This window comes from Altererythrobacter sp. MTPC7 (assembly GCF_042851395.1).
In the GTDB taxonomy this organism is placed as follows: Bacteria; Pseudomonadota; Alphaproteobacteria; order Sphingomonadales; family Sphingomonadaceae; genus CAJXSN01.
This window is the reverse complement of record NZ_BTGS01000003.1, coordinates 1-53,566: the sequence shown is the minus strand read 5'-3', so window position 1 is coordinate 53,566 and position 53,566 is coordinate 1. Positions and strand designations below refer to the sequence as shown.

Genomic DNA, 53,566 nt, shown 5'->3' with positions numbered 1-53,566 from the left:
TCCGAACGCTCGGTCAGGCGCTTGCGCGTGGACAGGCGGACGGACCGCAGACCCGGATCTTCGCCCGCCAGGCCGATTTCCGCCGTGCCGCGTACCCGCAGGCCGAACACGCGCGCATTGGCGAGGACCTTCAATTCGGTATCGGTATCGATGCCCTCCTCCAGCGATTGCTCTACCACGCGGTGCGCAAGCTGGCTTGTTACATTCAACCCCTTGATATTAAAGGATGTTGACCCGCTGAACTGGGTCGCAGACCGCCCATCCCGCAACGTTGTGCGGGCGACCGAAGCCTGCAATGGCAGGGTGAGCCTGCCAAGCCGCAGCGACGTATCGGCTCGCAGGCTGACCTGGTGGGCCGTGCCCGGCGCCACGAATTCGCTTTCATATCCGCCGTTTATCCAGAGGACATCGGTCCCGAGGTTGAATCGCCCGACCCGGCCGGCCGCAGCAAGCCGCGTGGCAAATGCGCCGTCTTCATCGGCTGCTCCCGTCGCCTCCACCTGCCACGCCCCCTGGGTGCGGGTCAGGGTCGCTTCGGCGAAGTTTTTACGCCGTCCTCGCAGGAACACACTGTGGAAGCCTCCGGAAACGCTGGTCTGCTGGTCGATGCCATGCTCGAACCCGACGCCAAGACGCCACGGTCCGCGCTGCTGGCCCGCGATTTCTGGAACGGAGCCGATCTCGATCAGGCTCTTGTTATCCTGCAAGGCGTGGGCCCAGTAATAGGTCTTGCCCGGTTCGATAGTATTGTAACCGACCGGCTGGGATACGCGTTCGCGTTTTTCCTGCCCTTGTGGGCCGTAGAGCACGATCTCGAACTCGTTACGTCCGTAATAAAGTTCCACATCTTCGAATTCGTAACGTCCGTCCCGCGCCTCTGCCTGGAAAGCGATCAGCTGCCCGTTGCGGTAGAGCTCGGCGTCCCAGCCCACCGGCAACGTCCCGCGCAGAACCGTGGTGGAGAAGAGGTTGGAACGCCCCAGGGGCTGGTTGGACACATACAGCCCCCGCCCGATCCCCCCGAACGCCGTCAGACGACCCTGCTCGCCTGTCACGTCGCCGGCAATCACCTGCGTCGCCTTGAGGGGTCCAAGAAGATTGGCATCCGGATCCTGCCGAAAGGCCCGTACGCGCACCGTATTGGGCACGAAATTGTTGTCCGAGGCTACTCGCGCCTCGATACTGGCACCAAGAGCCTCTCCGGAGGCGAACAGCTCGTAGCGGCCATTGGCATTCGTGCCCCCTCCCTTTGCGTGACGCACATCGGTACGCGCAACAACGTCGACCGATGGCGTGCGCCACACACGGTAATCGGCATCGGCACGGGGGTATTCCGACAGGTCGAAGCTGGCCTTTCGCGGACGAAGTCGCGCCGCGCGACTTCTGCGCTCGATCGCTTCCAGAAACGGCAGTTTCCGGTCGCTTTCGAGCGACACGATGGAATTGTAGATGTCCGGCCGGAAGGTTACGCCGAACCAGCGCGACAGGGCCTGCACCTCGACACACCACCCCTCCGGCGTATCGATGATGTCGCCAGCCACGGGCGCTTGACCATTGTTCACGTTTTGTACCGTACCGGCTTCGCGGTCGAGTGCGAAGGATTGGTCTTCCGAGAACAGCCAGCCGGTTGCGCGGCGCGACTTCTTGTCGAGTCGCACGGGAAGATCGAGAGACTGAATGACGTCGGCCAGATCGAGGCAGACGTCGTCGCCGTCGTTGAATTGATATCCGCGGATATCCAGCGGCATCGCATAACTGCCGACCCGCATCTGCAGCATCAGGAAGTCGTCTTCGCTTACCGCGAAAGCGCCATTTCCGTCCTGCGCTGATGCCGGTGACGCCATAACGCCGGAAAGCGCCGCCGCGATAGCCGCGACGGCGCCTGATTTCCGGAAGAAGGAGCGGACCGACATCGAATTTCAGACCTTGCGAAGGCTCCGCCCCGCGTCAGGAGCTTTCTCAGCCCAGATCCGCTTCGATCGACGCAATCACATCGCCACCGCGCTCCGGCGGTTCACGATATTCGAGACGAACCGGGCCGCGCAGGGCTGCGGCCTGCTCCTCGTCGAGCACGACGGTCACCAGGCGCCGGTCAAGTTCCGTGTAGACGGCAACCCCGCGGGCGAGGAACATCGGCTCGCCCCGGGCCGGGACGGCCACCAGATCGCCGAAGGTCGATGCATCGCCCGACCGGTCGATGGCGAAGGTAAGGACCGGGCGCCCGTCGCCGGTCTGCAGCACGCGAAGATCCTGTAATGCGGCCTGCGCCTCGACCTGGCCATGACGCACGATCAGCGGAATGGTCACGCCGTAGATGGGGATCAGCTTGACCGACAGACCCTCCGCCGGCGCGCCGTCCGACACGGCAGGGCGCGGCTTCGGAATAGCCTTGAACGAGAGATGCACGCGATATTCGCCATCCGGGAGATCCGTTGCCGGGCGTGCGGCGATGCGTACCGACTGCGGCTGCCCGGGCGGCAGCTTGATGCGGCGGGGTGCGTAGCGAACCATCGACAAGGCGGCCTGCTCCAGGGCATTGGCCTCCTCGTTCGAAACTTCGACCAGGTTTCCATCGGGCCCCATGCGCCGGAGAACGAGACCGATTCGGTACGTCGCTTCCTCGCTGCCGATATTGCTCAGGACGACCTGTGCCCCGCGGCGACCGTCCAGGATTACGCGAGTCGGGGCGACCAGCAGATCTCCCTGCGCCTGCGCGGCCGTCGGGACCATCGCGGCTCCCGCAAGCAAAGTCGCAGTGGCGAGCCGGGTTGCGTGACGGGCGATATGCTTCAGCATCGGATGAGGACTCCTTGCGCCAGCGCCCCCGCGGCGCCGGCTGGTTCGATCCAAAATCTATGCGAAGAGGGTTAACAGCCCGCTAAGAGGCGGCGGTGCGGGTTGGCAACATATTATGAAAAGACGGAATTCCTGGATGACCAACGCAAAGAGGCCGCGCGCTTTCCAGCGCACGGCCCCCGAATTCGATCAGAGATCGATTAGTTGTAGTTCACTTCGACAGTGAAGGTGTGCTCGTAAAGGCCCGGCTCCTGGCCAGCTGCCAGGGCGATCGAACCGCCGACCGGGAAGGTGGCCGTACCGCCGGTGAGCAGGACGCCGTCATACTGCACGAACAGCGGGTCGCCGGAAATCGGGTCGACAGCCGGGAGACCGCTGACCGGGTCGAGGACCGGCGTCGCCGAATCGAGCTTCGCATTGGTTTCGAATTCGGTGATGTCGATCGTGTGGACGGGGTTCACACCGTCATCATATTCCAGTTCGCCAACCGTGGCAGCGGCGTCGGGCAGCGTGATGCTGACAGCCTTGCCGTCCGAACCGGTCACTTCGAATTCGGCGACATCGGTAGCACCGGCGCAAACGAACGAAGCGGCGGGGCAGGTGGCTGCGCTACCGTCGGACGGTACGGTCACGGTGCCGGCACCCAGAACGATGATCGAACCGAAGTCCAGCGAGGTGCCAGCGACGTTGGTGAGCGTCAGGCCAGCAAGAATTTCGGCGCGCGCATCGGCGTCGGCCTGGTTTGCGTTCGGATCGCCTGCGGTCTGCGCCATGGCAGGCATGGCAGCGAAAGCGACAGCGGCGATTGCAGTGCTGGCCGCACCGCGGAAAAACATTTTCATGAGAGATAGTCCCTTTTTTGATTTGGTCTTCAGTTGTCCCAGTGCGGGGACAACCAGCGACCGACCCCGCCGGACGGGTCTCATTCCGTCCGTGGCCTCTAGGTAGGACTACCGAGTAAGGGTTTTATTTGCGGACGTGGTTAACGCGTGAACGGTCTTGCGTTAACGATTTCACGCGGTTTGTCTGGAATTTAGTGAGTTAGATGTCCCCGCCCGTCAGGCGCTGGCATATCAGATCCAGCTGATCGAGCGTTTTGTATCGGATCGTGACCATGCCCGTGCGGGGGTCGGTGTCCGTTTTGATACGTACCGAGAGTCCGAGGAACTCTTCCAGATGCCGTTGGACAGCGGCGATATCGGCGTCCTTCACGGGATCGCGCGACGGCACGTTTGCCTTTCCGGGTTTCGCGGGAGCTCCGCCCTCCCCCTTGGCCAGTTGCTCCACTTCTCGAACGGACAGTGATTTACGGACCGCCGTCTGCGCCAGGGTTACCGCATCGTCATGGCCAATCAGCGCACGCGCATGGCCCATGGAAAGCTTGGCTTCCTCGACAAGGCCGATCACGTCTTCCGGCAGGGACAGGAGGCGCTGGAGGTTCGCCACATGGCTGCGCGACTTGTCGACCATGGTCGCGATATCGTTCTGGCTCAGTCCCTCTTCGTCGGCGAGCTTCTTGTAAGCGCGCGCTTCCTCGATCGGATTAAGGTCGACGCGCTGGAGGTTCTCGATCAGGGCCAGGGCCATGATCTCACGCTTGTCCAGATCGCGGACGATGGCGGGAATTTCATGCAGCCGGGCCTTTTGCGTCGCACGCCAGCGGCGCTCACCCGCGACAAGCTGGTACCGGCCACCGGCAATCGGGCGAACGATGATGGGCTGGATGACCCCGCGCTGCGCAATCGAGGCAGCAAGCTCGGCCAAGGCCTGTTCGTCGAAATGCGTTCGCGGTTGCCCCGGAAGCGGCTCGATGGAAGCGACCGGAATGGACGACAGCCCCCCGCGCGGCGATGTTTCACGTGGAACATCGCCTTCCCCCGCAGCTCGCTGCTCGCGATCGCTGGTGACAAGCGGCTCTTCTCGCCGCGTTTCGCCAAGAAGCGCACCGAGACCCTTTCCCAGCTTCTTCTTGCGGTCAGCGGGGCTGCGCGGCACGGGCGACAGATAGATGGGATCGTCCGAGTTGCTCATGCTGCCTTCCTCTCTTCAGGGAGCCGCCCGATGAGTTCTCTCGCCAAGCCCATATACGCCTTGCTGCCCGCACAGGAGTGATCATAGACCAGTGCCGGCAAGCCATGGCTTGGAGCCTCGGACAGCCGGACATTTCGCGGTATGACGGTTTTGAACACGAGCTTCCCGAGGACTTCCCGAACGTCGTCCGCCACCTGGTCGGTCAGGCGATTGCGGCGATCGAACATGGTCAGCGCTACCCCAATGATCCCAAGATCGGGATTGAAACGTTGCTGCACCCGCTCGACCGTTTGCAAGAGCTGGCTCAACCCCTCGAGCGCGAAAAATTCGCATTGCAGGGGAATCAGGAGTGTATTCGCCGCACCAAGGGCGTTCAGGGTCAGGAGACCCAGAGATGGCGGGCAGTCGATAAAGCAGATGTCATGATCGGTATGATCGGCCAGCGCCGCACTGAGCCGGTCCGTCCTGTCTGTGACCGAAACGAGTTCGACCTCTGCCCCGCTCAGATCGACGGTTGCAGGGACGACGTCCAATCCGGGAATAGTGCTCGGCTGGATGCACTCGGAAAGCGGCGCTTGTTCGACGAGCAATTCGTAGCTGGAGTGGACACGATCTTCTCCAGCAACTCCCATGCCCGTCGACGCATTCCCCTGCGGATCCAGATCGATCAGGAGGGTTCGCCAGCCGGTGGCCGCCATTGCAGTGGCAATATTGATGGCGGTCGTCGTTTTCCCGACACCGCCTTTCTGGTTGGCAATGGCAATGGTAATCATGTGCGTGCTCCCGCCTTCACCCTTCCTTTCCCGACGAGAATGGCTGCTTCATCATCGGTAGCGGAGCGTTCCACGTGAAACATGCTTCGCGCCTTTTTGGGAAGGCCCAGCAATTCTTGCGCTGCAGACCGCCCTTTGGGCAAGACCCAATCTGTTCGCGCGGTGGAAAACATTCCTGCAAGGTCGAGCAGTTTCGGCAGTGGCGCGAATGCCCGGGCGGTAATCAGGTCGGCCGGAAACGGCGGAAGAGATTCCAGGCGGCAACCGTGAACCACGCAATTTGTCAGCCCAAGAACAGCCGCAGCGTTCTTCAGCCAGGCGACCCGACGCTTGCGCGATTCAACCAGATGGAGCGTCGCATTGGGCCGCATGATGGCGAGAACGAGACCGGGAAACCCGGCCCCGGCCCCCAGATCCACCCAGTCGCCCGTTTCACGTGAAACGTGATCGACCAGCTGCCCACTGTCGGCAATGTGGCGAGACCAGACCTCGTCCATGGATGGACGCGAGACGAGGTTCTGAAGTTCGTTCTCTTTTCGCAGCAAGACAATCAGGTCGTCCAGCATCGCAAGACGGGACGATGACATTCGCGAGAGGACGAAGGCCCGTGCGTCTTCCTCGGTCACGCTACTTCCTTCGCCAAGCGCTTCGCATGCACCATCAGAACCGCCAGGGCAGCAGGCGTTACGCCCCGAACCCGGCTCGCAGCCGACAAGGTATCGGGGCGGGCCTGCGTCAGTTTCTCGACCATCTCGTTCGAAAGGCCGGGCACGTCACGATAAGCAAAATCGGGTGGCAGCGGGACGTTTTCGCTCGCACGGAGGTCACGCAGTTCCGCATCCTGTCGCTCTAGATAGGGGGCGTAAGCAGCATCCTCGACGATCTCCTGCGCGAGTCCGGCGTCGGCGTCCGAAAGTTCGAATGTTCCACGTGAAACGTGCTGTAGTCCGACGGAAGGAAACCGCAGCCATTCCCTGCCCGTTTTCTTGGTTCCATCATCCCGGATGTCGGCGCCGGCGCTCAAGAGCTCGCGGGATGACAAGTTCCGGGCAAGTACGGCATCGATTTTCGCCCGCTCCCCTTCGCGCTTCGTGAACCATTCGCGCCGTTCCGCACCGACGCACCCCGCCGCAAGCGCCACGGGCGTCAACCGGGTGGCCGAGTTGTTTGCCCTGAGCCGAAGTCGGTACTCCGCGCGGGAGGTCAGCATCCGGTAGGGCTCGCTCACGCCGTGAAGGGTCAGATCATCGACCATCACCGCGATGTAGCTGTTCGACCGGTCGAGCCGAGGCGCTTCCGATCCGCGAATGGCAGAAGCTGCGGAAAGTCCGGCAACCAGCCCCTGTGCCGCGGCCTCTTCGTATCCGGTCGTCCCGTTGATCTGTCCCGCACAGTAAAGACCAGGAACATTCTGCGCCATTAGGCCGCGTGTCAGGGCCCGGGGATCGATATGATCATACTCGACCGCATATCCCGGCACGGCCATGGTCACGTTGGCTAGCCCGTCCATGCTGCGGAGCATGTCGAGCTGCACATCGACCGGCAGCGAAGTGCTTATCCCATTTGGATAGACCATCGGGGTATCTAGCCCTTCAGGCTCCAGGAAGACCTGATGACCGTCCCGATCTGCAAACCGGTGGATCTTGTCCTCGATAGAGGGGCAATAGCGCGGGCCCTGTGCATCGATTGCGCCGGAAAACAGGGGCGATCGGTCAAGGTTTTGCCGGATGATTTCGTGGCTCCGCGCATTCGTACGCGTGATCGCGCAGAAGACTTCGGGGTTTACGCGTCTCTCCGAAAGATCGGACAGGGTCCACCCTTCCCCGTCCGACGGCTGTTCGGGAAGGCTCGCCCAATCGATTGTCCTGCCGTCGAGCCGTGGCGGCGTTCCGGTTTTCAGCCTCGCCATCGGCAAACCGAAATCGCGGACCTGTTGCGCGAGGCGAGTCGCCGACGCTTCACCGATCCGTCCACCTATCAGGATCTCTTCGCCGCGGAACAGCTTTCCGCCAAGGAAGGTACCGGTGCAGAGGACTACCGCGCGCGCATCGATCCGGGTGCCATCCCCGAGGATCACGCCGGAGAGGCATTCGCCCTCCAACTGCAGCGCGGATACCTCGCCTTCGACAATGGTCAGGTTGTCCTGCCGAGCCACGATGTCCTGGACCGCCCTTCGGAACAGTGTCCTGTCGGCCTGGACGCGCGGACCCCACACCGCGCTACCCTTGGATCGGTTGAGCATCCGGTAATGAATCGCAGCCGCATCGGCCGCCCGCGCAATGACACCGTCGAAAGCATCCACTTCGCGAACGAGGTGCCCCTTGCCGAGGCCACCGATGGCGGGATTGCAGCTCATCGCGCCCACAGTGGAGGCGTCGAAGGTAATCAGCGCCGTGCGCACACCTGTTCGGGCCGCTGCACAGACTGCCTCGACCCCCGCGTGACCCCCGCCAACGACGACGATATCGTAGTTTCCGCTCATGCGACTGTTATAGGGACCAAAACGGCCTTCGACACCCGTGTTTCACGTGAAACATCTATTTGCGGCATTATGTAGCAAGCGCACCAAATGAATTATAGGTATAACTGCCCGCAATCCCCTATGTATCGCAGGCGATGGCAGAGACACACGTAATCAGCGCCCTTGTCGATAAGCGCGCCCGCATAGATGGGGAAATTCAAGCCCGCCGATACCAGATCACAAGGCTCGAATTGGAACTGGCGCACATAGACGCGGTGATACGAATGTTTCGGCCAAGCTACGATATTGCCAAGATCGCCACGAAGCGGACGATCAAACGCAGTAAGGCGGGAACGGTGCGAGGCTCCGGCACTAGAGAGGCCGTTACAATCCTGCGAGAGAGCGGAAAGGCGTTAACCACCAGGCAGATCTCCGAACGCATCCTAGAGAAGCGTGGCGAGCCCTATTGCCGTGATACGGTTGCTAAGCTGGGTGTGAATATCCACGGCAGCCTTAGCAGGCGCACTGACGGGGCGATTGTGCGGGATGCGTCCGTATATCCGGCGCGGTGGTCTATAGCGCCGCAGTGAGGGTGTGGTACGGGCCGTCCCACTAGCAGCAGCAGGAAGGTTGCGCTGGCAATGTAGGCGGCTATATTATGCATTGTGTCACCGTTATCACATAGTGCGTTGCACAGTGTCGGCATAGCCATCATATAGCTGCGCCGTAGCAACATTAGCGTTGAAGATAACGCCAACAAACACTAGATTAATTGTCAGACGCCATCAGCGACGCTGCTAAACGCAATCAAATGCGATGCCAAGCTGAAGGGAACCTGCCTGCGAGTTGCACCGTTTGTTAAGCAACGATCGGTTAGGGTTCCAACTAAGAAAGGAGAGACGCAATGCACGTACGTTTTGATAGCTGGGGTGGTCTGAGCTAAATTGCCACCTCTCGTTAGTATAACGCAATCGACGGCCCCCAGCACCCCGCTGGGGGCCGTTTTGATTGCTTCGGTATTTGCGTCAACAATTGCCGTTTGGGGTGTTGTTTCAAGTCGCATTGTCGCACGACGGCGCGCCACGATGGACCATATGGCCGCGACGAATATCGATGATGATATGCTGAGGGCTCAAAAAGAATTTATCCGCTTGGCGAACAAGGCAGGTGGCCTCGCAAAATGGGCTGAACCAAGTAAAGAATCATCAAAAGAAGCTGAGGCAATCCGGCTAGTTCTGAATGATTTCGAACTAATCTCCACCTCAATACAAATGGGGATTATGGATTACAGCCTCTATTATAAATTTTGCCATGGGACGGTTATTAAATATTGGACGGCGGCAGCGCCCTTTGTTCATGCCCTACGCCAGAGGACGGGTTCGACCACCCTATACGAAGAGTTTCAGTGTCTCTACGATTGGGTGAAAGATAACAAGAAACCCAAAGGGGTCTGGCGAAAACAGCTATTTTAGCGCTGCCAGTATCCCGCCCACTGGCGGCTAACTGGCGCTTCCATCGCAGCGCCCGTAAGCGCCATGGCCTGCGAACCGTTGTCCACGCGGCGGTGATCTTCGCGCCATGCAGCTTCGCCAGCATAGGCGTAGAGATACTGACCTGCGATATGGTGATGGGTTCCGATTTCCATGCGGCGCAGCCGGCTGAAATAGCTTTCCGCCTGATTGGTGCAAACGCCTTTGTCCATGAACTGGACCGAGTGATTGACGCGGTGCGTATCCCAGCCAGCGTGCAGCGCATCCCAGCCCGTGCCTTCGTCTGCATGGATGGTGGCGAGCGTGCCAACGTGGTCACGAACGAAGGGGACTGCATCACCCTCATTTGCCACCACGAAAGGAAGGGAGCGCCCACCACGCTCGCGCATGATGACAACGCACTGGCGCTTGCCAGAGCGGTTGTAGGCAAGGCGACGGTCCTTACGGTCGGCCTTGCGGTTTTCCGGCTTCACATAGCCGCCAAAATAGCCGCCATCGATCTCGACAGTGCCGTTCAGCTTCACTTCGCCAAATTCCTGGGCCATCGCTTCGCGCAGCTTGTGGAACAGGACGAAAGCAGTCTTGTATTGCACGTCCAGATCGCGGCTTGCCTGCAATGCGCTCATGCCCTTGGCCCCGTTCACGAACAGGACGATAGCCGCCAGCAAATCGGTGAACGACAGCTTGCGCGAAGCAAAGATCGTGCCGCTGGTGACGCTGAACTGGTGATAGCAGGCGGTGCACTTGTACTTGCGGCGGGTTTTCAGGAAGTAGCTGTCAGCACAGCCGCAACGCGGGCAAACTGCCTCGCCATCGGTTTCCGGCCAGCGCATTTCGCAGAACAGACCGTATGCAGCATCCTCTCCCATGCGGAAGACCTTTGCCAGCGAGAGAGTGCGGGCTTTTGCCGAGAGGAGGAAGTGCTGTGCCATTGTAACTATATCCGTTGCCTATGCATCGTATATAGCGACGATCACGTGTCTTGTAAAGGGCAAACGCATCGCCTATGATGATATTCGTCACATAGGAGATTGCATGGTAGACGTAGCGGACAAGCAATGGGAGGATCGGGTCAAGACCCTCCTGAAAGTCGAATTGAAGCGCCAGAATGTGACCTATGCCGAGCTGGCGGGGAAGCTGGCTGACATCGGCGTGATGGACTCTGAGCCGAATATCAGGAACAAGATCAGCCGGGGCAAATTTACAGCGGTGTTTCTGGTACAATGTCTAACGGCAATCGGAGTGCAGGAAGTCCGCCTTTAGCCGAACAAGGCGATAATGCCGACGGCGGCAATCAGAGCGCCGCACGGAACGATAATCCCGGCGCTAACGAGGCTGGCGGCGTCTCTACGCCGGTCGAACAGCCTGCCAGCCCAAATGAAGCCGTAGAGGGTAAGCAGCAGGCCGAACGGCAAGAGTACAACCCCTACGATGCGCGGGACATCGTCGCCCAAGAGGCGATGGCGGATGCTTCCATAGCGATGGCAGTCGCCGCGCTGCTCACATTTGTCGTCACTGGGATCGGCACGTTCTTTCTGGCTTGGCAAGTTAAACTTACCCGAGAGGCCGTGAAGGATACTGGGGATGCCACCAAAGCCATGGTGCGTCAGAACGAACTGACCGAGACCGCGCAACGCCCCTACTTGATTGTTGAGGTAGGGAAATCTCCGACTGAAGAAAATGAAAGAGGGCACGTAACGGCGGTTGAATACAGGTATCGAAATATTGGTAGCACTCCCGCGCAAATTGTGCGCCAATCGCATCGGGTTGTGATGCTCGATGAATTCCACGATTTGCCTGACAAGCTTGACCCGTCGGTAAAAGGTGACGGGCGTATCGTCCCGAGCGGAGAAATCGCCATTCGAAACGAGGCTACCGCGTTCGCTCCGGCGGGTCCCGTCATTAATCGGCGTGTTGAGAGTGTGGATGGTGAATGGAAACTCGTGGAGGGCACTCCCAGCAACGCAACCGGCCTTTTTAAACGTCCGACATTCTTCCACGGTTACGTTATTTACGAGGATATGGAGAAACGAACTTACATTCGTGGATTCTGTTTCCGATATGGCGCGGGAAAGTTCCGCATTGCTCACAATGCGCAATCCGAAAACTACGAGTTTCGGTGCAACCCAGACGGCACTCCATACGATGACAGCCGCCACCAGACAGGCGGATAACCATCTACGCATTGGTGCGCTTGCTACATAATGCCGTCTATTTGCCGATGCAGAACCGTCCGAAAAGCGTATCGAGCACGTCCTCGGTCGCCGTATTGCCGAGAATGCGATCGAACGCGCTTCGCCCCTGGCGCAATTGCTCGGCTGCCAAGAGCAGATCGGGGTGTGGAGCATCGCCCAAGGCGCTCCGGGCGATTGCAAGAAGCTCTCTCTGCCGCTGGTTGGCCGCTCCAGCCCCCGGTTTGGGCAATATCGAAGAAGCGGTTCGAGCAAGGTCCTCGGTAAGACCTTCCAGCCCCTCGCCCGTCTTGCCGGACAAACGATGGCGCGGCGCGTCCTTCACGCTCCCACTTTCATCAGCCCGAGTCTCGATTTCCCATGCCCCTTCCGGCCCGTCGCCCTGCTGCCCCAACCAGAGTACGATGTCCGCCCGCAAAACTTCGCCTGCCGCGCGGTCCATGCCGATCTGTTCGATGGCATCGGCCGTATGGTCGCGCAGGCCCGCCGTGTCGACAAATACGAAGGGAATGCCCGCGATCGCAACCGGCCGCTCGATCACGTCGCGCGTGGTTCCTGCCATGGGAGAGACGATGGCTGCCTCCGATTGCAGTATCGCGTTGAACAGGGTCGATTTTCCGGCATTTGGCGGTCCGGCCAGCACAACGCGGATACCATCCTTGAGCCGCTCAAGGCCCGGTCTATCCAGCACCACGTCCAATTCCTGAGCAAGCAGCCGATAGGCAGGCAGAAAACTGTCCGGCAGGTCCGGAACATCGTCCTCGTCGGAGAAATCGAGAGCACTTTCGATCTGCGCCGAAAGAATAAGCAGCCGTTCCCGCCAGTCGCCGAACTGCCGGGAAAGCCCGCCCTCCGCTGCGCTGACCGCGACTGCGCGCTGCAATTCCGTTTCGGCCGAGAGAAGATCGGCAAGACCTTCCGCTTCCGCAAGGTCCAGGCGGCCATTGGCAAAGGCGCGCCGTGTGAACTCGCCTGCCTCGGCGGCACGAAGGCCCGGTATGGCGGCCAATGCGCGGCCGATGGCGGCAATGACCGCCCTGCCACCGTGGCAGTGAATCTCCGCGCAGTCCTCCCCGGTTGCCGTGGCCGGGCCCGGGAACCAGAGGATCAGCGCTTCGTCGAGCAGGTCCCCGGAGGCATCGTGCAGTTTGGCGAGACTGGTACGGCGAGCGGGTGGCAGACGCCCGGCCAGGCATTGCAGCGCGTTGCCGGACCCGGGTCCGGAAATCCGGATAACCCCGATGGCGGCCGGCGGCGCTCCGCTCGACAAGGCAAAGATCGTGTCCATCGAAGACTTGCAGCCTGAACGGAGCGAGCGTCAGTCGCCCTTCTTTTCACCCTTGGGCGCGGACACATCGCGCGCAGCCATGCTTCCTTCGACGAAGTTCTGGAACATTTTCAGCCCCATCTGCCCCATGGGCGCCATCGTTTTCGCAATGTCCTGCAGCTGGTCGGGGTGGGTGACACCCTTCATCGCCTTGGCCATGGTATCGACATAGACGCTGTTCGCCTTGCTCACATCGGGCAGACCCATGAAGCTCCGCGCCTCTTCCGGCGTGCAATCGATTTCCACATGGACCTTCATGGCGTTTCCTCCGTTTGTCTGCTGTTGACAGATAATTGGGTTGGCGGCGGCGCTTTAGCAAGCGATACCGCACCCGAAGGCAAGAGGAGCCACGACGATGACGGCCAATGTAACCATCTCCACCCTTTCCGGCGACGACGAGTTTGCAGGATATTGTGCCCGCCCGGCGGGAGAGCCGAAAGCGGCGATCGTCGTCATCCAGGAAATCTTCGGCGTGAATGCCGGCATCAGGCGCAAGTGCGACCTTCTGGCGGAACAGGGGTATCTCGCGGTGGCGCCCGACCTGTTCTGGCAGCTGGGGCGCGGTATCGAACTCGATCCCGATATCGAACCCGAGTTCCAGCGCGCGCTGGACCTGATGGGCAAGTTCGACGCCGACGAAGGCGTTCGGGATATCGAAGCTGCGATCAAGTGGGCACGCGATGAAACCGGCGGCAAGAAAGTCGGTGCGGTCGGCTATTGCCTCGGCGGGAAGCTGGCCTACATGACCGCCGCCCGGACCGACAGCGATGCGACGGTGGGTTACTATGCCGTGGGCGTTCCCGACATGCTGGACGAGGCAAAGGCCATCGCCAATCCGCTCATGTTGCACATCCCGACCGAAGACGGATTCGTCGACAAGGAAGCGCAGAAGGCGATGCATGACGGGCTGGATGACCACCCGAAAGTAACGCTTCACGATTACGAAGGACTGGACCACGGCTTCGCCACGCAATTCGGCGAACGCCGGGACGAAGAAGGCGCGACGCTGGCGGACAGCCGGACGGATGCGTTCTTTTCCGAACATCTCGGCTAAGCTGGCGCAAGGGGGGGATAAGGCATGGTTGCGTGGCGTTACCTGATCCCCCTTTTCGCGCTTGTGCTGGCAGGGCTCAGCGCATGGGTTCTGCCGTGGGCGCTTTTGCTGACCGCACCGGCAGCCTTTATCGCCGTTTGGGATTTTCTCCAGACCAATCATACACTTAGAAGAAATTACCCACTCATCGCGCGAATCCGCTGGATGATGGAAGACCTGCGCCCTTTCGCGCAGTCCTACCTTGTCGAAGGGGATCTCGACGGGAGACCGTTCAGCCATCAAGCCCGCGCCCTCGTCTATGCGCGGGCGAAGGGCGATCTCGATGCCCACCCCATGGGCACGGAGCTCGACGTCTATTCGGACGAGTATGAATGGATGAGCCATTCCATCGCCCCCGACGATAGCGTGCCCGACCAGTGGCGGGTCGATGTGGGCGCAGGGACCTGCAAGCAGCCCTACTCGTCCTCGCTCCTCAATATTTCCGCCATGAGCTTCGGTTCCCTGTCTGCCCGGGCGATCGAGGCGCTCAATGCCGGCGCGAAGATCGGCGACTTCGCCCATAATACCGGTGAAGGGAGCATCAGCCGCTATCACCGCGCACCGGGCGGCGACCTGATCTGGGAGCTGGGGAGCGGCTATTTCGGCGCGCGGGCGAAGGACGGCAGCTTCGATCCCGAACAGTTCAAGGACAATTCCGCGCCGGACCAGGTCAAGATGATCGAGGTCAAGCTGAGCCAGGGCGCCAAGCCGGGGCATGGCGGCGTTCTGCCGGGTGAGAAGGTGACGCAGGAAATCGCCGAGGCGCGCGGCGTACCCGTGGGCGAAACCGTTACCTCTCCCGCTGCACATTCGGCATTCTCGACACCGATCGAAATGCTGGAATGGTTGACGCAGCTGCGCGAGATGTCCGGCGGCAAACCGGTCGGTATCAAACTGTGCGTCGGCCAGCCGCACGAGATCATGGCTATCGGGAAGGCCATGCTGGAAACGGGCCTGCACCCCGATTTCATCACGGTCGACGGCGCGGAGGGCGGGACGGGCGCTGCCCCGCTCGAACTGTCGAACAGCGTCGGCATGCCGCTGCGCGAAGGACAGATCTGGATCCGCAACATGCTGGTGGGCACGGGCTTCAAGGACCGGGTGAAGATCGCCGCGGCCGGGAAAATCCATTCGGGCGCGCAGATGGCCAAATCTTTCGCCATCGGGGCCGACTGGTGCAATGCGGCACGCCCCTTCATGTTCTCGCTGGGATGCGTACAGTCGATGGAATGCCATACGGGGCACTGCCCGACCGGCGTTGCGACCCAGGTGGCCTGGCGCCAGCGTGGTCTGGTGGTGGAGGACAAGGCCCCGCGCGTTGCCCGTTTTCAGCGCCAGACCCTGCATTCGCTGCGGGAAATAACGGTGGCCATGGGGCTGCAGAGCCCGTGGGACATCGCTCCGCGCGACATGCGGGAACGCGTCAACGGCGCGCGGTCCGATGCGATCGACCGCATCTATTCCTTTATCGAACCCGGTGCATTGGTCGAAGAGCCCGATGCGACCCCGATCGGCCATCACTGGCGCGCGGCACGCGCCGACAGTTTCCGGAGAGCTTCATGAACACCACCCAGCAGGGTCTAGCAGAATGGCATCAGCTGGCGACCTTGCCCGATCCGGAGCGTCTTGCCCGCCTCGTGCACGAAAACGCCGTGTTTCACTCGCCAGTGGTCCACACCCCCCAGGAGGGGCGCGAGCTGGTGGTTGCCTATCTCTCGGCGGCTGCGGCGACGCTGGGCGCCAATGATTTCCGATACGAGCGCGAACTGGTCGACGGGCAGGACGTGATGCTCGAATTCGCCTGCACGATGGACGACATCCACGTGAACGGCATCGATCTGATCCGCTTCGACGAAGACGGGAAGATCGCGGATTTCAAGGTCATGATTCGCCCGTTGAAGGCGGTGAACAAGGTCTGGGAGAAAATGGCGGCGCAGCTTCAGGCCGACCGCGCGCCCTAATTGGCAGGTCGGACCTTCAGGAAATCGTCGAGTATCGCCTGAACCCGCTCTCCGCCTTCCTTCGATTTCAGGATTACCCGTAATTCTTCCATAGCGGGCGGAGAATTGAAGGAAATCAGCTGCTTCATCTTCCAGTTGGGAAACCACCGCTCGATCGCGTCGCGGCGCTCCGCAATGTGCAGCGAATGATGGCGCGGATCGTGCCTAATCTGCGCCATTATCATGTCGATATTGCCCGAAGGACCTTCGAGAAGCTGGAGAAACCGATTGTCCTCGAACAGGAGGAAGCCGGTGAGGTCGAGCGTTGCATTGTTCCGCGCCGATGCCTCGACAATGGCGAACACATCCTGCGTACCGGTATTGTCCGATGCTTCGCTGACATAGACGAGACGTTCCATAAGTCCCTGCTATTCCTTCGCAAAAACCCTTGGCGGGGAACCCGGATTACTGGTTCATCGTGTCGAAAAAGTCTTCGTTGGTCTTGGAATCCTTCATCTTGTCGAGGAGGAATTCCATCGCGTCGACCGTGCCCATCTGCATCAGGATGCGGCGCAGGACCCACATCTTGGACAGCTTGTCCTTCTCGACCAGCAGTTCTTCCTTGCGGGTACCGGACTTGCCGACGTCGAGAGCCGGGAAGATACGCTTGTCGGCAACCTTGCGGTCGAGCACGATTTCGCTGTTACCCGTTCCCTTGAACTCTTCGAAGATAACCTCGTCCATGCGGCTGCCGGTATCGATCAGCGCGGTGGCGATGATGGACAGCGAACCGCCCTCCTCGATGTTGCGCGCCGCGCCGAAGAAACGCTTGGGGCGTTGCAGGGCGTTGGCATCGACACCGCCCGTCAGCACCTTGCCGGAACTGGGCACGACGGTGTTGTAGGCGCGGCCGAGACGCGTGATGGAATCGAGCAGGATCACGACGTCGCGCTTGTGCTCGACCAGGCGTTTCGCCTTCTCGATCACCATTTCGGCAACCTGCACGTGGCGCGTGGCAGGTTCGTCGAAGGTCGAGGAAATGACCTCGCCGTTCACGCTGCGCTGCATGTCGGTGACTTCTTCGGGGCGTTCGTCGACCAGAAGGACGAGCAGGAACACCTCGGGGTGGTTGTCGGTGATTGCTTTCGCGATGTTCTGCAGCAGCACCGTCTTACCGGTGCGCGGCGGGGCGACAATCAGCGCGCGCTGGCCCTTGCCCTGCGGCGAGATGATGTCGATGACCCGCGCACTCTTGTCCGCGACCGTGGGATCGAGCGTATCGAGCGACAGCTTCTGCTCGGGATAGAGCGGGGTGAGGTTGTCGAAATTGGTCCGCAGGCGAACCTGGTCCGGATCCTCGAAATTGACCGAAGTCAGCTTGGTCAGCGCGAAATAGCGTTCGCCTTCCCTCGGCGCGCGGATTTCGCCTTCGACCGTGTCGCCGGTGCGCAGGCCCATCTTGCGGACCTGGTTGGGCGAGACGTAGATGTCGTCCGGACCGGCGAGATAATTCGCCTCGGGGCTGCGCAGGAAGCCGAAGCCGTCCTGCAGCACCTCGATGGTGCCGATGCCCATGATCTTCTCGTCGTATTCCTCGTCTTCCGCGAGTTCGCGCAGGATGCAGAACATCAGGTCCTGCCGCCGCATCGTGCCGGCGGCCTCGACACCGAGTTCCTCGGCCATCTGGACGAGATCGGCCGGCGCTTTGAGTTTCAAATCCTTGAGATGCATGTGTGGTATTCCATCTGGGGGTAACGCCGGCACTTCCATCGGGCTTGGAGAAAGCGGGAAGCGGTTCCGGGCCAGGAAGCCGCGGTTACCGTATGCCGGTTGATGTGTTGCGATTAGGCGCGCGTCGTCGGCGCGTCAATCGAGAGATTGCGTGCCGCAGGCACCTTGCACGGCGCCTGCGGTCATTGGGTCAGAACGGCTTCACGATGACCAGCACGACCACCAGGATCGTGATGATGGCAGGCAGCTCGCCCCACAATCGCAGGGCTTTCTCGCTCAGCGGCCTCTCGCCCCGCGCCATGGCCTTGGCCTTTGCGCTCATGAACCCGTGATAGCCCGACAGGACCAGCACCAGCAGCAGCTTTGCATGGAACCAGCCCTGCGTGTGCGCGCCGATCGTGGTCATCAGCAGCAGGCCCAGCGCCCAGACCACGATGATGCTGGGGATCAGGATAACCCTGGAAAGGGTGCGCGTGCGCTGCGCCCACAAAGCCTCTTCGTCCGAACCCGGCGCGCTCGGGTACATGTAGAGCATCTGGCGCGGCAGGATGAACAGGCCCGCCATCCAGAAGATGACGAAGATGATGTGCCCGGCCTTCAGCCAGAAATACAGCGTTGCGAGAATGTCCTGCATGGTCCCGATCTAGGCGTTCGAAGCCCTTCCGTCACCCCTGCCAGCCGCGAACCGCGGCGACCAGCGCCTCGACATTGGCAATGGGCGTGAATTGCCCGATGCCGTGGCCCAGATTGAAGACATGGGGGCGATCGCGAAGGATCTCCAGGATGGCTGTGGCCCGCGCGGCTATTTCTTCGGGCGAGCTCATCAGGATCAGCGGATCCAGATTGCCCTGAACCGGCATGTCCGCCGGCAGTACGGAATGCGCCCAAGCCGGATCGACCGTTTCATCGAGACCGATGGCATCGACCCCGGTTTCGCGGGCATAGGCGGGAAGCTTCTCACCCGAACCCTTCGGAAAACCGATGATCGGGGTATCCGGATGACGATCCTTCAGCGCAGACACGATACGGGCGTTGGGAGCGATGACCCAGCGCTCGAACTGGTCGGGGGCAAGGCTGCCCGCCCAGCTGTCGAACAATTGCACCGCCTCCGCCCCGGCCTCGATCTGTCCGGAGAGGTAGGTGATGGAGCTTTCCACGATGGTATCGACGATTGCGCCCAGCGCTGCCGGATCGCGGTACGCCATTTCGCGCGCCTGGTGCTGGTCGCGGCTGCCCTCGCCTGCAACCATGTAGGTCGCAACGGTCCAGGGGCTGCCGGCAAAACCCAGCATGGTCGCCGAATTGCCCGTCTCAGGGCCCAGGGCAGCACTGACGAGCCCCACGGTCCGGTAAACCGGATCGAAGCGCTCAGGCACCCCTTGCAGGCCCTCCAGCGCATGATCGACCAGCTTGGGCGAGAGCTTCGGTCCCTCCCCTGCCAGGAATTCGAGATTCTGCCCCAGCGCGTGGGGTACGATCAGGATATCGGAAAACAGGATGGCCCCGTCGAACCCGAACCGGCGCAGCGGCTGGAGCGTCACTTCACACGCTGCCTCGCTGTCATAGACCAGGTCCAGGAACCCGCCCTTTTCCTTACGCAGAGCACGGTATTCGGGAAGATACCGTCCTGCCTGTCGCATGAGCCAGAGGGGAACCTGCTCACCGCGCTTGCCGCGCAACGTGTCGATCAAAAGGCCGGGCATCGGGTCTGGTATCCAATCAATTCAATATATTTATAGAGTCTGTTGGAGTCTGTTGGCCCTGTGGAAAACGGGGATGGTGGCGCACTGCCCGATTTGTCGACCGGATTCCAGTCCTGCCTGCCATGACCGACTCGTGATGCGGACTGAGTCAAAGGAAAGCTGTCCCCGTTGTCCCCAGACTGTGGGAAAGGTAGCGATCCTGTCCAGAACCGGTTGCAGGAAAGGACTCGTATCGGGGGCAGAATTCCATCCCCGCCTTGTCCGCGATTTCCTCCCGTGGTTTATGCCGGTGTTTCTCCACAGGGCCGCAGCCGCCCGCCAACCGGAGCCTGTGCCCTGCCCCGCATCCATGTCCACCTGCTGTCGGATTCCACCGGTGAAACGCTGGAAATGATCGCCAAGGCCGCCCTCGCCCAGTTCGAGAATGCCGATGTCGTGCGCCATTTCTGGCCGATGGTGCGCAGCCAGGCGCATCTCGACCGGATCGCGCCCGAACTGGCAGCCAGCCCGGGCCTCGTCCTCTATACGCTGGTCAACGCGCAGACGCGAAAGGCGCTGGAGGAAAAGTGCCGGCAGATGTCGCTCCCCGCCGTCGATGCGCTCGATTCCGTCACTGTCGCGCTGGAAGCGCAGCTGGGGCAGGAGGCGCATGGCCGCCCCGGCCGACAGCACCGCATGGACGAAGCGTATTTCGACCGGGTGGAGGCAATCCAGTTCACCATCGCGCATGACGACGGGGTCGGCCACGAGAACTGGGAGCAGGCGGACATCCTGCTGGCCGGCGTATCGCGCAGCTCCAAGACGCCGACCAGCATCTATCTCGCCAATCGCGGGTTCAAGGTCGCCAATATCCCGCTGGTGGTGGAAAGCCCCCCGCCCCCGGCGCTCTATGGCCTGAAACATCCCACCGTGGTCGGCTTGACGACCGCGCCCGAACGGCTGGTGCAGATCCGCCGCAACCGCCTGCTGACCCTGAACGAGCGGGAGGAAACCGCCTATATCGACAACGAGCGCGTGAAGAAGGAAGTGCAGTTCGCCCGCCGGCTGTTCTCCGACAACAACTGGCCGGTCATCGACGTGACCCGCCGTTCGATCGAGGAAACGGCCGCGGCCATCATTCGCATCCATAACGAGCGTACGAAACGCGTGAAGCCGGACGAGAAACCGATCTGATGCCGATAGCTGCCGCACAGGACCTGATCCTTGCCTCGAAGAGCGCCTCGCGCCGCGCCATGCTGGATGGTGCCGGGATAAAATATCGCTCCCGCCCGGCCGATATCGACGAGCGGGCGCTGGAGCGCGCAATGGACGGCGCGGACCCCGCCGAAATCGCGCAGGCGCTGGCCGCGGCGAAGGCTGCAGCGGTGTCCGCCGAGGATCCGTCCGCCTGGGTGCTGGGCAGCGATTCCCTGGTCGAAGTCGGCGGGCAGCGCTTCGACAAGCCGCAGACCCGCGAACAGGCGGCGGACCATCTGCGCTTCTTTTCCGGCAAGCCGATGCATCTGCACAGTGCAGCCGCCCTCGCCCGAAATGGCGCGATCGACTGGGTCGCGCCCAGTCTTGCCACGCTCCATGTGCGGGAGCTGTCGGATGACTTCATCGAAGGCTATCTCGGCGCCGAATGGCCGGAAATCGGGCACTGCGCAGGCGCATTCCGGATAGAGGCGATGGGCGTTCACCTGTTCGAGCGGATCATCGGTGACCATTTCACCGTGCTGGGCATGCCGCTGCTGCCCGTACTGGGCGCGCTGCGCGAACGCGGGATGATCACGGAATGAGCAGGCCCTATGCCGAAGTCATCGGCGACCCCATCGCGCAGTCGAAATCCCCGCTGATCCACGGCTTCTGGCTGGAACAGGCCGGGATCGATTCCGATTACCGGTCACACCGGGTCGCGCCGGATGCGCTGGATAGCTATCTCGCCAGCCGGCGCAGCGATCCGGCATGGCTGGGCTGCAATGTGACCATGCCGCACAAGCAGGCGATCATCCCCTTGCTGGGACGGCTGGAGCCGCTGGCGAGGAAGGTCGGGGCCGTGAATACCGTGACGCGTGCGCGGGACGGAGAACTGGTTGGCTGGAACACCGACGTCGCGGGTTTTCTCGAACCGCTGCGGCCGCTCCTGACAGAGCGCCACTATTTCCGCATGGCGCGGGTGCTCGGGACGGGCGGTGCGGCGCGGGCGATCGTCACGGCGCTCACGGCGGAAGGTTTCACGATCGTCCTGGCCGGTCGCAATCCGGACAAGGCGAAGGCCATCCTGCAGGAGCTTGCCGAAGAAGGTGAAGGTGATCACCACGCCCCGCCGTTTTCCCATTTCGCCGAGCCGACCGATTTCGCCTTCGACGACCGGGAGGGATGCTGCGATCTCGTCGTCAACGCCTCGCCGCTGGGAATGCGGGGTCAGCCCCCCCTGCCCTTCGACTGGAGCCATGCCCCGCCCGGCTCCATCGCCTACGACATCGTGACCGATCCGCTCGAGACGCCGTTTCTTGGCGGGGCGAAAGCCGCCGGTTTCGAGACCATAGACGGCCTCTCCATGCTGATCGGCCAGGCCGCTGCGGCCTTCGAGAAATTCTTCGGCGTGCCCGCACCGCGCGATGCGGACGCTGCTTTACGTGAAAGGCTTGCCCCGTGAATTGTCCTCTCATCATCGGGCTGACCGGATCGATCGGCATGGGAAAATCGACCGTCGCCGCCATGTTCGAGGATCTGGGCGCCCCTGTCTTCGATGCGGATGCCGAGGTTCGCATCCTTCAGGGACCGGGCGGCGCGCTTCTCCCGGCGATCGAAGCGGCCTTTCCCGGCACGACCGGCCCCGGCGGGGTCGACCGCGACGCACTGGGCACTCTGGTGTTCGGCGATGCGGAAAAACTCGCCCAGCTCGAACTGCTGGTCCATCCCGCGGTGGCCGCAGTCCGCGCCGATTTCATGGAAGCCAATGCAGATGCGAAAGTGGTGGTCTTCGACATCCCCCTGCTGTTCGAGAAAGGCGGATTCGAAGCGGTCGATCATGTCGTGGTCGTGTCGGCGCCTGCCGAAGCGCAGCGGTCGCGCGTGCTGGCACGCCCCGGCATGACGGAAGACAAGTTCGCGAAGATCCTGGCCCTTCAGGTTCCCGATGCGGAGAAGCGGGAGCGGGCCGATACGGTCATCGATACAGGCCAGTCGCTGGACGCCACGCGGGCGGACGTCGCGGCCCTGCTGGAAACCCTGTCCGCCGCCTGATTCACGCGTGTCATGCCGCGGCCCCTTGCCAGATGGCCGGACCGGGCCGATAGATAAACGACTCATGCGCGAAATTGTCTTCGATACGGAAACCACCGGCCTCGACCCCAAGAAGGGGGACCGGATGGTTGAAATCGGCTGCGTGGAGATGGTCAACCGGGTCGAGACCGGGGCCAGTTTCCATGCCTATTACAACCCCGAACGCGACATGCCGGCAGAGGCGGAGGCGGTTCACGGCCTGTCGATCCAGTTCCTGTCGGACAAGCCCCTGTTTGCCGACGGCGCGGCAGAGCTTCTGGAATTCATCGGCGATGCGCCGCTGGTCGCGCATAACGCCTCGTTCGATTTCGGTTTCCTCAATGCCGAGCTGGAACAATGCGGGCTGGCGCCTGTCAGCATGGATCGCATGGTCGACACGGTGACCATGGCCCGGCGCAAGTTTCCCGGCGCAAAGGTTTCGCTCGATGCGCTGTGCACCCGGTTCGGTGTGGATCGCAGCCACCGCGTCAAGCATGGCGCGCTGCTGGACGCGGAGCTCTTGGCGCAGGTCTATGTCGAACTGACGGGCGGCCGCCAGATCGGCCTAGAACTGGCAGCAGAGGCGGCATCGGGCGAAGCGGAGATGGCGCAGGCGCAGATCGTGCGGCCCAGGCGCGAACCGCGCCCGGCCCGCCGGCACGAGGCCAGCGAGGAAGAACTTGCCCGCCACCGCGCGTTCATCGCCAAGATCCAGAAACCGCTCTGGACGCATTGAACCCCCGGCTCCGGAGTCCCGGATCGCGGGTTTCGGAGCGCAACAAAGGAGAAGCCGAGCCATGGATATTCGCGTTTCCGGTCACCAGGTCGAAACGGGCGCAGCCCTGCAGGATCATGCCCGCGACAGGATGGAAGGCATGGTCGAGAAATATTTCAACCGGGCCATCTCCAGCCACGTGACGTTCGGTAAGGCCGGGGCGGGCGCCTTTGCCTGCGACATCGTGCTGCACGTGATGCAGGGGCTGATCCTGAAGGGCCACGCCGAAGCGCATGATGCGCACCAGGCCTGCGACAAGGCTGCCGCGAAGATCGAGAAACAGCTTCGCCGCTACAAGCGCCGGTTGAAAGATCGCCACGAACAGGCGGATCATGCCGCGCGGCAGGAAGAGGCGGCCTACACCATTTTCGCTTCGCCCGAGCCTGCGGAAGAAGAACCCGAAACGGAAGAGGCCGGCGATGCCCCCGTCGTCGTCGCGGAGACCAAGGTCGACATCCCGGAAGCGTCGGTTGCCGATGCCGTGATGATGCTGGATCTGCGCGATACGGGTGCGTTGTTCTTCAAAAATGCTGGAACCGGTCGCCACAACATGGTCTATCGCCGCCGCGACGGATCGGTGGGCTGGGTCGAACCCGGCTGACCCGCCGGCCCCGAGCAGCCGTTTCCGGCAGCCATGCGCGGCATCCACGCCGCGTATGGAACGGGCCCTTTCCAGCAGAGACAAGATTTTCGACGATGAGCGCGTTTTACCGAATATCGCCCGAAACCGTAGTCGTCAGCGACGCCGCGACGAAGGACGATATCCTGCGAGCCGTGGCAGGCCTGTTATCCGGAGACGAAGGCGGGCCGACATCTGGCGAACTCCTCGAATCCCTGCAGGAGCGCGAAGCGCTGGGCAGCACCGGGTTCGGCAACGGTATCGCCATGCCGCATGGCCGATCGGACAAGGTGCGGCGGCCCCGCGCCTGCCTGATGCGGCTGGAAAAGCCGGTCGATTTCGATGCAACGGACGGTGTCCCGGTCAGCCTGATCCTGGGGCTTGTCTCGCCGGTGGACGCAGGCGTCAGCCACCTTCATGCACTGGCGGCCCTGTCGCGCATGGTTCGCAGCGAGGAAGTGCGCGACCTGCTGCTTTCTGCGCCGGATGCCGACGCGCTTTATGCCCTGATGGCCGATGTGAGCGAACGCCATGCCGCCTGAGACGCCTGCAGAATCCGGGGCGATCTCGCATTACCGCGCGCTGGAACGGCTTTACAGTTCCGCACCGGTCAACACGCTTTTCCGGTCCCGCCTGCATATAGAAGAAGAGGGGCGCGCACGGCTTGTCTTCCATGTGACGCCTGATGCCTATCACGCGGCGGGCGCCGCCCATGGAACGATCTATTTCAAGATGCTGGACGATGCGGCCTTCTATGCCGCGAATACCATCGTCACCGACCGTTTCCTTCTGACGACATCCTTCAACCTGCATTTCACGAAGCCTGTGAAGGAGGGGGAAGTCATCGCGGAGGGCAAGTGGGTGAGCGGCCGGCGCCGCGTCCTGGTCGCGGAATCCCGCCTGATCGACCACGAAGGCGACGAAATCGGACGGGGGACGGGCACGTTCATGCGCTCGCACATCCCTCTTTCCGGCCTGCCCGGTTACGAATCGCCGTGAGAACGGCCGCAGGAAACCGACCTTGACCGATTCGCGCCTGCCCGCGCACATCGAAATCGGTGCGATCAGGCGCCTGGTCGAAGGGCAGGGCGGGTTTGCCAGCGTCTTGTTCAAAGGGGAACGCGATGCGGGAACCATCCTTCTTTTAACCATGCAAAACGGGTCCAGCGCGCAACTTTGGGAAAGGATGCCGCAGATGGACGGCACGCGTAGTTGGACGCCGATTGTTCCAAAGACCGTTGAAAACGAAGGGGATTTTACGGATTATTGCCGCAAAAGGCACGGTTCGGACCCGGATCTGTGGGTGCTGGAGGCAGATGTCGCTGATCCCGCACAGTTCGTCGAAACTCTGAACGCGTTAAGTTGACTTGAGTGTCAGGGCCCGTATCTGCCCGCCAGCTTCCAGCAGCGCAGGCGTCTCGTCATGGACATTGGGGTCCACGGGATAGCACGCAGACGGGGAGCGGCCGGCAGGCCAGAAAAGACCACCTAAATAATTGCATATAACGCAAACAGGTCTCCGCCTGCGTCAGTGTCCGCTCACCGCTCAAAAATGACGGTATAATGAGTCGAAAGACCCACAAGATTTCTCTTGCCGCCATCGCGGCAGGCTTTGTTCTAATCGCTGCCAGCGCCGAAGGTTCCGGCGCAAATGCAGAAGTCGGCGAAATCGAGCAGGTGCAGGCACCCGCCCCGGTCGTCGACGAGACGGTTCCGGTCTTCGTCACGGAAGAGGTGGTCCAGCCGCTTCCCGAAGAATCGACCGAAGAAGCCCCGGCCGCCGAACCGGCCGAAGAACCCGCCCCTTCCGCATCGTCTCTGCGAGAGATGATCGCATCGATCGATGCCCCGGCCAATCTCAGCCGCGAACTCGAATGCCTCGCCGGTGCCGTGTATTTCGAATCGCGCGGCGAGCCGATCGACGGTCAGCTGGCAGTCGCGCAGGTCGTCATCAATCGGGCCGATTCGCACCAGTTTCCTTCCGACTATTGCGGGGTTGTCTACCAGCGCGCGCAGTTCAGTTTCGTGAAGAACGGCCGCATGCCACGTATCTCGCGCGGCTCCAGCGCCTGGCAGAAGGCAAAGAAGATCGCCACGATCGCGCACCGCGGGCTGTGGGACAGCGAAGCCGAGGATTCGCTCTATTTCCACGCAAAGTATGTGAGCCCGCGCTGGGCCCGGGTGAAGTCGCGCCGCGTCGCGATCAACACGCACATCTTCTATCGCTAATTTTTCCGCGGACTTCGGCGTCCTGCAGGGTCGCAGGAGATGAAAAAGGCCGCCGGCTCCCATCGGAGTCGGCGGCCTTTCGGTTTGTCATCCGGTCGTCGCACTAGTCCTGCGGCGCGAGTTCTACCCAGACAGGGGCGTGGTCGCTTGCCTTTTCGCGGCCTCGATATTCCTTGTCGACCCCGGCCGAAAGCAGCCGGTCGGCAAGTTCGGGCGACAACAGGCAGTGGTCGATCCGGAACCCGTGATCGCGCTGCCATGCCCCGCGCTGGTAATCCCAGTAGGTCCACACGCCTCCGCGAGGGTTCAGAGTTCCCAGCGCGTCCGTCCAGCCATCGGCGAGCAGGCGGTTATAGGCATTGCGCGATTCCGGCTGGGTCAACGCATCGTCCGCCATGGCGCGCACCGAAAACGTGTCTTTCGCTTCTGGGATGACGTTGAAATCGCCCAGCACGATGGTGGGCACTTCCTGTCGCCACAAGTCCTGCATCCGGGCGCGCAGACGCTTCATCCAGTGCAGCTTGTAATCGAATTTGGGGCCGGGCTGCGGATTCCCGTTGGGCAGGTAGAGATTGCAGATGCGCACCCCGCCGACATCCGCTTCGAGATAGCGCGACTGTTCGTCCGGTTCCTCGCCTTCCGTCAGTGGCGGCAGGCCCCGCATGGTTTCTTCGGGCGCAGTCCCGTCCGCCAGGATCGCGACGCCGTTGAAGCTTTTCTGGCCGTGCCAGATCGCCTTGTAGCCGATCTTCTCGAATTCATCCGCCGGGAAGCCATCGTCCTGGGACTTGATTTCCTGGAGGCAGGCGACGGCAGGGCGGGTTTGCTCCAGCCATTCGAGCAGGCGGGGAAGACGGGCCTTGATGCCGTTGATGTTGAATGTCGCGATACGCATGGGCGGTGTCTTGCCCGATGCGATGGCTCAGGTAAATTTCAAATCCCGAAGGACGATCCGCAGCCGCAGCCAGCCGCCGCCATCGGGTTTTCCACCCGGAAGGCGGCGCCGCCCAGCGATTCCACGTAATCGACGCTGCTGCCTGCGACGAGGTCGAGGCTGACCGGGTCGATCACCAGCCGGGCCTCTGCCGTCTGGCTGGTCAGGTCGTCGTCCTCGGGCGCGTCGGCGAGCTCGAACTTGTACTGGAACCCGCTGCAACCGCCGCCCTCGACCGAAAGCCTCAGGATTGCGGGCTTGCCCTGCTTGTCGGCAATCCACGCGACGCGTTTCGCCGCAGCATCGGTCAGCATCGGGGTGCGGGTCTGTGTCTCGGCCATGAAGCCCATGTAGGACGCGCGGGGCCCGTCCTCAAGCTGCGTCAGGCGGACTGGATGTAGGTCCGCATGGTCGCAGCTTCGCTTTCCACCTCGTCGATGCGGGATTTGACGATATCGCCGATCGACACGAAGCCGACGAAGCGCCCGTCATCGACCACCGGCAGGTGACGGATCCGGCGCCTGCTCATCAGGGCGAGGGCATCGTCGATCCGGTCGCGCGAGGTGATGGTGATGGCCGGCGATGTCATTACCTCGCCTACGGGACGCGCGAGGCAGGCCTCGCCCTCGTCGGCCAGGCGGTAGATGACGTCGCGTTCGGAAAAGATGCCCAGCACCCTGCCATCCTCGACCACGGGCAGGGCACCGATCCGTTTGCCTGCCAGCATCGCTACCGCCTCCCGGACAGGTAGCCTTGCTTCGCAAGTCAGGATATCGCCTGCCTCGCGCTGCGCGGTAATCCCTTCGATGAGCATTGGCGCCTCCTTTCCCTCCGGAAGAGAAGATGCCACGAAGCTGCGCAGATGGCGAATCCGGATACAAGGCCGAAACCGCCACGATGAGGAACCAGCCCGCATGACGCCCAAATCGCCGCTCGAAGACCCGGAAAAGGCTGCCTTTGCGTGGGCCCGTTACCGGCGGCTGATGCGGTTCATGCTGATGATCACCGTGGGCGTCGTAGGCATCGCGGTGGCCCTGCTCTACCTTCGGGAAGGCGTCGAGTCGGTGCATTTCTACATTGCGGTCGCACTGGGGATCGGGCTGTCGATGCTACTGACCAGCGCCCTGATGGGGCTGGTCTTCCTGTCGAACGGCACGGGCCACGATGCATCGATCGACGACCGGATCGAGGACGAGCGCCGCCGCGACTAGCCGGCTTCGCCGGGCGGGGCGGTCAGCCGGAAATCCTCCACCGGATTGCCGCCGATGAGATGTTCCTGGATGATGCGTTCCAGCACGGCTTCGTCGCACGAGTGGTACCAGACATTGCCCGGCTGGACGACCGCGATCGGCCCCGCGGCGCATAGCTGGAGGCAATCCGCCTTCGTGCGCTGGACCGTGCCGCCGCGGCCCGTGAGGCGAAGCTCCTTCATCCTCTTCTTCAGGTATTTCCAGGCCTTTTCGCCTTCATCGCGCGAACAGCATTTCTGTTTGTCGGATATCGCGCACAGGAAGATATGCCGCTCGATCGTGTCGGCCCCGATCTTCACATAGGCTTTCTGCGCCTTCTCGATCTTCCCCTTGCTCATTCGGAAACCGCCTCCGGCTCTTGCTTCAGCCAGCGATCGAGCCAGCCGAACACGGTGCGGTGCCATTGCAGCGAATTGCCGGCACCAAGGACCCAGTGGTTCTCGTCCGGGAAGACCAGCAGTTCCGCCTCTACGCCCTGTTCCTGCAGCGCGGTGAAGCTGGCCAGGCCCTGCGTATAGGGGATGCGGAAGTCGCGCTCTCCGGCGATGACCAGCATCGGGGTGCGCCAGTTCTCGACATGGTTGACCGGGTTCCAGCGTTCATAGGTCTCGCGCGCTTGCGCATAGCTGCCGCCGAAATCCCAGCGCGGAAACCACAATTCCTCTGTCGTGTAGTAGAACATCCGCATGTCGAACAGGCCGTCATGCTGGATCAGGCAGTCGAATCGGTCCGGCCAGTTGCCCGCGATCCAGTTGACCATGTAGCCGCCATAGCTGGCGCCCATGGCACAGGCGCGGCTGCCGTCGATCTGGCTGTCCTGCTCCAGCGCCGCGGCGAGGCCCTTTTGCAGGTCCTCCAGCGGCTTGCCGCCCCAGTCGCGGTTGATGCTGTCGGTGAAGGCCTGCCCGTATCCCGTGCTGCCATGGAAATCGACGGAGATGACGGCATAGCCCTGGCTGGCCAGGACACGCGGGTTCCAGCGGCTGGACCAGCCATCGTTGAACGATCCCTGCGGTCCGCCATGGATGTAGAGGATTGCGGGCAGTCGGCCGTCATGTTGGACGGGCTTGGTAATCTGACCCCAGACCGTGTCGCCGCCGGCCCCGGCAAAGGAAAAGCGCTGCGTGACGACCGGATCGAGCGCGGCGATGCGATCGGTAGCCACGCGTGTGACCGCGCGCGCTTCCTGCCAGTCTTCCGACAGGTAAACCTCGGCAGGAGCGGCAATCGAATCGCGTGTGAAGAGCAGCCGCTCACCGCCGAGCGGAACGATGCTGCCCAGATGCGCCTCGTTTCCGGGCACCAGGTCCAGCCGCTCGACCGATCCGGTCATGGGATCGATGCGGAAGGCAGGGGTGTCCAGCACATCCTGCGCGGTGGCGATGATCCAGCGCGAATCGGGCGTCCAGGCGAGCGAGTGGAAGCTGCGGTCGAAATCTTGCGTCAGGGCGCGGGTTTCGCCGGTGGCAAGGTCGCGCAGCTGGATGACCATGCGATCCGATTCGTAACCGCGCCGCGCCATCGCTGCATAGGCCAGCCATTTCCCGTCGGGCGACGGGGTGGGCAGGGTGTCGGTCGCCCGGTTGGCATCGGTCAGGTTGACCGGTGCGGCACCTTCCCCGAGCGTGATGCGGTAGATGTCGGTATCGGTGGAGGTCGGCTCCGCCGCGTCCGATTTGCGGGCCGTGAAGAAAACATGGGCACGGTCGGCGCTGAACGCGATGTCTTCCGTCCCGCCGAATGGCTGGGTGGGCGTGTCGCCGACCAGTGCGTCATCGCCCCCTCCCGGTCCGTCGAGCGCGACGGGGTTCGATACGCCTGCCGAACCCAGTTTATATGCGAAGGCGCGATTGTAGTGGCCCGGCGTCTCCCACTGGTCCCAGTGGCGTACGAAGCCGTCCTCGTCGCGGTAGAGCCTGCCCGTACCGATGTCCGAACTCTCGCGGCTGGGCGTATCCAGCGTGCAATCGAGGTCGGCGCATCGGCGGTCGAGACGGGAGACGAAGACCACCCCGCGCGCGTCCGCCGACAGCTTGTAATCGTCGATGTCGTTGAGGAAGCGCGTCAGCTGCACTGCCGGCCCGGGCTTTCCGTCCTCGCCCAGGAAGGCGCGATGGAGCTGCATGGCCGAAGGCGCCGATGCGCGATCTTCCGCAGAGGCGCCGTCTTCCGCCGAGCTTGCGGCTTTCAGGAAATACAGCGCACCGTCGCCGCCCATCTGCACCGAAGCGGCCCCATCTGGCAGGGCGATCGGCGAGACCTGCGGATCATCGCCCTGCAGGTCGATCACGGAATAGCGGCGGGTTCGCTTGAACGTCTCGGAGTCGGTTTCGGTGACCGGGACAAGCGCGAACCGGCCGCCGGGAACGGCGCTGGGCGCCTCGACCCGGGGCATGGTGACGAGATCCTCCGCCTGCATCGCGCGCGTGTCCTGCGCAAGAACGGGGGCGGTGGTCGTCAGCGCTGCCGCAAGCGCGAGGCCTGCGGCGCTACGGCGGAGAAGGGATGTCGTCATGCAGGCCGGTCTATCGCAAGTGCCGATGCCTGCAAGCCTTTTGCCAGCCTGCCGGTGCAGGTGCCTGACGCGAGTTACCGTTTCTTGCCGGCAATCCGGCTGATTTCGCTCTGCACCATGCGTTCGACCATCGGGGGCAGGTTCTCGTCCAGCCATTCGGCCAGCATCGGGCGAAGCATCTCGCGCACTATGCCTTCGAGCGAGGTTTCCCCGCTGCGCACGATCTGCGGGGCGGCAGGCGGCTGGGCGAACATGGCCAATGCGGCAAGATTGCTGCGCATGGCGTCCGAGACGCTGTCATTCAGCAGCGGCGAACGCTCTTGGTCGGTGTCATCGTCGTCATGATCGAGGTCTTCGCCGAACGCATCGCCTGTCGGTTCGACATCTTCCGAACCTACCAGCGAATCGCCGTCCGTGTCCGCAACCATGGCCGATTCGTCCAGATCGAGGACTTCTTCCGCCTCTTCCGGCGCGGCGGGTTCTGGCGTGTCCTCGACCTTGGCGGCTCGTTCACGGCGCATCCGGGCCTCCGCCGCCATCGAGCGGTTGTCACGCGCAATGACCTTCTTGATCGATTCGAGGATCTCTTCGACCGATGCCTCGTTCGGCTGTGCCATGCCCTATTCCCCCAGAACGTCGGACGTAATCTCTGCCGGGTCATCCGGCTGCGTGTCGGCGGGGAGTGTCGCATTGGCGGCGGGGATGTCAACGGTCCGTGTCGAGACGGGCACCGGGTCCGGGTCGCGCTGCCAATCCCACCATTGCCCCGATACGCGGTCGTAATTGACCAGCGGATCGTACAGCGTTCCACCATCCAGGCCGAGATCGCGCGCCTCTGCCAGGCCCATCGCAGCCAACAGGGAGAAGCCGGCAACATAGGCGTTGCGGCGCGCCGTCACGAGCTGGACCCGCGCGACAAGCAGTTCCTGTTCCGCGTTCAGAACGTCCAGCACCGTGCGATTGCCGATCGAGTTTTCGGCGCGCACGCCTTCGAGGCTGAGTTCCGCTGCCGACACGGCGGTGCGTGACGAATCGATGATCGAAAGGGCCGCGCGGTAGCTGGCGAAGGAGGCACGGACCTGCGCTATGACGTCGCGCTCTGCCGCGATGACCTGTTCCAGCGCCGCGCCTTCCCGTGCCTGTGCCTGCCGCCGCAGCGCAGCGGGGCGGCCACCCTGATAGATCGGGATGGTGAACTGGACCCCGGCATTGGCCGTCAGTTCGGACTGCGCGAACTGGGCCGAGGTCGGCCCGCCCAGCGAGCCGAAGAAATTGGAATAGTCCGCCCCTGTAAAGACGTTGACGCGCGGCAGGCGGTTCGATCCGGCAACCCGGACATCGTAACCGGCGGCATCGGCCCGTTCGCGCGCGGCGATAAGGTCGGGATTGCGCTCCAGCGCGACGTCCACGGCGGTATTGGGGCTGTCCGGCAGGTTGGGGAGCGGCGGCGGCGGCTCCAGATTGGTGGGATATTCGCCCACCAGCCTGATATAGGTCTCGCGCGCACCGATGAGGTTGGAGCGCGCGCTTTGCAGGTCGCCTTCCGCCAGGGCCAGGCGGGACTGCGACTGCGCGACGTCGGTCCGGGTGAGGTCGCCGATCTCGAACCGGTCGCCGGTCGCCTCGACATTGGTCGAAAGCACCTGCACCTGGTTGACGTTCAGGCCGACCAGCGCCTCTGCCTGGAGCACGTCCATATAGGCCGCGACCACCTGGCTGAAAATCGCGCTCTCAGTCCCGCGAAGGTCGGCTCGTCCCGCCTCGATCCGTTCGTCGGCCGCGCGAATCGCGTTCTTCACCGCGCCGCCCTGATAGACCGGAACGGAAAGGTCGGGGCCGACCTGCAATGTGCGGTCGGGGGCCGTGAAACTGTTGCCCGAGGTCTTCAGGAATTCGATATAGGTGCCTGCGACCGATGCATTGGGCCGGCCTGCGGCCTTTTCCACCGCGATGGTTTCATCGGTCGCCCGCTGCTGGGCCCGGGCCGCCTGCAGGACGGGGTTGGTCTCGTAAGCCTGTGCCAGCGCTTCGCGCAGCGTGTCGGCATGGGCGGGGGTGGCCATGGCCATGCAACCCAGTGCGCTGCCCAGTAGCAGTGGCTTGATCGAAACCCTCCCCGGCATGATCAGAAGCTCCATTCCCTCTTGCGTGCAAAACCGCCGAGTACCGGCAGGCTGGTGTCCGCCACGGTATCGAACGCCAGCCGGTCACCGGTCCGGCGTCCCACGGCAAGGCGCGGCACGCCCCGTTCGATCAGGCCGGTGACGATCCGGCCATTGGCTGCGACGCATTTCACCAGCGCTTTCGAAGGTTCCTCGATCGCGCCGTCGACCAGCACGAGATCGTAATCCTTCGCCTTCGCCTTGTTGGCGGCGACGGCGTCCGCATCGACCGTATCGACCGACGCAGCGACAGGACGAACCAGTTCGGCGAGGTAACCATTGCCGTTCTCGACCACTAGCACGCGCTCGCCCGGGCGGGGATGCGCCTCTGCCAGCATCCGCCCATGCGAGACGGGGGAGGCGAGGAAACGGCCGTCGCCCAGCGGCAGGGCGCGGTCCATATAGGCCGTGCTGCGCGCACTGTCGGGCACGAAATCCTCGCGCGGGACGGTGCCCATGCGTTCGAGAACGAAGGGTTCGTTGACGCCGCTGGTGCGCAGTTGACTGTCGATCATGGCCCTGCGGGCGGTCTGGAAATCCATAAAACCTCTATGGGTGTATTACAATAACAACACAGCAGGTCAATGCCATAGGCGCAAACACGCAAAGCTGCCACCGTTTTGCCAACATTGCGCCGGCCGGGACCGGACATGGCGCGATGTTCGGCAGGCGACAATCGTGCCAATCGTTTTGACCCTTTAGGGACTGTCGGACTAAGGGGGAGCCCGGTTCGACTGACAGGAGCACAGCGTCGATGAGCGACATGATTACCATCACCGAAGACGATCTGATCGAAAGCGTCTGCGATGCGCTCCAGTATATCTCCTATTACCACCCGATGGATTACATCCGCGCGCTGGGCGAGGCCTACGAGGCGGAGCAGGGCGAAGCGGCGAAGGACGCCATCGCGCAGATACTGACCAACAGCCGGATGTGCGCCGAGGGGCATCGCCCGATTTGCCAGGACACCGGCATCGTGAACGTGTTCGTCAAATGGGGGCAGGATTGCCGGCTGGCGAGCGACCGGTCGCTGCAGGAGGTCGTCGATGAAGGCGTGCGGCAGGCCTACAACCATTCCGAGAACAAGCTTCGCGCCTCGATCCTGGCCGATCCCGCCTTCACCCGCCGCAACACGCGGGACAACACGCCCTGCGTCCTGAATGTCGAGATGGTGCCGGGCAATACGGTGTCGATCGACGTCGCGGCCAAGGGCGGCGGCAGCGAGAACAAGTCGAAGTTCAAGATGATGAACCCGAGCGACAATATCGTCGACTGGGTGGTCGAGCAGATCCCGTCCATGGGGGCGGGCTGGTGTCCGCCGGGAATGCTGGGCATCGGGATCGGCGGTACGGCAGAGCGCTGCATGCAGCTCGCCAAGGAAAGCCTGATGGACCCGATCGACATGGGCCAGCTGAAAGCGCGCGGCGCTCAGACCGATATCGAGCAGCTGCGGATCGACATCTTCGATGCGGTCAATGCACAGGGCGTCGGGGCGCAGGGACTTGGCGGCTTGTCCACCGTGCTCGACGTGAAAATCCACGACTGGCCCTGCCATGCGGCCGGCAAGCCGGTGGCGATGATTCCCAATTGCGCGGCGACGCGCCACGCGCATTTCACGCTCGACGGGAGCGGCCCGAGCTATCTCGAGAAGCCGAACCTCGACGACTGGCCGAAGGTCAACTGGCAGCCCGATTCTTCCGCCCGCCGGGTCGATCTCGATTCGCTGACGCAGGAAGAGGTGAACAGCTGGAAACACGGCGATCGCCTGCTGCTTTCGGGACGGATGCTGACGGGCCGCGACGCGGCGCACAAGCGGATCCAGGACATGCTGGACAAGGGCGAGGAGCTGCCCGTCGATTTCAGGGGCCGCGCCATCTATTATGTCGGCCCTGTCGATCCGGTCATGGGCGAAGTCGTCGGCCCCGCCGGTCCGACCACCGCCACCCGGATGGACAAATTCACCGAGATGATGCTCGATCTCGGCCTGCTGGCCATGATCGGGAAGGCCGAACGCGGTCACGACGCGGTCGAAGTCATCAGCCGTTACAAGGTCGCCTATCTCATGGCGACGGGCGGCGCGGCCTATCTTGTCAGCCGTGCGATCAAGGAATCGCGCGTCGTCGGGTTCGAGGATCTGGGCATGGAAGCGATCTACGAATTCACGGTGAAGGACATGCCCGTGACAGTCGCGGTCGATAGCGATGGCAACAACGTCCACACGCTGGCCCCGGCGCAGTGGAAAGAGCGTATCGCGAAGGAAAACCTGCTGCCGACAGGCTGATCCCCCGCAGGGCCGGGCGCTCGACGAAGGGCGCTGGCCTTTCGACCAGCGGTGCTGGCGCGCCTGCCCTGCATGGGCGTAGGATCAGGCCATGCTTGCCCTGCGTTCCGATCCGGATGGCCAGACGGCCCGCCTGCCGTACCGCCTCGTCCTGGCGACGATGGTGGGGCTGTGGCTGTTCTATTTCCTGCTGACGACCCTCAGGGGATCGATCCTCGGCCTGGAACTGCAGCACGAAATGCTGTGGCGGCGCGGCGTGGTCAGCCTGGCGGGCGTGGCCGTGACCGCGGGACTGTGGCTTGTCTTGCGGCTGGTCGACGATCGCTCGATCGGCTGGAAAGTGGGCGTCACCGTCCTCGCCGCGCTACCGGCCTCGATCCTGATCGCCCAGATCAACCAGATGGTCTTTGCCGATCTGGAGGGGAAGATCGTCCAGAAGGTCGGCGAGCGTGAGGGTGTGAAGCTGCGCCGGGACGAGGCGGGCAATGTTCTGATCGACATTCCGGGCGTGGCGGGGGAAGTGGACGATCCCGACACCGGCGGCAGCGACGGGCGCGGCGTGGTGACGGTGACGCTGCAGCGTGCGCCCAGCGGTTTCGACAAGTGGCGGCAGATCAGCGATATCGCGCTTGGCCGCTACTTCCTGCTGATTGCCTGGGCATCGCTCTACCTTGCGCTGCTGGCCGGGGCGCAGGCACAGGTGGCAGAGCGGCGGGAGGGAGAGTTTCGCCGCGCGGCAAAGGCAGCGGAGCTTCGGTCGCTGCGCTATCAGGTCAATCCGCATTTCCTGTTCAACACGCTCAATTCCCTGTCGTCGCTGGTCATGACGGGGCGCACGGAACGCGCCGAGGAAATGATCCAGGCGATGAGCAATTTCTATCGCCACAGCCTGGCCGAAGACACGATTGCCGATGTCCCGCTGGCGGACGAATTCGCGCTCCAGCAGCATTATCTCGAGATCGAGGAAGCGCGCTTCCCCGAGCGGCTGACCACGCGGTTCGACCTGCCCGGGCATCTCGCCGACTGCCGCGTTCCGGGCATGATCCTGCAGCCGCTGGTCGAGAACAGCGTGAAATACGCGGTCGCGCCGAGCAAGGCGAACGTCACAATCGCCGTCTCCGCACGGGAAGAGGGCGACACCATCGTCATTCGCGTCGCGGATAACGGGGCGGGCGTGCCGGAACGCGTCGCCCACGGTTTCGGCATCGGCCTGACCAATGTCCGCGACCGGCTGAAAGCACGCTTCGGCGACGGGGTTGCCGTGACATCCGGCGCGCGCGAGGACGGTCCCGGCTATGTCACCCAGATCATTCTGCCGAAGGATTGCGCATGACGAAACCGGAGAGCCAGACCGTGCCGTCCGCCGACACGGACGAACCGATGCGGACCCTGATCGTGGACGACGAGCCTCTGGCGGTCGAGCGGATGCAGGTCATCTGTGCGAAGCTCGGCAGCCTGTCGGTGGTGGGCACGGCCAATGACGGCGAAGCCGCGCTGCGGCTGGCCAAGGCCCTTCGCCCCGATCTCGTGCTTCTCGACATGACGATGCCCGGCATGGACGGGCTGGAAGTGGCGCGCAAACTGGCCGGAATGGCGGGCGACGACGGCGCGGGACCGGCCGTGATCTTCGTCACCGCGCATGACAATTTCGCCGTCGAGGCGTTCGACTGCGACGCCGTGGACTACGTGCTGAAGCCTGTCGCGAAAGACCGGCTGTCCCGGGCGATCGACCGCGCCGTAGAGCGCCGCGGATCGCTGCGCGAGGATGCCGGGAGCAAGTGGCTGAAGGAGCTTTGGGTTCCCCATCGCTCTGAACTCATCCGGCTCGAAACCTCGCAGGTCGGCCGTGTCGATGCGGAGCGCGATTACGTCCGCCTGCATGTCGGGGATCGCTCCTACCTGCTGCTTCAGACGATTGCCGGGCTGGAGAAAAAGCTCGATCCTGCGCAGTTCATTCGCATCCATCGCTCCACCATCCTGCGCCGCGACAATATTCGCGGCCTGCGGCACGACGGGCTGGGCGTGTGGTCGGCAGAGCTGGAAAACGGCGAGGCGCTCAGGATCGGGCGGACCTATCTGTCCAAGGTGAAGGCGATGGCAGGCCGATAGGCCGCCCCGCGCGCAAGCGCGATTTCGCTGCTCTCCCGGTACCAAGGCACAAAAAACCCGGGCCGGGGACTGCGTCCGGCCCGGGTCGCAAGGGTCCCGGCAAGGGGACCCCGCCAGTTTGGCCGCTCAGCCGCCGCGGATCCTGCCAGCCCGCGCGGAGGCGAAGGCACGCACGGCACTCGCTTCGGCGCGATCGACGCAGCGCATGGCCTCGCCCGCCTTCATCGGTCCGCCGGCATGGGCGGAGCTGACCTTGCACGCTTTTCGTGCGGCTGAGTGGATGCGGGCATCCAGCGTTCGCTGGCCCTGCACGGTGCCGAGATCGAGATCGGCAGTGCGCACCTCGATCGTTTCCGCGCTTGCCGGGGCGGCGAGGGCGGTGGCTATGGCGGCAATGCCGAATGCAAGGGTTTTCATGGTCTCTCTCCTGTCGTGCGGGTCCCTGTTGCGAAGGGTTCGGGGGGATGAACAGGAACTTCCCGCCCGATTGTTTCTACGCCTGCAAGGGCGGTGAAGCGCGGTGTTCTCGACCTTCGCCCCGCCGGTATCGACTGGCGCTGCGGCCATCCGACGGGTGTCAGAGACCACCGGACGAAGGCCGGATTGCAATCGACGGGCGAGGTGGCACAGTGACGGCGATGGCCATCCTTATGATCTTCCTGCTCGGCATCGGCAATTTCGCCGTTCACAAGGCCGTGCTGGAAAGCGGGCATCCGCTGATCGGGCAAGTGCCGTGGTTCGTGCACATGATGGGCGGCCGGATAACCCTCGCCTTCGAATTCCTCGTCCTGCTCGCAGCGCTCCTGCTGGCAGCCAATGGCTGGCCGGGTCTGGCCTGGGGCTATCTCGGCTATACGGCACTGAACGGTATCGCAGGCTGGCTGATCCTGACGAGAAGGGTCTGACGGGCAGGGGGAAAGAACGGGAACGTGTTGGCGGTCTCGAACGCTATCCCGGCATGGACCAAAGCCCGCGCACCTGGCTGATCTTGAACTGCAAGAGCGGCAGTCACACGCAGGGGCTGGAACGCGAACTGCAGTCCTTGCTGGCCGAGGCCGGTTCGCCTGTGTCCCGCACCTTCGATTGCTCTTCGGAAGACCTGCCGGAAATCGCCCGGCTCTATGCTGCCGGTGTCGGCCGCCTGGTGGTGCATGGCGGGGACGGGACCCTGAATTCCGTCATCCGCTCGCTGGACGGCTGGGACGGCGAAGTCCTGCCCCTGCCGGGCGGTACGGCGAACTTGTTGTGTAACAGGCTGTTCGACGACGTGGAAACACCTGCCATCATCGCCGCGCTGGGGCGCGGGGCCCTGGCGCCCGTCGCGCTTGACTGCATCAAGGGGCGCGACTGGATCGCCTTGTCCGAGATACTGGGCGGGCCCGGCGCCCTGTGGGCCGATGTGCGGGAGGAAATGCGTGACTGGGATGTTCCGGATACCATCGCAAAATCGATGGAAGCCATTACCACCAGCCGCGACGGTCCGCTTGTCCGCGCATTCGCGGCCGGACGCGAGATCGGGCGGGAGCGCGGCTATGCCGGGGTTCGCCTTTCGCCCGGCGACGATGGCATGGCGGTCCAGGCGTATCGCATCGAAAGCCTGTCGGAATTCGTAGCGCAGGGCGCTGCGATCCTCGGCCATGATTTCCGCACCGGCCCGCACGACGTGCTGGGATGCGAAGCGGAGGTCGTGCTGCGGTCCACCGAAAACGCTCCCATAGAACTGATGATAGACGGCGAACGCTTCGATGGAGGAGGCGAGGAGACATTTGTCCTTGCCCCGCTCGGCGTCGCCCTGCTTGGAAAGCCTGAATGACCCGACCGACCGATACGACATTGCTGTTCCACCTGTCCGACATCCATTTCGGACTGGAGGACAACGAGGCCCTCGACTGGGTGAAGCGCGAGATTGCGGAGCGCCGGCCCGCTGCGGTCGCCATCACCGGCGACCTGACGATGCGGGCGCGCCATTCAGAATTTGCCGCGGCCACCCGCTGGATCACCGGCCTGGGCGTTCCGGTGACGGTCGAGGTGGGCAATCACGACATGCCCTATTTCAACCCGATCGAACGGTTCTTCGATCCCTATCGCCGGTTCGAAGGGATGCAGGACATGGTCGAGAAGGAAATCGACCTGCCGGGCATTGCGATCATTCCGCTGAAAACCGCGGTTCGGGCGCAGCCGCGCCTGAATTGGTCGAAGGGCTGGGTAACGGACCGCGCGCTGAAGAAATGCCTGGATGCGATCGACGCGCTGCCCCCGGGCACTCAGGCGCTGGTCGCGGTGCACCATCCCTTGCGCGAAGTCGGCACGCAGGGGACCGCGCTGACGAAGAACGGATTGAAGGCGCTGACAGAGCTGGCGAAGCGGCCCGTGCTGGCCGTGCTGTCGGGCCATGTCCACGATGCCTTCGACCTGATGGAAGAGACGGTGCACGGCTCTGTCCGCATGATCGGCGCGGGAACCTTGTCGAAGCGCACGCGCTCCACGCCGCCGAGCTTCAACGAATTGCGTTGGGACGGGCAGACGCTGCAGGTCGAGGTCCGCAATCTGGAAGAGGTGTCCACCCCGGACATGATGATCCGGGACGTCCCGGAGGACGCCATCCCGCCGCGGTCTCCCGGAGAGCCGGTCGCACCCGCGAACAGGGTGCCGCGCACGGACCCGCCCGTCCGATAGCTCCGCTCAACCGGAACAGGCAGGGCGCCTGGCTACGGCATGGAAAAGGGCGACCCCCATGCGAGGGCCGCCCTTCCTGGTGATCTGGCGGCTGTGAAGCCTTGCCGTATTAGCGCTTCGAGAACTGGAAGCTACGACGTGCCTTGGCGCGGCCGTACTTCTTACGCTCGACCACACGGCTGTCGCGGGTCAGGAAGCCTGCCGCCTTGACCGTGGAACGCAGTTCCGGCTCGTAACGGGTCAGTGCCTGGCTGATGCCGTGCTTGACCGCACCGGCCTGGCCCGACAGGCCGCCGCCGCGAACGGTGGCGATCACGTCGTACTGGCCTTCGCGATCGGTGATGGTGAAGGGCTGGTTGATGATCAGGCGCAGGGTCGGACGCGCGAAATACGTTTCCTGTTCCTTGCCGTTGACAACGATCTTGCCCTTGCCCGGCTTGATCCACACGCGGGCCACGGCGTCCTTGCGGCGACCGGTGGCGTAGGCGCGGCCATGCTGGTCCAGCTCCTGCTCGCGCAGCGGCGTAGCGGGATTGTTGGCGATCGCCCCGGCATCGGCATCCGGCGCGTCGCCGGCGATGTCGCCCAGATCGGCGAGATCGGTGACCTTGTCGGACTTTTCCGAACCGGTCGGCGCAGCCGGGGTCTCGGTGGCATCCGTGGCGGGTGCTTCGCTCTTCGTCGCTTCGGTTTCGGCGCCCTTGGTTTCGGGCGTTTCAGCGGCGTCGGCGGGTTTCTTGTTGTCGTCGGCCATTATGCGGTAGCCTTGTTCTTGCGGTTCATCGAGGCAACGTCGAGCGTCTTCGGCTTCTGGCCGTCATGTGGATGCTCGGTGCCGTTATAGAGATGCAGGGCGCGCATCTGGTCGCGGCCCAGCGGGCCACGCGGGATCATGCGCTGCACGGCCTTTTCCAGAACGCGCTCGGGGAAGCGGCCTTCCAGCACCTTCGCCGGAGTCGTTTCCTTGATGCCGCCGGGGTGGCCGGTGTGCTTGTAATAGGTCTTGTCGGTCATCTTCTTGCCGGTGAACTTCACCTTGTCGGCATTGATGACGATGACGTGGTCGCCGCAATCGACATGCGGCGTGTAGCTCGGCTTGTGCTTGCCGCGCAGGATGTTGGCGATGATCGCTGCGAGACGGCCTACGACGAGGTTCTCGGCATCGATGATGTGCCAGTCTTTTTCGACTTCGGCCGGCTTGATCGACCGGGTCGCCTTGTGGAGCGCCTTCATGGCTTGAAATCCTTATGTATCTGTTACGGAGCGAGGCGTCCGATACGACGCCTCCGGGCAATGCGTGCGCAATACCCCGATCCGCGCGGCCAAATGGCCGGGAACGGCTTCTAAGTCAAGCTGGATGCGGCTTTGCGGAGAGGTAATATGATACCGCTAAGTGAAATCAGGGAGTCGGCTCGCGCAATTCCCAACGCTCCGTGGACACACGCTCGCCCGCACCTGTCGATGTGACGATGCGGCGCGAGGCGGCCGAGAGAAGACCGTCTGACGCCCGGTGCGCCGCCGAGTATTCGACCAGGACCGACCCTGTCGAACCATCCGGCAGGTCGAGCGCATGTTCCCGCCGACCATTGCTTTGAGTGGGATAGAACAGGTCGCGGGGAACCTGCCCCAGGAACCGCGACGATGCAGCAGTCACCTGCCGCACAAATGCGTTCATTGCGTTCGCCGCATCGCCTTCTGGGCGAATATCCCGGACCAATGCGAGTGCCGCCCTCGCTGTCTCGCCGAGAGAGGCAGGTGCCGTCTCGCTACCCGGCGCGGTTATCAGGCCATCCTCGTCCAGAATGGCCGGGAACAGGCCGCTTTCCGTGCGGCGTTCCTCGATTGCGGCGAGCGGGGCGAGGGCGGCGGGGGCATCGACGCGAACATGGGTTTGTTCGCCCTCGACGACCGTGGCATCACCGGTCTCGCGGAAACGAATGTCCCATCATCGCTCTACGACCAGAAACTCCCCATCCCGCAAGGAACGTTCGAGCGTCCGGCAAAGTTCGAACTCACCCGCTGGCGCAGGCTTCGCCGACGCTTGTGCATGCATGCCCGCAGCGGCAAGGACAAACGCCAGACAGAAGCCCGGCATGCGAACGCCACCTGAAAACCCCTGACCCGTTACTGCGCGACCCATAAATGCCGCTATATCAGAAGGATGCGGTGGCTCAAGGCCGCTTGGCAATGAGCCTCACGAGCGCGCTGCAGCGGGCTGCGCGACAGAATCGACAGGGCGCCCCTGCACATTCGCGGCCCATGCGAATGCCGCCACCAGTAAAGCGCCGACCAATTGGTGTGCCACGGCGATCCACAGCGCGACCCCTGTCACGACCGTCGCAATGCCGAGCACCATCTGCGTGCCGAGCAGCGCATTGACGGCAATCGATGCGCGCCGGTCACGGGGCTTCACCCGCCGCGCGAAGAGGAGCAGCGCAAAAAACGCGACCCACGCCCACCAGCGATGGATCCAGTGGATGAGGAACGGGTCGTGCGTCACGGCATGAAACACGCCGTTTGCACTGCCATATTCCGGTACGAAGCGGTCCTGCATCAAGGGCCAGCTATCTGAGACCAGACCCGCGTTCAGACCCGCCACCCATGCACCGAACAGCAGCTGCACGAACAGCACGATTCCCGCGACCAGCGCCCACCCATGAAGGCGTGAGGGCCGGTTTGTCCCCGTCCGCGCGAGGTATCTGAGGTCGAGCGCCGTCCAGACGAGGCCGGCGAGCGTGAACAACGCGGTCAACAGGTGGACCGAAAGCCAGAAATGGCTGACATCGGTCATCTGCCCCGACAGGCCCGAGCGGACCATGAACCAGCCGAATGCCCCCTGGAGCGCGCCGAGCGACAGCAGCGCGACGAGCCGCAGCTTGTAGCCCGCCGGGACCATGCCCCGAACCCAGAACCAGGCAAGCGGGAGGGCAAAGGCCAGCCCGATCAGGCGGCCGATGAAGCGGTGAAACCACTCCCAGAAATAGATGAACTTGAAATCGGCCAGGGTCATGCCGGTGACCGCGGCCTCGTACCGGTACTCCGGCGTTGCGCGGTATTCGGCGAATTCCGCCAGCCACGCTTCCTCGCTGAGTGGCGGCAGCGCACCGGTAACGGGCTGCCACTGCGTAATGGACAGGCCCGATTCGGTAAGCCGCGTAATCCCGCCGACGAACACGATCGTGACCACCATGCCGGCCACGAACAGCAGCCAGCGCACCAGAAGGTCGGGCCGATCGTTCCGATGCGATTCGGCGCGGGATGGGCGGAGTTGGGCGGCAGGAGTGGCCATGGCGAGCCTAGTGGGACGCCTTTCGCGCAGTTGCAAGACGGCGCATGGACCGTGTCGCCGTATCGCCCACCGGAATCAATTCCTTGCGAAACGATACACTATTACATATCTGGGTTCGCACATGACACGATCCCTCAACCCGATGCGCCAGCGTATGGACCGGGCCGGCATACTTCTGTCGGGCCTGTGCGCCCTGCATTGCCTGGCGAGCATCCTGATCGTGTCGGCGGTAGGGATCGGCAGCCAGTGGATATTCGCCCCTGAAATCCACCGTTGGGGCCTGCTGGTCGCACTGGTCATCGCGGCGGTCACTATCGGTTGGGGCGCCTTGCGCCATCGCCGCCGTGCGCCCTTCGTCGTCGCCATGATGGGCCTGACCTTCATGGGCGGGGCACTGGCTGCCCCGCACGGATGGGAAGAGGCCGTGCTGACGATCATCGGCGTGGCGCTGGTTTCGCTTGGGCACATACTGAACCTTCGTCCGCACTTGCCTGAGGCGCGCTGACCGCTATCTCGCACTGCATGAGCGAGACACAGGCCACCAGCATCACCGTAACCGTCAATGGCGATAGCCGCAGCACGTCGGCATCGACCGCCGCGCAGCTGGTGCGCGAGCTGGACCTCGATCCGGCAAGGGTCGCGGTCGAGCATAATGGCGAGATCGCCCCTCGGTCCTCCTTGGCCGAGGTGGCCCTGTCCGAGGGCGACCGGCTGGAAATCGTCCATTTCGTCGGCGGCGGGGACCATGCCGGGCAGGATAGCTGGAGCGTTGCCGGGCGGACCTTCACCTCGCGCCTGATCGTCGGCACGGGCAAGTACAAGGATTTCGAACAGAACGCCGCCGCGCTCGAGGCGAGCGGGGCGGAAATCGTCACCGTTGCCGTGCGCCGGGTCAATGTCAGCGATCCCAAGGCGCCGATGCTGACCGATTACATCGACCCCAAAACGGTCACCTACCTGCCGAACACGGCCGGCTGCTTCACCGCCGACGAGGCGATTCGCACGCTGCGTCTTGCCCGCGAAGCGGGCGGCTGGGACCTGGTGAAGCTGGAAGTGCTGGGCGAGGCGCGCACGCTCTACCCCGACATGCGCGAAACGCTGAAGGCGACCGAGGTGCTGGCGAAGGAAGGCTTCCATCCGATGGTCTATTGCGCCGACGATCCGATCGCCGCGCAGCAGCTGGAGGAAGCGGGTGCGGTTGCAATCATGCCGCTGGGCGCGCCGATCGGAAGCGGCCTCGGTATCCAGAACCGCGTGACCATCCGCCTGATCGTGGAAGGCGCGAAAGTGCCGGTGCTGGTCGATGCGGGCGTGGGCACGGCGAGCGATGCGGCGGTTGCGATGGAGCTCGGCTGCGACGGTGTGTTGATGAATACCGCTATCGCCGAGGCACAGGACCCCATCCGCATGGCCCGCGCAATGAAACTGGCGGTCGAGGCCGGGCGCGATGCCTATCTGGCAGGGCGGATGGCGACCCGGAAATATGCCGATCCGAGCTCGCCGTTGGCGGGGTTGATCTAGAACCCGGCTACAGGCGTGGCGCGGGAGACGGGGTGCGAGTTTCTTGTTTGGACCCTGCGGGCGGAGCGCGTCCGCGCTCCTTGCTTCCTCGCTCATGCGACCTGAAGGTCGCGTCGCTGCGGGCGGCCGGTCGGCCTTGCGGGGCCTCACGGCCCCGAACCATTCCAAGCCAATAGTTTTGTCGCGAATCCCGGTGCGCGACTAGCGCATCGCAAGGGCGACCGCCCGCCCGCAGGTGCTCGACGCGCAGCGTCGAAATAGCATCGAGGACGAACCCGCGGAGGCGGGTTCGCTAATCAAAAGAAGGTTATTCCGGGTCCTTAACCCGGAATAACCGCCTGCGCTGCCTGACCGTCACCTTCCGGCGCGGCGATGATGTCGCGGGTTACGCGGCCCTTGGCGACGGTGTTCGTCCGCTCGCTACCCACGACAGAGCGAATGCCGGGAGCAGCCTCTCCGGCACGGTCGAGGACGCTGGTTTCCACGCTGGAACGCGGGGCCGGGCCGCCGAACAGGGCGTCGAGCGCCTGTTCCTGCGCCGTATTGCCGACCGGGCGCGGTGCGCCTTCGGACGGGGGAACGAGGTTGAAGTCCGGCGGCACGACCAGCGGCGCCTGCCGCTGCACGGCAAATTCGTCCGGACGGTCACGGTCCAGCAGGCCGCCACCGCCGCAGGCCGCAAGGGCGAGCGTCGACAGGGTCAGGATGGCGGACTTCGCAAGGGTACGCATCAATTCGTCTCCGGGGACGCGGCTTCGGCGTCCTTTGGTGTGTCCTCTTCACTGTCGCGCAGGAAGAAGGAACGGGCAAGGATTATCAACACGCCGATGGTGATGGCCGCATCGGCGACGTTGAAGATGAGGAAGGGCCGGAATTCGCCGATATGCAGGTCGGCATAGTCGATCACGTAGCCCCAGGTGTAACGATCGTAGATATTGCCGAGCGCACCGCCCAGGATCAGCGCCAGGCCGAGAATGTCGCCCATCGCCTTCTCGCGCATCATCCAGATGGCGACGACCACGGCTATCAGAGCGGTGACGAGCACGAGGATCCAGCGCATTTCCACGCTGGTCGCCTCGAACATGCCGAGCGAGACGCCGAAATTCTGCGTCCAGCGCAGGTCGAAGAAAGGGATCAGCTCGATCACGCCTTTCTCGCGCAGTTCCAGCGGCACGCGCACCAGCCACTTGATGTACTGGTCCGCCGCGCAGACCATCACCGCGATGGCGAGGCCGATCAGCCGGTTCTTCGTGAACAGGCTGCTCATGCCAGAACGCCTGCGCAGCGGTCGCACAGCGCGCCGTCTTCCTCGACGGAAGGCAGCAGGCGCCAACAACGCCCGCACTTGTCTTCGCTGGATCTCGTGACTGTCACGCTGTCTCCATCGCCGCGCGTGACTGACGCGCAAATGAACAGCTCGGCCAGCGCCTCGTCGGTAAAGCCTTCGGGAACGGCAGAGGCCGGGACGACGACGTCGGCTTCGTTGCTGGAACGAATGGTCTTTTCGCGGCGCAGTGGCTCGATCGCCTCCGTCAGCCGCTCGCGCAGGTCGCGCAGTTTTTCCCAGCGCTCGGCATCGGCGGTAACGGCGGGAACCTGCGGCCATTCGAGGAGGTGGACGCTGCCGCCCTGTTCGCCATCGTCCGGATAGCGCGTGCTCCAGACTTCTTCCGCCGTGAAGACCAGCACCGGTGCAACGTAGCGGACCAGCGCGTGGAACAGCAGGTCGAGCACCGTGCGGTAGGCATTGCGGACCGAGCTGTCCGGGCCGTCGCAATACAGCGTATCCTTGCGGATATCGAAGAAGAAGGCGGAAAGGTCCTCGTTGCAGAAATCGACCAGCAGGCGGGTGTAGGTGTTGAAATCGTATTCCAGCGCCGCCTTGCGCAGCTTGCCGTCGAGATCGGCCAGCAGCGAGAGGACGTAGATTTCCAGCTCCGGCACTTCGCCCGCATCGCTCATGTCGCCGACGAAACCGTCCAGCGCGCCGAGCAAATAGCGGAAGGTGTTGCGCAGGCGGCGATACTGGTCGCCCACGCCCTTCAGGATTTCGTCGCCGATCCGGTGGTCTTCGGTGTAATCGACCGAAAGCGCCCACAGGCGGATGATGTCCGCGCCGTATTGCTCCATCACCTTGAGCGGATCGATCGTGTTGCCAAGCGACTTCGACATCTTGCGCCCGTCGCTTGCCATGGTGAAGCCATGGGTCAGTACCTGGTCGTAGGGCGCGCGTCCGCGCGTGGCGCAGCTTTCTAGGAGCGAGGACTGGAACCAGCCGCGATGCTGGTCGCTGCCTTCCAAGTAGAGGTTCGCCGGCCATTGCAGCGCCGGCCAGCGCCCGCTTTCCAGCACGAAGGCGTGGGTGCAGCCGCTGTCGAACCAGACATCGAGGATGTCGGTGACCATCTCGTAATCGTCTGCATCGTAGCCGGAGCCGAGATAGTCGGCCTTCCGGTCCTCGGTCCAGGCATCGACACCTTCATTGCGGATGGCAGCGACGATGCGGGCATTGACCTCTGCGTCCTGCAGGTAATCGTTGCTGCCCTTCTTCACGAACAGCGTGATCGGTACGCCCCATGCGCGCTGGCGGGAGAGCACCCAGTCGGGGCGGCCTTCCACCATGGAGCCGATGCGGTTGCGGCCCTTTTCGGGGATGAACTGGACGCGGTCGATTTCGGAAATTGCACGGCTTCGCAGCGTGCCTTCTCCTTCGAGTTCGCGGTCCATCGGCACGAACCATTGAGGGGTGCAGCGGAAAATAATCTTCGCCTTGCTGCGCCAGCTATGGGGGTAGGAGTGCTGGTAATCGTCGCTCGCCGAAAGCAGCGCGCCTGCCTCGCGCAAATCGTTGCAGATCGGTCCGTCCGGCGCATTGAACGGCTTGTTGATGACGGAGCGGCGGCGTTCCTTGCCCTCTTCGTCGAGGTCGTCCGCACCCAGCCATTCCCAGTCGTCGCGATAGCGCCCGTCATCCATCACCGCGAATTGCGGTTCGAGTCCATGCGCCTTGCACAGCTCGAAATCGTCCTCGCCATGGTCGGGCGCCATGTGGACGAGCCCGGTGCCGGAGTCGGTGGTGACGAAATCGCCGGGCAGGAAAGGGCGGGGCTTGGCGTAGAACCCGCCGAGATGGTGCATCGGGTGGCGCGCGACGGTTCCGGCGAGCCGCGCGCCAGCCGGATAGAGACCGCGTACAACTCCGCGACGCTGAACGTCTAAGGGCTCGAACCCTAGTACTCTTTGCTCGAATTCTCGGACCAAGCCACCGGCCAATAATACCCGCAATGGATCAGCACCTTCGCGGTCGTATTCCATTAATCGGTATTCGATCGACGGCCCATACGCGATCGCCTGGTTCACAGGGATCGTCCAAGGCGTCGTCGTCCAGATCACCGCGTGCGCGCCGACCAGTTCCTCGATCGGCGATTCCGTAATCTCGAAGGCCACGTCGATCTGGGTCGAGACGATGTCCTCGTATTCGACCTCCGCCTCGGCCAGCGCGGTCTTTTCGACCGGGCTCCACATCACCGGCTTCGAGCCGCGATAGAGATTGCCCGCCTCGACGAACTTCATCAGCTCGGCAACGATGGTCGCCTCGGCTTCGAAATTCATCGTCAGGTAGGGATTGTCCCAATCGCCCATGATGCCGAGGCGCTTCAGCTGCTCGCGCTGCGTATCGACCCATTTCTGGGCGTAGGCGCGGCATTCGGCGCGAAACTCGGCCGGGGGGACCTCGTCCTTGTTGCGCTTCTTCTTTCGGTACTGCTCCTCGACCTTCCACTCGATCGGCAGGCCGTGGCAGTCCCAGCCGGGCACATAGGGCGCGTCCTTGCCCATCAGGTTCTGCGTGCGACAGACCATGTCCTTCAGAACATGGTTCAGCGCATGGCCGATATGCATGTCGCCGTTGGCGTAGGGCGGGCCGTCGTGGAGGATGAACTTCTCCCGGCCTTCCCGCGCGGCGCGCAGTTTCTCGTACAGCTTCCCGCTTTCCCAGCGGGCCTGGATGCCCGGTTCCTTCTGCGGCAGGCCCGCCTTCATCGGGAAGTCGGTCTTCGGCAGGAAGACGGTGCTTTTATAGTCGGGAGCTTCAGACATGATGGGCAGGGCGGTTAGTGCATATCGCGGGGCGGATAAAGCCTGCAGATAGGCCTCAGCTGCGAAGCTGCGCGATCACCTGGGCCAGATCGCTGCGCCAGTCGGGCCGCGCGATACCGAAAGCGGCCTCGGTCGCGCTGCAATCCATCCTCGAATTGAGCGGCCGGGCGGCGGGGGTGGGATAGGCGCTGGTGGGGATATCCTCGACGCTCACCGCCTCGCCCGCTTCCTCGAACACGGCGCGGGCGAAACCGGCCCATGTCGTGTCGGGCGCGCCGGAGAAATGGTAGGTTCCGGATTTCTCCGGGGCGTCTGCAAGCTGGTGCGCAATGGCATGGCACGCCTCGGCAATGGCGCGCGCAGGCGTCGGTCCGCCATGCTGGTCGCCGACAACCGTCAGGTGGTCGCGGCTTTCGGCGAGGCGCAGCATCGTCTTCACGAAATTGTTGCCATGGGCGGAGAAGACCCAGCTCGTCCGCAGGATCGCATGGACCCCGCCCGCGCTGCGCACCGCATCCTCGCCCGCCAGCTTGGTCCGGCCATAGGCACCGAGCGGTCCGGTGGAGTCGGAAGGCCGGAACGGCGCATCGCCCGCCCCGCCGAACACGTAATCTGTCGAGATATGGACGAAGGGAACGCCTTTTTCCGCCGCCGCCCGCGCCATCGCAGCGGGCGCATCCGCATTCACGACGATTGCCGTGGCCTCGTCCTCCTCGGCCTTGTCGACCGCGGTATAGGCGGCCGCGTTGATAACCGCGGTGCAGTCCGCTGCGCGAATCGCCTGCGCGCAGGCCTCGGGATCGGACAGGTCCGCTTGTGCCCGCGACAGCGAGCGCACGTTTTCGAGCGCGGCCAGTTCGATCCCGACCTGCCCGCTCGTCCCGAAGACGAGGACGGTCACCCTTTCGTGCCCAGTCGCTCGCCCACGCCCTGCCGTTCCTGCAAGGCGCGCCACCAGTCCTCGTTCTCAAGGTACCAGTCGACGGTCGCGGACAGCCCCTCCTCCAGCGTCACGCTGGGCCGCCAGCCCAGTTCGCTGCGGATGCGTTCGGGATCGATGGAATAGCGCATGTCGTGGCCCGGCCGGTCGGTGACGAAGGCGATCTGCTCCTCGCGCGGTTTGTTGGCCGGACGCTTCTCGTCGAGCAGGCGGCAGATGGTGCGCACGATGTCGATGTTCTTCGCCTCGTTCTCGCCGCCGATATTGTAGGTGCGGCCCACGCGGCCCTTGTCCAGCACGGTCAGCAGCGCATCGGCGTGATCTTCGACATAGAGCCAGTCGCGCACGTTCTCGCCCGCGCCGTAGACCGGGATTTCCTAGCCCGCCAAAGCGCGCAGGATAACCACCGGGATCAGCTTTTCCGGGAATTGGTACGGCCCGTAATTGTTCGAACAATTGGTGACGATGACCGGCAGGCCGTAGGTTTCGCCCCATGCGCGCGCCAGATGGTCGCTCGCCGCCTTGCTCGCGCTGTAGGGGCTGCGCGGATCGTAGGGCATGTCCTCGGTGAACATGCCCGTTTCACCGAGCGATCCGTAGACCTCGTCGGTCGAGACATGGTGGAAGCGGAAAGCTTCCGGCTTGCCTGCCTCGGTCCAGTAGGCACGCGCCGCCTCCAGCAGGTGGAAGGTGCCCATGACATTGGTGTCGATGAACGTGCCCGGGCCGTCGATCGAGCGGTCGACATGGCTTTCCGCCGCGAGGTGCATGATGGCGTCGGGCTCGAACCCGCCGATCACCCGGTCGAGCGAATCGCGGTCGCGGATGTCGACCTGCGCGAAGCTGTAATGCGGGCTTTCCGACACGCTGGCGAGGTTGTCGAGGCAGGCGGCATAGGTCAGCGAATCGAGCGCGCAGACGTCGTGCCCGGCAGCGATAGCCTGCCGCGTGACGGCCGATCCGATAAATCCGGCGGCGCCGGTGATGAGAAGTCTCATGTCTCAGCTTTCATATTGGAAAGGCGATAATATACATTGCAAACACGGGTGGATTCTGCTAGATAATCCGTACAGGGAGTTTCTAGCTAATGTCCGTTCTTTTAAAGTCTTATTTTCACGACGAGGAAGCCGCTTTCGCCCATCTTGAAAGCGTTATCTGGGGCGAAGAGCCTGTCTGCCCTCATTGCGGCGGTGTGGACCGTATCACGAAGGTGAAGGCCAATCCGGCCAAGCGCATTCGTGTCGGCCTGTGGCGCTGCGGTGACTGCAAAAAGCAGTTCACGGTCAAGATCGGCACGGTATTCGAGCACGCCCGTATCCCGCTGCACAAGATGTTGCAGGCGGTTTACCTTGTTACCAGTAGCAAGAAAGGTATCAGTGCCCACCAGCTCCACCGGACGCTGGAAATCACTTACAAGAGCGCGTGGTTTCTCATGCACCGCATTCGTGAAGCTATGAGCGATGGCAGCGAGCTTCCGCCGATGGGCGGCAACGGCGGTGTTGTCGAAGTGGACGAGACGTTCATTGGCCGCAAGAAGGGTATGCCCAAAATGCGCGCCTTTCATCACAAGATGAAGGTCTTGGCGCTTGTGGACCGCGACACCCGCAAAGCGCGCACTATGGTCATTGACGACGTGAAGGCGGAAACGCTTATGCCGCTAGTGATTGCCAACGTGAAGCGTGAAGCCCGCATTATGACGGACGAGCACAGCGGCTACCGCGGTGTAACGCACTATTTTGCCGACCACGGCACCACCAGCCACGGCAAGGGCGAATACGTGAACCTTGAAGATCGCAGCATCCACAGCAACACGGTTGAAGGTTATTTCTCTATCTTCAAGCGCGGTATGAAGGGCGTTTATCAGCACTGCGGCGAAGATCATCTGCACCGCTATCTGGCAGAGTTCGAGTTCCGGTATAACAACCGTGAGGCTTTGGGCTGCAACGATCAGGACCGTTCTGTTGCGGCTCTCAAAGGGATCGTCGGTAAGCGTATCACTTACGCTTGGCCTCACTAAACAGACGAAAAATGAATCGGGTCAACGACTTAGTAAAGTTATGATTCAGCTTGACTTTTTCGAGATATTCGACTAAGAAAGCAGATGGTGCGGGAGCCTCCGGGTGAAACATGGATGTCGGCCAGCGAAAGCTCCGAACCCGCTACCATACAAAAGCCATTGATATCCAAGCCCCTCTCGTATTTGACCGTAAAAGGCCTAGCCCTTCATTCGGCCAGATCTTTAACCCGTTTCCAACCACACGCTTTTTGTGACGAAAAAAACGAGGTGCCTAAATACGCGCGTAGCGGTCATCAAACTGCCCATACTCCTTAAACTCCAGAGCAGAGCCAATTGAGGAGACAAAGTGGTCGGCCGCAAGGTGGCCTACGACCCGGTCATCATGGACCTCCGCATCGATGTGGTCGGGGTCCACGTGCTCCCACGCCATGTCCACAGTGTAGCGTTCTGGATTGTCGCGAAGGCGACGAATGTAGCCTTTGAAATCGTCATAGCGGAGATGACCCCGCTGCGAGAAAACGATGCGGCATATGGGGTCAGCCTCGGCTTTGGCCTCGTGTGCCGCACGGCAGGCCCAGGAAATGCGCTGCGCAAGGAACTGCGATCCGTAGAAATAGAGATCGTCTTTGTTTGTCGCCCACTCTTCCTTGTCTAAAGAGGGCTTGTGGATGGCCACCGCGACGGTTTGGATTTTGCGTTTTGCAAGGTTCGCAGAGATTGCCCACCGTTTTTGCGGCGCTGAATTGAGTTTCTTGAAGCTTTGGCATGTGTAGCCCGCGTCTTTGCGCAGGGCCGCCCTGATGTCAGTGACGGCTTCGTCAAATTGGCCGAGATTAGAAGTTCTGCTAATGACCGCTCCTAGAACTAGAAAATCAGAGGAGCCATCTTCAAATTCGAACCCATCGCAGCCCGACTCTTCAATATATGCAGTAATGCCAGTCATATGACCGACCCTAAGACCCAATCCGACAAATTCAAAGACACCGCTCGTGAACTAGAGGCGGACGAGGATGAAGCCCGCTGGGAAAAGCGGCTAAAGAAGGTTGCTAAAACCAAATCAGCTAACAGCGAACAGCGATGAACACTAGACGTCTCGTCCGCGCTTTCGATTCGCCTTTTTGGACTGGCGTTCTAGTTGGCGGCGCATTTGTCGGCTCATTTGTGGGCTCATTTGTGTTGGCCTTTGATCCGCCAAGGTGGGAGGTTGATGTTTATCTGGCTCCGGTCGAGGGGCAGGTAATGGTGTCTCCAAAACGCTTGACGAGTTGTCATTAGCGGTTGCACCGATCGCTTGGTCGATCAGCTCATTTACATCGATAGTTGTATTGAGCTGGACACTCTTGATTAGCCAGAGCAAAACTGACGTGA

At 62.9% G+C, this 53,566-nt stretch carries 62 protein-coding genes and 1 pseudogene (1 of these 63 cut by a window edge); 29 read left to right on the top strand and 34 right to left on the bottom strand.

Annotated elements, in window-relative coordinates; translation table 11 throughout:
- The 7 genes from ACGHJ7_RS03495 to mnmG form a co-directional block, all read right to left on the bottom strand.
- A protein-coding gene (locus ACGHJ7_RS03495; RefSeq protein WP_390474602.1) for a collagen binding domain-containing protein crosses the window boundary here: on the bottom strand, positions 1-1,913 show its 5' portion. Its footprint begins 835 nt before the window's first position; the window shows 1,913 of its 2,748 coding nt (coding positions 1-1,913); it begins with the start codon at positions 1,911-1,913; the stop codon falls past the left edge of the window.
- 46 nt (positions 1,914-1,959) lie between these two features.
- On the bottom strand, positions 1,960-2,796 hold the full coding sequence (locus ACGHJ7_RS03490; RefSeq protein ID WP_390474601.1) for a molecular chaperone: 837 nt from the start codon (positions 2,794-2,796) through the stop codon (positions 1,960-1,962).
- Between the two features lie 200 nt (positions 2,797-2,996).
- Positions 2,997-3,638, bottom strand: a complete 642-nt coding sequence (locus ACGHJ7_RS03485) for a DUF4402 domain-containing protein (protein WP_390474600.1) — start codon at positions 3,636-3,638, stop codon at positions 2,997-2,999.
- A 199-nt stretch (positions 3,639-3,837) separates the two neighbouring features.
- Complete coding sequence (locus ACGHJ7_RS03480; RefSeq protein WP_390474599.1) at positions 3,838-4,827, bottom strand: ParB/RepB/Spo0J family partition protein; 990 nt, start codon at positions 4,825-4,827, stop codon at positions 3,838-3,840.
- The gene (locus tag ACGHJ7_RS03475) at positions 4,824-5,600 is read right to left on the bottom strand and encodes a ParA family protein (RefSeq protein ID WP_390474598.1); all 777 of its coding nucleotides are present in this window, start codon (positions 5,598-5,600) and stop codon (positions 4,824-4,826) included. The genes ACGHJ7_RS03480 and ACGHJ7_RS03475 overlap by 4 nt, the downstream gene beginning before the upstream one ends.
- Positions 5,597-6,226 (bottom strand): 16S rRNA (guanine(527)-N(7))-methyltransferase RsmG, encoded by a 630-nt coding sequence (gene rsmG / locus ACGHJ7_RS03470; RefSeq protein WP_390474597.1) that lies wholly within the window; start codon positions 6,224-6,226, stop codon positions 5,597-5,599. Before rsmG ends, ACGHJ7_RS03475 begins: the two co-directional genes overlap by 4 nt.
- Positions 6,223-8,082 carry a tRNA uridine-5-carboxymethylaminomethyl(34) synthesis enzyme MnmG gene (gene mnmG / locus ACGHJ7_RS03465; RefSeq protein WP_390474596.1) on the bottom strand — a complete coding sequence of 620 codons (1,860 nt, stop codon included), beginning with the start codon at positions 8,080-8,082 and terminating at the stop codon, positions 6,223-6,225. The genes rsmG and mnmG overlap by 4 nt, the downstream gene beginning before the upstream one ends.
- A 923-nt stretch (positions 8,083-9,005) precedes the next feature.
- Here mnmG and ACGHJ7_RS03460 point away from each other — a divergent pair.
- Complete coding sequence (locus ACGHJ7_RS03460) at positions 9,006-9,533, top strand: DUF4760 domain-containing protein (RefSeq protein ID WP_390474595.1); 528 nt, start codon at positions 9,006-9,008, stop codon at positions 9,531-9,533.
- Here the strand turns inward: ACGHJ7_RS03460 and ACGHJ7_RS03455 are convergent.
- Positions 9,530-10,483, bottom strand: a complete 954-nt coding sequence (locus tag ACGHJ7_RS03455; protein WP_390474594.1) for an IS1595 family transposase — start codon at positions 10,481-10,483, stop codon at positions 9,530-9,532. The two genes, ACGHJ7_RS03460 and ACGHJ7_RS03455, sit on opposite strands and share 4 nt — an antisense overlap.
- Positions 10,484-10,586: 103 nt before the next feature.
- Here ACGHJ7_RS03455 and ACGHJ7_RS03450 point away from each other — a divergent pair, with 103 nt between their 5' ends.
- Together ACGHJ7_RS03450 and ACGHJ7_RS03445 are read left to right on the top strand one after the other, a co-directional pair.
- Positions 10,587-10,814: a DUF6471 domain-containing protein gene (locus ACGHJ7_RS03450; protein ID WP_390474593.1), complete on the top strand. Its 228-nt coding sequence runs from the start codon at positions 10,587-10,589 to the stop codon at positions 10,812-10,814.
- A complete protein-coding gene (locus ACGHJ7_RS03445; protein ID WP_390474592.1) occupies positions 10,775-11,725 on the top strand; it encodes a hypothetical protein in 951 nt (316 codons plus the stop codon). The genes ACGHJ7_RS03450 and ACGHJ7_RS03445 overlap by 40 nt, the downstream gene beginning before the upstream one ends.
- Positions 11,726-11,762: 37 nt before the next feature.
- Here ACGHJ7_RS03445 and mnmE read toward each other — a convergent pair whose 3' ends face one another.
- Together mnmE and ACGHJ7_RS03435 are read right to left on the bottom strand one after the other, a co-directional pair.
- Positions 11,763-13,031 carry a tRNA uridine-5-carboxymethylaminomethyl(34) synthesis GTPase MnmE gene (mnmE, locus tag ACGHJ7_RS03440; RefSeq protein WP_390474591.1) on the bottom strand — a complete coding sequence of 423 codons (1,269 nt, stop codon included), beginning with the start codon at positions 13,029-13,031 and terminating at the stop codon, positions 11,763-11,765.
- 30 nt (positions 13,032-13,061) lie between these two features.
- Positions 13,062-13,328, bottom strand: a complete 267-nt coding sequence (locus ACGHJ7_RS03435) for a DUF6489 family protein (RefSeq protein WP_390474590.1) — start codon at positions 13,326-13,328, stop codon at positions 13,062-13,064.
- Positions 13,329-13,425: 97 nt separating this feature from the next.
- Here ACGHJ7_RS03435 and ACGHJ7_RS03430 point away from each other — a divergent pair, with 97 nt between their 5' ends.
- The 3 genes from ACGHJ7_RS03430 to ACGHJ7_RS03420 are packed head-to-tail and all read left to right on the top strand — an operon-like array spanning position 13,426 to position 16,124.
- Positions 13,426-14,124, top strand: coding sequence for a dienelactone hydrolase family protein (locus ACGHJ7_RS03430; protein WP_390474589.1), 699 nt, complete (start codon positions 13,426-13,428; stop codon positions 14,122-14,124).
- A gap of 24 nt (positions 14,125-14,148) precedes the next feature.
- Positions 14,149-15,726 carry an FMN-binding glutamate synthase family protein gene (locus ACGHJ7_RS03425; protein ID WP_390474588.1) on the top strand — a complete coding sequence of 526 codons (1,578 nt, stop codon included), beginning with the start codon at positions 14,149-14,151 and terminating at the stop codon, positions 15,724-15,726.
- Entirely contained in the window at positions 15,723-16,124 is a 402-nt protein-coding gene (locus ACGHJ7_RS03420) for a nuclear transport factor 2 family protein (RefSeq protein ID WP_390474587.1), read from the top strand. The genes ACGHJ7_RS03425 and ACGHJ7_RS03420 overlap by 4 nt, the downstream gene beginning before the upstream one ends.
- Here ACGHJ7_RS03420 and ACGHJ7_RS03415 read toward each other — a convergent pair.
- The 4 genes from ACGHJ7_RS03415 to hemE all read right to left on the bottom strand — a co-directional run bounded on the left by ACGHJ7_RS03415 (position 16,121) and on the right by hemE (position 19,537).
- Positions 16,121-16,522, bottom strand: coding sequence for a BLUF domain-containing protein (locus tag ACGHJ7_RS03415; RefSeq protein ID WP_390474586.1), 402 nt, complete (start codon positions 16,520-16,522; stop codon positions 16,121-16,123). The genes ACGHJ7_RS03420 and ACGHJ7_RS03415 overlap by 4 nt on opposite strands.
- Positions 16,523-16,568: 46 nt before the next feature.
- A complete protein-coding gene (gene rho, locus ACGHJ7_RS03410) occupies positions 16,569-17,834 on the bottom strand; it encodes a transcription termination factor Rho (protein ID WP_390474585.1) in 1,266 nt (421 codons plus the stop codon).
- A gap of 190 nt (positions 17,835-18,024) precedes the next feature.
- Positions 18,025-18,468, bottom strand: a complete 444-nt coding sequence (locus ACGHJ7_RS03405) for a CopD family protein (RefSeq protein ID WP_390474584.1) — start codon at positions 18,466-18,468, stop codon at positions 18,025-18,027.
- 31 nt (positions 18,469-18,499) lie between these two features.
- Positions 18,500-19,537, bottom strand: coding sequence for a uroporphyrinogen decarboxylase (hemE, locus tag ACGHJ7_RS03400; RefSeq protein WP_390474583.1), 1,038 nt, complete (start codon positions 19,535-19,537; stop codon positions 18,500-18,502).
- 336 nt (positions 19,538-19,873) lie between these two features.
- Between hemE and ACGHJ7_RS03395 the strand changes: the two genes are divergently transcribed.
- The 10 genes from ACGHJ7_RS03395 to ACGHJ7_RS03350 all read left to right on the top strand — a co-directional run bounded on the left by ACGHJ7_RS03395 (position 19,874) and on the right by ACGHJ7_RS03350 (position 26,406).
- Entirely contained in the window at positions 19,874-20,710 is an 837-nt protein-coding gene (locus ACGHJ7_RS03395; RefSeq protein ID WP_390474783.1) for a pyruvate, water dikinase regulatory protein, read from the top strand.
- Positions 20,710-21,315, top strand: a complete 606-nt coding sequence (locus ACGHJ7_RS03390) for a Maf family protein (protein ID WP_390474582.1) — start codon at positions 20,710-20,712, stop codon at positions 21,313-21,315. Before ACGHJ7_RS03395 ends, ACGHJ7_RS03390 begins: the two co-directional genes overlap by 1 nt.
- Complete coding sequence (locus ACGHJ7_RS03385) at positions 21,312-22,175, top strand: shikimate dehydrogenase family protein (protein WP_390474581.1); 864 nt, start codon at positions 21,312-21,314, stop codon at positions 22,173-22,175. The genes ACGHJ7_RS03390 and ACGHJ7_RS03385 overlap by 4 nt, the downstream gene beginning before the upstream one ends.
- Complete coding sequence (gene coaE, locus ACGHJ7_RS03380; RefSeq protein ID WP_390474580.1) at positions 22,172-22,765, top strand: dephospho-CoA kinase; 594 nt, start codon at positions 22,172-22,174, stop codon at positions 22,763-22,765. Before ACGHJ7_RS03385 ends, coaE begins: the two co-directional genes overlap by 4 nt.
- 64 nt (positions 22,766-22,829) lie before the next feature.
- Positions 22,830-23,519 carry a DNA polymerase III subunit epsilon gene (gene dnaQ, locus ACGHJ7_RS03375; RefSeq protein ID WP_390474579.1) on the top strand — a complete coding sequence of 230 codons (690 nt, stop codon included), beginning with the start codon at positions 22,830-22,832 and terminating at the stop codon, positions 23,517-23,519.
- A 61-nt stretch (positions 23,520-23,580) separates the two neighbouring features.
- A complete protein-coding gene (gene hpf, locus ACGHJ7_RS03370; protein ID WP_390474578.1) occupies positions 23,581-24,159 on the top strand; it encodes a ribosome hibernation-promoting factor, HPF/YfiA family in 579 nt (192 codons plus the stop codon).
- Positions 24,160-24,254: 95 nt separating this feature from the next.
- Positions 24,255-24,719, top strand: a complete 465-nt coding sequence (locus ACGHJ7_RS03365; RefSeq protein WP_390474577.1) for a PTS sugar transporter subunit IIA — start codon at positions 24,255-24,257, stop codon at positions 24,717-24,719.
- Positions 24,709-25,176, top strand: coding sequence for a PaaI family thioesterase (locus ACGHJ7_RS03360; protein WP_390474576.1), 468 nt, complete (start codon positions 24,709-24,711; stop codon positions 25,174-25,176). The genes ACGHJ7_RS03365 and ACGHJ7_RS03360 overlap by 11 nt, the downstream gene beginning before the upstream one ends.
- A gap of 22 nt (positions 25,177-25,198) precedes the next feature.
- Positions 25,199-25,543 carry a DUF1491 family protein gene (locus tag ACGHJ7_RS03355; RefSeq protein WP_390474575.1) on the top strand — a complete coding sequence of 115 codons (345 nt, stop codon included), beginning with the start codon at positions 25,199-25,201 and terminating at the stop codon, positions 25,541-25,543.
- A gap of 197 nt (positions 25,544-25,740) precedes the next feature.
- Entirely contained in the window at positions 25,741-26,406 is a 666-nt protein-coding gene (locus ACGHJ7_RS03350) for a cell wall hydrolase (protein ID WP_390474574.1), read from the top strand.
- 103 nt (positions 26,407-26,509) lie between these two features.
- Here ACGHJ7_RS03350 and xth read toward each other — a convergent pair whose 3' ends face one another.
- From xth to ACGHJ7_RS03335, 3 genes are read right to left on the bottom strand one after another with little or no spacing between them, the layout of a single operon-like run.
- The gene (gene xth / locus ACGHJ7_RS03345; RefSeq protein WP_390474573.1) at positions 26,510-27,301 is read right to left on the bottom strand and encodes an exodeoxyribonuclease III; all 792 of its coding nucleotides are present in this window, start codon (positions 27,299-27,301) and stop codon (positions 26,510-26,512) included.
- 38 nt (positions 27,302-27,339) lie between these two features.
- The gene (locus tag ACGHJ7_RS03340; RefSeq protein ID WP_390474572.1) at positions 27,340-27,681 is read right to left on the bottom strand and encodes a HesB/IscA family protein; all 342 of its coding nucleotides are present in this window, start codon (positions 27,679-27,681) and stop codon (positions 27,340-27,342) included.
- Positions 27,682-27,722: 41 nt separating this feature from the next.
- On the bottom strand, positions 27,723-28,154 hold the full coding sequence (locus tag ACGHJ7_RS03335) for a CBS domain-containing protein (protein WP_390474571.1): 432 nt from the start codon (positions 28,152-28,154) through the stop codon (positions 27,723-27,725).
- A 100-nt stretch (positions 28,155-28,254) separates the two neighbouring features.
- On the opposite strand from ACGHJ7_RS03335, the gene ACGHJ7_RS03330 reads away from it, so the two are divergent.
- Positions 28,255-28,551, top strand: coding sequence for a hypothetical protein (locus ACGHJ7_RS03330; protein ID WP_390474570.1), 297 nt, complete (start codon positions 28,255-28,257; stop codon positions 28,549-28,551).
- Here ACGHJ7_RS03330 and ACGHJ7_RS03325 read toward each other — a convergent pair.
- The 5 genes from ACGHJ7_RS03325 to ACGHJ7_RS03305 form a co-directional block, all read right to left on the bottom strand.
- Entirely contained in the window at positions 28,548-28,928 is a 381-nt protein-coding gene (locus tag ACGHJ7_RS03325; protein WP_390474569.1) for a ferredoxin, read from the bottom strand. The two genes, ACGHJ7_RS03330 and ACGHJ7_RS03325, sit on opposite strands and share 4 nt — an antisense overlap.
- Positions 28,925-31,105 (bottom strand): prolyl oligopeptidase family serine peptidase, encoded by a 2,181-nt coding sequence (locus tag ACGHJ7_RS03320; protein ID WP_390474568.1) that lies wholly within the window; start codon positions 31,103-31,105, stop codon positions 28,925-28,927. The genes ACGHJ7_RS03325 and ACGHJ7_RS03320 overlap by 4 nt, the downstream gene beginning before the upstream one ends.
- Positions 31,106-31,179: 74 nt before the next feature.
- Positions 31,180-31,722, bottom strand: a complete 543-nt coding sequence (locus ACGHJ7_RS03315) for a DUF2497 domain-containing protein (protein WP_390474567.1) — start codon at positions 31,720-31,722, stop codon at positions 31,180-31,182.
- A 3-nt stretch (positions 31,723-31,725) separates the two neighbouring features.
- Positions 31,726-33,243, bottom strand: a complete 1,518-nt coding sequence (locus ACGHJ7_RS03310; protein ID WP_390474566.1) for a TolC family outer membrane protein — start codon at positions 33,241-33,243, stop codon at positions 31,726-31,728.
- Positions 33,231-33,809 (bottom strand): protein-L-isoaspartate O-methyltransferase, encoded by a 579-nt coding sequence (locus ACGHJ7_RS03305; protein WP_390474565.1) that lies wholly within the window; start codon positions 33,807-33,809, stop codon positions 33,231-33,233. Before ACGHJ7_RS03305 ends, ACGHJ7_RS03310 begins: the two co-directional genes overlap by 13 nt.
- A 212-nt stretch (positions 33,810-34,021) precedes the next feature.
- Here ACGHJ7_RS03305 and ACGHJ7_RS03300 point away from each other — a divergent pair, with 212 nt between their 5' ends.
- The 3 genes from ACGHJ7_RS03300 (at position 34,022) to ACGHJ7_RS03290 (ending at position 37,657) form a co-directional block, all read left to right on the top strand.
- Positions 34,022-35,548 carry a fumarate hydratase gene (locus ACGHJ7_RS03300; RefSeq protein ID WP_390474564.1) on the top strand — a complete coding sequence of 509 codons (1,527 nt, stop codon included), beginning with the start codon at positions 34,022-34,024 and terminating at the stop codon, positions 35,546-35,548.
- 91 nt (positions 35,549-35,639) lie between these two features.
- The gene (locus tag ACGHJ7_RS03295; protein WP_390474563.1) at positions 35,640-36,881 is read left to right on the top strand and encodes a sensor histidine kinase; all 1,242 of its coding nucleotides are present in this window, start codon (positions 35,640-35,642) and stop codon (positions 36,879-36,881) included.
- On the top strand, positions 36,878-37,657 hold the full coding sequence (locus ACGHJ7_RS03290; protein WP_390474562.1) for a LytR/AlgR family response regulator transcription factor: 780 nt from the start codon (positions 36,878-36,880) through the stop codon (positions 37,655-37,657). Before ACGHJ7_RS03295 ends, ACGHJ7_RS03290 begins: the two co-directional genes overlap by 4 nt.
- Positions 37,658-37,783: 126 nt before the next feature.
- On the opposite strand, the gene ACGHJ7_RS03285 is transcribed toward ACGHJ7_RS03290, so the two are convergent.
- Positions 37,784-38,074 (bottom strand): UrcA family protein, encoded by a 291-nt coding sequence (locus tag ACGHJ7_RS03285; RefSeq protein ID WP_390474561.1) that lies wholly within the window; start codon positions 38,072-38,074, stop codon positions 37,784-37,786.
- A gap of 93 nt (positions 38,075-38,167) precedes the next feature.
- Here ACGHJ7_RS03285 and ACGHJ7_RS03280 point away from each other — a divergent pair, with 93 nt between their 5' ends.
- Genes ACGHJ7_RS03280 through ACGHJ7_RS03265 form a run of 4 tightly spaced genes read left to right on the top strand, consistent with a single transcriptional unit; the run spans position 38,168 to position 40,333 of the window.
- A complete protein-coding gene (locus ACGHJ7_RS03280) occupies positions 38,168-38,290 on the top strand; it encodes a hypothetical protein (RefSeq protein ID WP_390474560.1) in 123 nt (40 codons plus the stop codon).
- 5 nt (positions 38,291-38,295) lie between these two features.
- Entirely contained in the window at positions 38,296-38,562 is a 267-nt protein-coding gene (locus ACGHJ7_RS03275) for a hypothetical protein (protein WP_390474559.1), read from the top strand.
- Positions 38,563-38,615: 53 nt separating this feature from the next.
- Complete coding sequence (locus ACGHJ7_RS03270) at positions 38,616-39,470, top strand: diacylglycerol/lipid kinase family protein (RefSeq protein ID WP_390474558.1); 855 nt, start codon at positions 38,616-38,618, stop codon at positions 39,468-39,470.
- The gene (locus ACGHJ7_RS03265; RefSeq protein WP_390474557.1) at positions 39,467-40,333 is read left to right on the top strand and encodes a metallophosphoesterase family protein; all 867 of its coding nucleotides are present in this window, start codon (positions 39,467-39,469) and stop codon (positions 40,331-40,333) included. Before ACGHJ7_RS03270 ends, ACGHJ7_RS03265 begins: the two co-directional genes overlap by 4 nt.
- A gap of 109 nt (positions 40,334-40,442) precedes the next feature.
- Here the strand turns inward: ACGHJ7_RS03265 and rpsI are convergent, their stop codons facing one another.
- The 3 genes from rpsI to ACGHJ7_RS03250 all read right to left on the bottom strand — a co-directional run bounded on the left by rpsI (position 40,443) and on the right by ACGHJ7_RS03250 (position 42,008).
- Positions 40,443-41,087, bottom strand: a complete 645-nt coding sequence (gene rpsI / locus ACGHJ7_RS03260; RefSeq protein ID WP_390474556.1) for a 30S ribosomal protein S9 — start codon at positions 41,085-41,087, stop codon at positions 40,443-40,445.
- Complete coding sequence (gene rplM, locus ACGHJ7_RS03255) at positions 41,087-41,566, bottom strand: 50S ribosomal protein L13 (RefSeq protein ID WP_390474555.1); 480 nt, start codon at positions 41,564-41,566, stop codon at positions 41,087-41,089. Before rplM ends, rpsI begins: the two co-directional genes overlap by 1 nt.
- Before the next feature lie 166 nt (positions 41,567-41,732).
- Complete coding sequence (locus ACGHJ7_RS03250) at positions 41,733-42,008, bottom strand: hypothetical protein (RefSeq protein WP_390474554.1); 276 nt, start codon at positions 42,006-42,008, stop codon at positions 41,733-41,735.
- 210 nt (positions 42,009-42,218) lie between these two features.
- Between ACGHJ7_RS03250 and ACGHJ7_RS03245 the strand changes: the two genes are divergently transcribed.
- Entirely contained in the window at positions 42,219-42,443 is a 225-nt protein-coding gene (locus ACGHJ7_RS03245) for a hypothetical protein (RefSeq protein ID WP_390474553.1), read from the top strand.
- 84 nt (positions 42,444-42,527) lie between these two features.
- On the opposite strand, the gene ACGHJ7_RS03240 is transcribed toward ACGHJ7_RS03245, so the two are convergent.
- Positions 42,528-43,622 (bottom strand): COX15/CtaA family protein, encoded by a 1,095-nt coding sequence (locus ACGHJ7_RS03240; protein WP_390474552.1) that lies wholly within the window; start codon positions 43,620-43,622, stop codon positions 42,528-42,530.
- A 121-nt stretch (positions 43,623-43,743) separates the two neighbouring features.
- Here ACGHJ7_RS03240 and ACGHJ7_RS03235 point away from each other — a divergent pair, with 121 nt between their 5' ends.
- Both ACGHJ7_RS03235 and thiS read left to right on the top strand, forming a co-directional pair.
- Positions 43,744-44,127, top strand: a complete 384-nt coding sequence (locus ACGHJ7_RS03235) for a MerC domain-containing protein (RefSeq protein ID WP_390474551.1) — start codon at positions 43,744-43,746, stop codon at positions 44,125-44,127.
- Positions 44,128-44,144: 17 nt separating this feature from the next.
- The gene (thiS, locus tag ACGHJ7_RS03230; protein ID WP_390474550.1) at positions 44,145-45,143 is read left to right on the top strand and encodes a sulfur carrier protein ThiS; all 999 of its coding nucleotides are present in this window, start codon (positions 44,145-44,147) and stop codon (positions 45,141-45,143) included.
- A 320-nt stretch (positions 45,144-45,463) separates the two neighbouring features.
- Here the strand turns inward: thiS and ACGHJ7_RS03225 are convergent, their stop codons facing one another.
- The 5 genes and pseudogenes from ACGHJ7_RS03225 to rfbB all read right to left on the bottom strand — a co-directional run bounded on the left by ACGHJ7_RS03225 (position 45,464) and on the right by rfbB (position 51,179).
- Positions 45,464-45,874 (bottom strand): DUF3035 domain-containing protein, encoded by a 411-nt coding sequence (locus tag ACGHJ7_RS03225; RefSeq protein ID WP_390474549.1) that lies wholly within the window; start codon positions 45,872-45,874, stop codon positions 45,464-45,466.
- Positions 45,874-46,410: a signal peptidase II gene (lspA, locus tag ACGHJ7_RS03220; protein ID WP_390474548.1), complete on the bottom strand. Its 537-nt coding sequence runs from the start codon at positions 46,408-46,410 to the stop codon at positions 45,874-45,876. Before lspA ends, ACGHJ7_RS03225 begins: the two co-directional genes overlap by 1 nt.
- Positions 46,407-49,241 carry an isoleucine--tRNA ligase gene (gene ileS, locus ACGHJ7_RS03215; protein WP_390474547.1) on the bottom strand — a complete coding sequence of 945 codons (2,835 nt, stop codon included), beginning with the start codon at positions 49,239-49,241 and terminating at the stop codon, positions 46,407-46,409. The genes lspA and ileS overlap by 4 nt, the downstream gene beginning before the upstream one ends.
- A 55-nt stretch (positions 49,242-49,296) precedes the next feature.
- Complete coding sequence (rfbD, locus tag ACGHJ7_RS03210; protein ID WP_390474546.1) at positions 49,297-50,142, bottom strand: dTDP-4-dehydrorhamnose reductase; 846 nt, start codon at positions 50,140-50,142, stop codon at positions 49,297-49,299.
- Positions 50,139-51,179 (bottom strand): annotated as a pseudogene (gene rfbB / locus ACGHJ7_RS03205) (dTDP-glucose 4,6-dehydratase). Before rfbB ends, rfbD begins: the two are co-directional and overlap by 4 nt.
- A gap of 89 nt (positions 51,180-51,268) precedes the next feature.
- Here rfbB and ACGHJ7_RS03200 point away from each other — a divergent pair.
- The gene (locus tag ACGHJ7_RS03200; protein WP_390474545.1) at positions 51,269-52,198 is read left to right on the top strand and encodes an IS1595 family transposase; all 930 of its coding nucleotides are present in this window, start codon (positions 51,269-51,271) and stop codon (positions 52,196-52,198) included.
- 271 nt (positions 52,199-52,469) lie between these two features.
- On the opposite strand, the gene ACGHJ7_RS03195 is transcribed toward ACGHJ7_RS03200, so the two are convergent.
- Positions 52,470-53,141: a hypothetical protein gene (locus tag ACGHJ7_RS03195; RefSeq protein ID WP_390474544.1), complete on the bottom strand. Its 672-nt coding sequence runs from the start codon at positions 53,139-53,141 to the stop codon at positions 52,470-52,472.
- On the opposite strand from ACGHJ7_RS03195, the gene ACGHJ7_RS03190 reads away from it, so the two are divergent.
- Positions 53,142-53,279 (top strand): hypothetical protein, encoded by a 138-nt coding sequence (locus tag ACGHJ7_RS03190; protein ID WP_390474543.1) that lies wholly within the window; start codon positions 53,142-53,144, stop codon positions 53,277-53,279.
- A gap of 3 nt (positions 53,280-53,282) precedes the next feature.
- Here ACGHJ7_RS03190 and ACGHJ7_RS03185 read toward each other — a convergent pair.
- Positions 53,283-53,566: hypothetical protein (locus ACGHJ7_RS03185; RefSeq protein WP_390474542.1), on the bottom strand; the 284-nt coding region annotated here is incomplete at its 5' end.

Coding starts and splice junctions, on each gene's coding strand:
- hpf (WP_390474578.1), top strand. CDS start 23,581: ATGGATATTCGCGTTTCCGGTCACCAGGTCGAAACGGGCGCAGCCCTG.
- ACGHJ7_RS03290 (WP_390474562.1), top strand. CDS start 36,878: ATGACGAAACCGGAGAGCCAGACCGTGCCGTCCGCCGACACGGACGAA.
- ACGHJ7_RS03335 (WP_390474571.1), bottom strand. CDS start 28,154: ATGCTCATCGAAGGGATTACCGCGCAGCGCGAGGCAGGCGATATCCTG.
- ACGHJ7_RS03245 (WP_390474553.1), top strand. CDS start 42,219: ATGGGTTTGTTCGCCCTCGACGACCGTGGCATCACCGGTCTCGCGGAA.
- hemE (WP_390474583.1), bottom strand. CDS start 19,537: ATGCCCGGCCTTTTGATCGACACGTTGCGCGGCAAGCGCGGTGAGCAG.
- ACGHJ7_RS03490 (WP_390474601.1), bottom strand. CDS start 2,796: ATGCTGAAGCATATCGCCCGTCACGCAACCCGGCTCGCCACTGCGACT.
- ACGHJ7_RS03315 (WP_390474567.1), bottom strand. CDS start 31,722: ATGGCACAGCCGAACGAGGCATCGGTCGAAGAGATCCTCGAATCGATC.
- ACGHJ7_RS03200 (WP_390474545.1), top strand. CDS start 51,269: ATGTCCGTTCTTTTAAAGTCTTATTTTCACGACGAGGAAGCCGCTTTC.
- ACGHJ7_RS03305 (WP_390474565.1), bottom strand. CDS start 33,809: ATGGATTTCCAGACCGCCCGCAGGGCCATGATCGACAGTCAACTGCGC.
- lspA (WP_390474548.1), bottom strand. CDS start 46,410: ATGAGCAGCCTGTTCACGAAGAACCGGCTGATCGGCCTCGCCATCGCG.
- ACGHJ7_RS03270 (WP_390474558.1), top strand. CDS start 38,616: ATGGACCAAAGCCCGCGCACCTGGCTGATCTTGAACTGCAAGAGCGGC.
- ACGHJ7_RS03420 (WP_390474587.1), top strand. CDS start 15,723: ATGAACACCACCCAGCAGGGTCTAGCAGAATGGCATCAGCTGGCGACC.
- ACGHJ7_RS03365 (WP_390474577.1), top strand. CDS start 24,255: ATGAGCGCGTTTTACCGAATATCGCCCGAAACCGTAGTCGTCAGCGAC.
- ACGHJ7_RS03225 (WP_390474549.1), bottom strand. CDS start 45,874: ATGCGTACCCTTGCGAAGTCCGCCATCCTGACCCTGTCGACGCTCGCC.
- mnmG (WP_390474596.1), bottom strand. CDS start 8,082: ATGAGCGGAAACTACGATATCGTCGTCGTTGGCGGGGGTCACGCGGGG.
- ACGHJ7_RS03340 (WP_390474572.1), bottom strand. CDS start 27,681: ATGGCCGAGACACAGACCCGCACCCCGATGCTGACCGATGCTGCGGCG.
- ACGHJ7_RS03190 (WP_390474543.1), top strand. CDS start 53,142: ATGACCGACCCTAAGACCCAATCCGACAAATTCAAAGACACCGCTCGT.
- ACGHJ7_RS03405 (WP_390474584.1), bottom strand. CDS start 18,468: ATGCAGGACATTCTCGCAACGCTGTATTTCTGGCTGAAGGCCGGGCAC.
- ACGHJ7_RS03330 (WP_390474570.1), top strand. CDS start 28,255: ATGACGCCCAAATCGCCGCTCGAAGACCCGGAAAAGGCTGCCTTTGCG.
- ACGHJ7_RS03435 (WP_390474590.1), bottom strand. CDS start 13,328: ATGAAGGTCCATGTGGAAATCGATTGCACGCCGGAAGAGGCGCGGAGC.
- ACGHJ7_RS03240 (WP_390474552.1), bottom strand. CDS start 43,622: ATGGCCACTCCTGCCGCCCAACTCCGCCCATCCCGCGCCGAATCGCAT.
- ACGHJ7_RS03250 (WP_390474554.1), bottom strand. CDS start 42,008: ATGAACGCATTTGTGCGGCAGGTGACTGCTGCATCGTCGCGGTTCCTG.
- ACGHJ7_RS03265 (WP_390474557.1), top strand. CDS start 39,467: ATGACCCGACCGACCGATACGACATTGCTGTTCCACCTGTCCGACATC.
- ACGHJ7_RS03300 (WP_390474564.1), top strand. CDS start 34,022: ATGAGCGACATGATTACCATCACCGAAGACGATCTGATCGAAAGCGTC.
- ACGHJ7_RS03485 (WP_390474600.1), bottom strand. CDS start 3,638: ATGAAAATGTTTTTCCGCGGTGCGGCCAGCACTGCAATCGCCGCTGTC.
- rplM (WP_390474555.1), bottom strand. CDS start 41,566: ATGAAGGCGCTCCACAAGGCGACCCGGTCGATCAAGCCGGCCGAAGTC.
- rho (WP_390474585.1), bottom strand. CDS start 17,834: ATGCATCTCAAGGATTTGAAACTCAAAGCGCCGGCCGATCTCGTCCAG.
- ACGHJ7_RS03450 (WP_390474593.1), top strand. CDS start 10,587: ATGGTAGACGTAGCGGACAAGCAATGGGAGGATCGGGTCAAGACCCTC.
- ACGHJ7_RS03295 (WP_390474563.1), top strand. CDS start 35,640: ATGCTTGCCCTGCGTTCCGATCCGGATGGCCAGACGGCCCGCCTGCCG.
- ACGHJ7_RS03455 (WP_390474594.1), bottom strand. CDS start 10,483: ATGGCACAGCACTTCCTCCTCTCGGCAAAAGCCCGCACTCTCTCGCTG.
- ACGHJ7_RS03310 (WP_390474566.1), bottom strand. CDS start 33,243: ATGGAGCTTCTGATCATGCCGGGGAGGGTTTCGATCAAGCCACTGCTA.
- rpsI (WP_390474556.1), bottom strand. CDS start 41,087: ATGGCCGACGACAACAAGAAACCCGCCGACGCCGCTGAAACGCCCGAA.
- dnaQ (WP_390474579.1), top strand. CDS start 22,830: ATGCGCGAAATTGTCTTCGATACGGAAACCACCGGCCTCGACCCCAAG.
- thiS (WP_390474550.1), top strand. CDS start 44,145: ATGAGCGAGACACAGGCCACCAGCATCACCGTAACCGTCAATGGCGAT.
- ACGHJ7_RS03390 (WP_390474582.1), top strand. CDS start 20,710: ATGCCGATAGCTGCCGCACAGGACCTGATCCTTGCCTCGAAGAGCGCC.
- ACGHJ7_RS03430 (WP_390474589.1), top strand. CDS start 13,426: ATGACGGCCAATGTAACCATCTCCACCCTTTCCGGCGACGACGAGTTT.
- ileS (WP_390474547.1), bottom strand. CDS start 49,241: ATGTCTGAAGCTCCCGACTATAAAAGCACCGTCTTCCTGCCGAAGACC.
- ACGHJ7_RS03415 (WP_390474586.1), bottom strand. CDS start 16,522: ATGGAACGTCTCGTCTATGTCAGCGAAGCATCGGACAATACCGGTACG.
- xth (WP_390474573.1), bottom strand. CDS start 27,301: ATGCGTATCGCGACATTCAACATCAACGGCATCAAGGCCCGTCTTCCC.
- ACGHJ7_RS03475 (WP_390474598.1), bottom strand. CDS start 5,600: ATGATTACCATTGCCATTGCCAACCAGAAAGGCGGTGTCGGGAAAACG.
- ACGHJ7_RS03425 (WP_390474588.1), top strand. CDS start 14,149: ATGGTTGCGTGGCGTTACCTGATCCCCCTTTTCGCGCTTGTGCTGGCA.
- ACGHJ7_RS03360 (WP_390474576.1), top strand. CDS start 24,709: ATGCCGCCTGAGACGCCTGCAGAATCCGGGGCGATCTCGCATTACCGC.
- ACGHJ7_RS03325 (WP_390474569.1), bottom strand. CDS start 28,928: ATGAGCAAGGGGAAGATCGAGAAGGCGCAGAAAGCCTATGTGAAGATC.
- ACGHJ7_RS03275 (WP_390474559.1), top strand. CDS start 38,296: ATGGCCATCCTTATGATCTTCCTGCTCGGCATCGGCAATTTCGCCGTT.
- ACGHJ7_RS03320 (WP_390474568.1), bottom strand. CDS start 31,105: ATGACGACATCCCTTCTCCGCCGTAGCGCCGCAGGCCTCGCGCTTGCG.
- ACGHJ7_RS03480 (WP_390474599.1), bottom strand. CDS start 4,827: ATGAGCAACTCGGACGATCCCATCTATCTGTCGCCCGTGCCGCGCAGC.
- mnmE (WP_390474591.1), bottom strand. CDS start 13,031: ATGGACACGATCTTTGCCTTGTCGAGCGGAGCGCCGCCGGCCGCCATC.
- ACGHJ7_RS03285 (WP_390474561.1), bottom strand. CDS start 38,074: ATGAAAACCCTTGCATTCGGCATTGCCGCCATAGCCACCGCCCTCGCC.
- ACGHJ7_RS03385 (WP_390474581.1), top strand. CDS start 21,312: ATGAGCAGGCCCTATGCCGAAGTCATCGGCGACCCCATCGCGCAGTCG.
- ACGHJ7_RS03235 (WP_390474551.1), top strand. CDS start 43,744: ATGACACGATCCCTCAACCCGATGCGCCAGCGTATGGACCGGGCCGGC.
- ACGHJ7_RS03350 (WP_390474574.1), top strand. CDS start 25,741: ATGAGTCGAAAGACCCACAAGATTTCTCTTGCCGCCATCGCGGCAGGC.
- ACGHJ7_RS03445 (WP_390474592.1), top strand. CDS start 10,775: ATGTCTAACGGCAATCGGAGTGCAGGAAGTCCGCCTTTAGCCGAACAA.
- ACGHJ7_RS03195 (WP_390474544.1), bottom strand. CDS start 53,141: ATGACTGGCATTACTGCATATATTGAAGAGTCGGGCTGCGATGGGTTC.